General features: G+C 70.9%; 50 protein-coding genes and 1 tRNA gene (2 of these 51 cut by a window edge). 28 read left to right on the forward strand and 23 right to left on the reverse strand.

The window, feature by feature from the left end:
• The 5 genes from ACIBP6_RS16885 to ACIBP6_RS16905 all read right to left on the reverse strand — a co-directional run.
• Positions 1–738, reverse strand: partial view of a segregation and condensation protein A gene (locus ACIBP6_RS16885; protein WP_132623440.1) — the 5' portion only. 81 nt of this gene lie to the left of the window's left edge; only the first 738 of its 819 coding nucleotides appear in the window; its start codon is at positions 736–738; the stop codon falls past the left edge of the window.
• Positions 735–1,670, reverse strand: coding sequence for a ParA family protein (locus ACIBP6_RS16890; RefSeq protein WP_397053408.1), 936 nt, complete (start codon positions 1,668–1,670; stop codon positions 735–737). Before ACIBP6_RS16890 ends, ACIBP6_RS16885 begins: the two co-directional genes overlap by 4 nt.
• A gap of 122 nt (positions 1,671–1,792) precedes the next feature.
• Positions 1,793–2,698 carry a site-specific tyrosine recombinase XerD gene (gene xerD / locus ACIBP6_RS16895; RefSeq protein ID WP_397053029.1) on the reverse strand — a complete coding sequence of 302 codons (906 nt, stop codon included), beginning with the start codon at positions 2,696–2,698 and terminating at the stop codon, positions 1,793–1,795.
• 15 nt (positions 2,699–2,713) lie between these two features.
• A complete protein-coding gene (locus ACIBP6_RS16900; protein ID WP_397053031.1) occupies positions 2,714–3,325 on the reverse strand; it encodes an NUDIX domain-containing protein in 612 nt (203 codons plus the stop codon).
• Positions 3,322–4,986, reverse strand: a complete 1,665-nt coding sequence (locus ACIBP6_RS16905) for a CTP synthase (RefSeq protein WP_397053033.1) — start codon at positions 4,984–4,986, stop codon at positions 3,322–3,324. The genes ACIBP6_RS16900 and ACIBP6_RS16905 overlap by 4 nt, the downstream gene beginning before the upstream one ends.
• Before the next feature lie 111 nt (positions 4,987–5,097).
• Between ACIBP6_RS16905 and ACIBP6_RS16910 the strand changes: the two genes are divergently transcribed.
• The 3 genes from ACIBP6_RS16910 to ACIBP6_RS16920 are packed head-to-tail and all read left to right on the forward strand — an operon-like array spanning position 5,098 to position 7,709.
• Positions 5,098–5,736, forward strand: a complete 639-nt coding sequence (locus ACIBP6_RS16910; protein WP_132621622.1) for an acyltransferase — start codon at positions 5,098–5,100, stop codon at positions 5,734–5,736.
• 44 nt (positions 5,737–5,780) lie between these two features.
• Positions 5,781–6,905, forward strand: a complete 1,125-nt coding sequence (locus ACIBP6_RS16915) for an NAD(P)H-dependent flavin oxidoreductase (RefSeq protein WP_397053035.1) — start codon at positions 5,781–5,783, stop codon at positions 6,903–6,905.
• 45 nt (positions 6,906–6,950) lie between these two features.
• Positions 6,951–7,709, forward strand: a complete 759-nt coding sequence (locus ACIBP6_RS16920; protein WP_397053037.1) for a GntR family transcriptional regulator — start codon at positions 6,951–6,953, stop codon at positions 7,707–7,709.
• Here ACIBP6_RS16920 and ACIBP6_RS16925 read toward each other — a convergent pair.
• Positions 7,687–10,050, reverse strand: coding sequence for an FAD-dependent oxidoreductase (locus tag ACIBP6_RS16925; protein ID WP_397053039.1), 2,364 nt, complete (start codon positions 10,048–10,050; stop codon positions 7,687–7,689). The genes ACIBP6_RS16920 and ACIBP6_RS16925 overlap by 23 nt on opposite strands.
• 68 nt (positions 10,051–10,118) lie before the next feature.
• Between ACIBP6_RS16925 and ACIBP6_RS16930 the strand changes: the two genes are divergently transcribed.
• The 4 genes from ACIBP6_RS16930 (at position 10,119) to ACIBP6_RS16945 (ending at position 13,151) form a co-directional block, all read left to right on the forward strand.
• Positions 10,119–11,024, forward strand: coding sequence for a choline kinase family protein (locus ACIBP6_RS16930; RefSeq protein ID WP_397053041.1), 906 nt, complete (start codon positions 10,119–10,121; stop codon positions 11,022–11,024).
• Between the two features lie 18 nt (positions 11,025–11,042).
• On the forward strand, positions 11,043–11,666 hold the full coding sequence (locus ACIBP6_RS16935; protein WP_397053043.1) for a DUF4126 domain-containing protein: 624 nt from the start codon (positions 11,043–11,045) through the stop codon (positions 11,664–11,666).
• A gap of 282 nt (positions 11,667–11,948) precedes the next feature.
• Positions 11,949–12,557: a hypothetical protein gene (locus ACIBP6_RS16940; RefSeq protein ID WP_132617090.1), complete on the forward strand. Its 609-nt coding sequence runs from the start codon at positions 11,949–11,951 to the stop codon at positions 12,555–12,557.
• Between the two features lie 216 nt (positions 12,558–12,773).
• Entirely contained in the window at positions 12,774–13,151 is a 378-nt protein-coding gene (locus ACIBP6_RS16945) for a Uma2 family endonuclease (protein WP_397053045.1), read from the forward strand.
• A gap of 4 nt (positions 13,152–13,155) precedes the next feature.
• Here ACIBP6_RS16945 and ACIBP6_RS16950 read toward each other — a convergent pair whose 3' ends face one another.
• Positions 13,156–13,716 carry a hypothetical protein gene (locus ACIBP6_RS16950; RefSeq protein ID WP_397053047.1) on the reverse strand — a complete coding sequence of 187 codons (561 nt, stop codon included), beginning with the start codon at positions 13,714–13,716 and terminating at the stop codon, positions 13,156–13,158.
• Between the two features lie 431 nt (positions 13,717–14,147).
• Between ACIBP6_RS16950 and ACIBP6_RS16955 the strand changes: the two genes are divergently transcribed.
• Positions 14,148–15,023, forward strand: a complete 876-nt coding sequence (locus ACIBP6_RS16955) for a serine protein kinase RIO (protein ID WP_397053049.1) — start codon at positions 14,148–14,150, stop codon at positions 15,021–15,023.
• Positions 15,024–15,235: 212 nt separating this feature from the next.
• Here ACIBP6_RS16955 and ACIBP6_RS16960 read toward each other — a convergent pair whose 3' ends face one another.
• The 4 genes from ACIBP6_RS16960 to ACIBP6_RS16975 form a co-directional block, all read right to left on the reverse strand.
• Positions 15,236–15,886 (reverse strand): PepSY domain-containing protein, encoded by a 651-nt coding sequence (locus ACIBP6_RS16960; RefSeq protein WP_397053051.1) that lies wholly within the window; start codon positions 15,884–15,886, stop codon positions 15,236–15,238.
• Between the two features lie 68 nt (positions 15,887–15,954).
• Entirely contained in the window at positions 15,955–18,063 is a 2,109-nt protein-coding gene (gene uvrB, locus ACIBP6_RS16965; RefSeq protein WP_397053053.1) for an excinuclease ABC subunit UvrB, read from the reverse strand.
• A 34-nt stretch (positions 18,064–18,097) separates the two neighbouring features.
• Positions 18,098–18,331: a helix-turn-helix transcriptional regulator gene (locus ACIBP6_RS16970; protein WP_397053055.1), complete on the reverse strand. Its 234-nt coding sequence runs from the start codon at positions 18,329–18,331 to the stop codon at positions 18,098–18,100.
• A gap of 14 nt (positions 18,332–18,345) precedes the next feature.
• On the reverse strand, positions 18,346–18,570 hold the full coding sequence (locus ACIBP6_RS16975; protein ID WP_397053057.1) for a hypothetical protein: 225 nt from the start codon (positions 18,568–18,570) through the stop codon (positions 18,346–18,348).
• Positions 18,571–18,711: 141 nt separating this feature from the next.
• Here ACIBP6_RS16975 and ACIBP6_RS16980 point away from each other — a divergent pair, with 141 nt between their 5' ends.
• From ACIBP6_RS16980 to ACIBP6_RS17010, 7 genes are all read left to right on the forward strand, one after another.
• A complete protein-coding gene (locus ACIBP6_RS16980) occupies positions 18,712–20,325 on the forward strand; it encodes an SPFH domain-containing protein (RefSeq protein ID WP_397053059.1) in 1,614 nt (537 codons plus the stop codon).
• Positions 20,325–21,566, forward strand: coding sequence for an SPFH domain-containing protein (locus ACIBP6_RS16985; protein WP_132617106.1), 1,242 nt, complete (start codon positions 20,325–20,327; stop codon positions 21,564–21,566). Before ACIBP6_RS16980 ends, ACIBP6_RS16985 begins: the two co-directional genes overlap by 1 nt.
• 9 nt (positions 21,567–21,575) lie before the next feature.
• Complete coding sequence (locus ACIBP6_RS16990; protein ID WP_397053061.1) at positions 21,576–22,349, forward strand: sporulation protein; 774 nt, start codon at positions 21,576–21,578, stop codon at positions 22,347–22,349.
• 132 nt (positions 22,350–22,481) lie between these two features.
• A complete protein-coding gene (locus ACIBP6_RS16995) occupies positions 22,482–23,555 on the forward strand; it encodes a hypothetical protein (RefSeq protein WP_397053063.1) in 1,074 nt (357 codons plus the stop codon).
• The gene (locus ACIBP6_RS17000) at positions 23,552–24,169 is read left to right on the forward strand and encodes a hypothetical protein (protein ID WP_397053065.1); all 618 of its coding nucleotides are present in this window, start codon (positions 23,552–23,554) and stop codon (positions 24,167–24,169) included. Before ACIBP6_RS16995 ends, ACIBP6_RS17000 begins: the two co-directional genes overlap by 4 nt.
• 11 nt (positions 24,170–24,180) lie before the next feature.
• Positions 24,181–24,981, forward strand: a complete 801-nt coding sequence (locus ACIBP6_RS17005) for an inositol monophosphatase family protein (protein ID WP_397053067.1) — start codon at positions 24,181–24,183, stop codon at positions 24,979–24,981.
• An 84-nt stretch (positions 24,982–25,065) separates the two neighbouring features.
• Complete coding sequence (locus ACIBP6_RS17010; protein WP_397053068.1) at positions 25,066–25,311, forward strand: hypothetical protein; 246 nt, start codon at positions 25,066–25,068, stop codon at positions 25,309–25,311.
• 4 nt (positions 25,312–25,315) lie between these two features.
• On the opposite strand, the gene ACIBP6_RS17015 is transcribed toward ACIBP6_RS17010, so the two are convergent.
• The gene (locus tag ACIBP6_RS17015) at positions 25,316–26,488 is read right to left on the reverse strand and encodes an ArsB/NhaD family transporter (RefSeq protein WP_397053070.1); all 1,173 of its coding nucleotides are present in this window, start codon (positions 26,486–26,488) and stop codon (positions 25,316–25,318) included.
• 57 nt (positions 26,489–26,545) lie between these two features.
• On the opposite strand from ACIBP6_RS17015, the gene ACIBP6_RS17020 reads away from it, so the two are divergent.
• Entirely contained in the window at positions 26,546–32,116 is a 5,571-nt protein-coding gene (locus ACIBP6_RS17020; RefSeq protein ID WP_397053072.1) for a WD40 domain-containing protein, read from the forward strand.
• Here ACIBP6_RS17020 and ACIBP6_RS17025 read toward each other — a convergent pair.
• A complete protein-coding gene (locus ACIBP6_RS17025; protein WP_397053074.1) occupies positions 32,105–32,683 on the reverse strand; it encodes a TetR/AcrR family transcriptional regulator in 579 nt (192 codons plus the stop codon). The genes ACIBP6_RS17020 and ACIBP6_RS17025 overlap by 12 nt on opposite strands.
• A 99-nt stretch (positions 32,684–32,782) precedes the next feature.
• On the opposite strand from ACIBP6_RS17025, the gene ACIBP6_RS17030 reads away from it, so the two are divergent.
• Positions 32,783–33,607, forward strand: coding sequence for an SDR family NAD(P)-dependent oxidoreductase (locus tag ACIBP6_RS17030; protein WP_397053076.1), 825 nt, complete (start codon positions 32,783–32,785; stop codon positions 33,605–33,607).
• Here the strand turns inward: ACIBP6_RS17030 and coaE are convergent, their stop codons facing one another.
• The 6 genes from coaE to polA all read right to left on the reverse strand — a co-directional run bounded on the left by coaE (position 33,608) and on the right by polA (position 43,682).
• Positions 33,608–34,210: a dephospho-CoA kinase gene (coaE, locus tag ACIBP6_RS17035; RefSeq protein ID WP_397053078.1), complete on the reverse strand. Its 603-nt coding sequence runs from the start codon at positions 34,208–34,210 to the stop codon at positions 33,608–33,610.
• Positions 34,211–34,241: 31 nt separating this feature from the next.
• Positions 34,242–34,694: a GNAT family N-acetyltransferase gene (locus ACIBP6_RS17040; protein ID WP_397053410.1), complete on the reverse strand. Its 453-nt coding sequence runs from the start codon at positions 34,692–34,694 to the stop codon at positions 34,242–34,244.
• A 17-nt stretch (positions 34,695–34,711) separates the two neighbouring features.
• On the reverse strand, positions 34,712–36,241 hold the full coding sequence (locus ACIBP6_RS17045; protein ID WP_397053080.1) for a hypothetical protein: 1,530 nt from the start codon (positions 36,239–36,241) through the stop codon (positions 34,712–34,714).
• 1,534 nt (positions 36,242–37,775) lie between these two features.
• The gene (locus ACIBP6_RS17050; RefSeq protein ID WP_397053082.1) at positions 37,776–38,903 is read right to left on the reverse strand and encodes an epoxide hydrolase family protein; all 1,128 of its coding nucleotides are present in this window, start codon (positions 38,901–38,903) and stop codon (positions 37,776–37,778) included.
• Between the two features lie 111 nt (positions 38,904–39,014).
• Positions 39,015–40,499, reverse strand: coding sequence for a 30S ribosomal protein S1 (rpsA, locus tag ACIBP6_RS17055; RefSeq protein ID WP_397053084.1), 1,485 nt, complete (start codon positions 40,497–40,499; stop codon positions 39,015–39,017).
• A gap of 492 nt (positions 40,500–40,991) precedes the next feature.
• Positions 40,992–43,682: a DNA polymerase I gene (gene polA / locus ACIBP6_RS17060; RefSeq protein ID WP_397053086.1), complete on the reverse strand. Its 2,691-nt coding sequence runs from the start codon at positions 43,680–43,682 to the stop codon at positions 40,992–40,994.
• 131 nt (positions 43,683–43,813) lie between these two features.
• Here polA and ACIBP6_RS17065 point away from each other — a divergent pair, with 131 nt between their 5' ends.
• The 6 genes from ACIBP6_RS17065 to ACIBP6_RS17090 all read left to right on the forward strand — a co-directional run bounded on the left by ACIBP6_RS17065 (position 43,814) and on the right by ACIBP6_RS17090 (position 49,057).
• Entirely contained in the window at positions 43,814–44,158 is a 345-nt protein-coding gene (locus ACIBP6_RS17065; protein ID WP_397053412.1) for a PaaI family thioesterase, read from the forward strand.
• Positions 44,159–44,768: 610 nt separating this feature from the next.
• Complete coding sequence (locus ACIBP6_RS17070; RefSeq protein WP_397053088.1) at positions 44,769–45,848, forward strand: branched-chain amino acid ABC transporter permease; 1,080 nt, start codon at positions 44,769–44,771, stop codon at positions 45,846–45,848.
• A gap of 17 nt (positions 45,849–45,865) precedes the next feature.
• The gene (locus ACIBP6_RS17075) at positions 45,866–46,864 is read left to right on the forward strand and encodes a branched-chain amino acid ABC transporter permease (RefSeq protein WP_132614237.1); all 999 of its coding nucleotides are present in this window, start codon (positions 45,866–45,868) and stop codon (positions 46,862–46,864) included.
• Positions 46,854–47,804 (forward strand): ABC transporter ATP-binding protein, encoded by a 951-nt coding sequence (locus ACIBP6_RS17080; RefSeq protein ID WP_397053090.1) that lies wholly within the window; start codon positions 46,854–46,856, stop codon positions 47,802–47,804. The genes ACIBP6_RS17075 and ACIBP6_RS17080 overlap by 11 nt, the downstream gene beginning before the upstream one ends.
• Complete coding sequence (locus tag ACIBP6_RS17085; protein ID WP_132614233.1) at positions 47,801–48,595, forward strand: ABC transporter ATP-binding protein; 795 nt, start codon at positions 47,801–47,803, stop codon at positions 48,593–48,595. Before ACIBP6_RS17080 ends, ACIBP6_RS17085 begins: the two co-directional genes overlap by 4 nt.
• A 57-nt stretch (positions 48,596–48,652) precedes the next feature.
• Positions 48,653–49,057 (forward strand): hypothetical protein, encoded by a 405-nt coding sequence (locus tag ACIBP6_RS17090; RefSeq protein ID WP_397053092.1) that lies wholly within the window; start codon positions 48,653–48,655, stop codon positions 49,055–49,057.
• A gap of 88 nt (positions 49,058–49,145) precedes the next feature.
• Here ACIBP6_RS17090 and ACIBP6_RS17095 read toward each other — a convergent pair whose 3' ends face one another.
• Entirely contained in the window at positions 49,146–50,438 is a 1,293-nt protein-coding gene (locus ACIBP6_RS17095; protein WP_397053094.1) for an ABC transporter substrate-binding protein, read from the reverse strand.
• A 360-nt stretch (positions 50,439–50,798) separates the two neighbouring features.
• Here ACIBP6_RS17095 and ACIBP6_RS17100 point away from each other — a divergent pair, with 360 nt between their 5' ends.
• The gene (locus ACIBP6_RS17100) at positions 50,799–51,461 is read left to right on the forward strand and encodes a hypothetical protein (RefSeq protein WP_397053096.1); all 663 of its coding nucleotides are present in this window, start codon (positions 50,799–50,801) and stop codon (positions 51,459–51,461) included.
• Positions 51,462–51,464: 3 nt separating this feature from the next.
• On the opposite strand, the gene ACIBP6_RS17105 is transcribed toward ACIBP6_RS17100, so the two are convergent.
• Positions 51,465–52,766 carry an ABC transporter substrate-binding protein gene (locus ACIBP6_RS17105; protein WP_397053098.1) on the reverse strand — a complete coding sequence of 434 codons (1,302 nt, stop codon included), beginning with the start codon at positions 52,764–52,766 and terminating at the stop codon, positions 51,465–51,467.
• 448 nt (positions 52,767–53,214) lie between these two features.
• Entirely contained in the window at positions 53,215–53,799 is a 585-nt protein-coding gene (locus tag ACIBP6_RS17110) for an ANTAR domain-containing response regulator (protein WP_281282695.1), read from the reverse strand.
• A 113-nt stretch (positions 53,800–53,912) separates the two neighbouring features.
• Between ACIBP6_RS17110 and ACIBP6_RS17115 the strand changes: the two genes are divergently transcribed.
• Positions 53,913–53,989, forward strand: a tRNA-Leu gene (locus ACIBP6_RS17115).
• 52 nt (positions 53,990–54,041) lie between these two features.
• On the opposite strand, the gene ACIBP6_RS17120 is transcribed toward ACIBP6_RS17115, so the two are convergent.
• Complete coding sequence (locus ACIBP6_RS17120; protein ID WP_397053100.1) at positions 54,042–54,758, reverse strand: SDR family NAD(P)-dependent oxidoreductase; 717 nt, start codon at positions 54,756–54,758, stop codon at positions 54,042–54,044.
• A gap of 85 nt (positions 54,759–54,843) precedes the next feature.
• On the opposite strand from ACIBP6_RS17120, the gene ACIBP6_RS17125 reads away from it, so the two are divergent.
• The 3 genes from ACIBP6_RS17125 to dapD form a co-directional block, all read left to right on the forward strand.
• Positions 54,844–55,677, forward strand: coding sequence for a LysR family transcriptional regulator (locus ACIBP6_RS17125; RefSeq protein WP_397053102.1), 834 nt, complete (start codon positions 54,844–54,846; stop codon positions 55,675–55,677).
• Positions 55,678–55,753: 76 nt separating this feature from the next.
• Positions 55,754–56,176, forward strand: a complete 423-nt coding sequence (locus tag ACIBP6_RS17130) for a pyridoxamine 5'-phosphate oxidase family protein (RefSeq protein ID WP_397053104.1) — start codon at positions 55,754–55,756, stop codon at positions 56,174–56,176.
• A gap of 25 nt (positions 56,177–56,201) precedes the next feature.
• On the forward strand, positions 56,202–57,020 hold the 5' portion of the coding sequence (dapD, locus tag ACIBP6_RS17135; protein WP_397053106.1) for a 2,3,4,5-tetrahydropyridine-2,6-dicarboxylate N-succinyltransferase. 144 nt of this gene lie beyond the right edge of the window; only the first 819 of its 963 coding nucleotides appear in the window; its start codon is at positions 56,202–56,204; its stop codon lies beyond the right edge, outside the window.

A 57,020-nucleotide genomic window follows, 5' to 3' on the forward strand; every position in this document is an offset into this window, starting at 1 on the left:
CACGTGCAGATCGCCCAGCGGCTCGATCTGCTCGAACGACACCGCCGACTCCCGGAACAGCTCCAGCACCGCGAGGAACCGCGCGATGACCTCGAAGGTGCCCTCGCAGTCGGCGACCAGCGCCCGGAAGGTGGCCCGCCGGAGCCGGCGCAGGTGCATGACCAGGATGGACGCCTGCTCCTTGACGCTCGCCAGCGGCTGGTAGATGTGACCGATGCTGACCGTCGGCGGCAGCTTCGGCGTGAACGCCTTGGCCGCGATGCGGGCGAGCTGCTCGGGCCCGATGCCGAGGATGAGCTCGGGCAGCAGGTTGGCGAACTGCTCCTCCATCGGCGCCGTACGGGGGAAGCGCAGCGCCTCCTCCGCCATCCGCCCGGCGAAGACCTTCGCCACCTCTTTGTACGCCTTGTACTGCAACAGCCGCGCGAACAGCAGGTCGCGGGCCTCCAGCAGCGCGAGGTCCTCTTCGTCCTCCACCTCGCCGGTGGGCAGCAGGCGGGCGGCCTTCAGGTCGAGGAGGGTGGCGGCCACCAGCAGGAAGTGGCTGGTCTGGTCGAGGTCCCACTCGGGACCGCGGGACCGGATGTAGGAGATGAACTCGTCGGTGACCTTGGAGAGCGAGACCTCGGTGATGTCGAGCTTGTGTTTGGCGATGAGGCCGAGCAGCAGGTCGAACGGGCCCTCGAAGACGTCCAGGTGGACCTGGAAGCCTTGGGGTTCGGTCTGCTCTGCTGTCACCTGGCCATTGTGGCAGGCGCCGGCCAGCGCGAGAGCACTTCGCGGGCCAGCTCACGGTAGGCGTTCGCGCCGAGCGACGACGGGTCGAACGTCGTGATCGGCTCACCGGCGACCGTGGCGTCGGGGAAACGCACCGTACGGTTGATCACCGTGTGGAACACCTTGTCGCCGAACGCCTCCACGACCCGGGCCAGCACCTCGCGGCCGTGCAGGGTGCGAGCGTCGTACATGGTGGCGAGCAGGCCCTCGATCTCGAGGTCTTCGTTGAGCCGCTCCTGCACCTTGCTGATCGTGTCCATCAGCAGCGCGACGCCGCGCAGGGCGAAGAACTCGCACTCCAGCGGCACCATCACGCCGTGCGCGCAGGTGAGTGCGTTGATCGTGAGCAGGCCGAGCGACGGCTGGCAGTCGATGAGACACACGTCGTAGTGCGGCAGCAACGGCTTGATCACGCGGCCGAGCACCTGCTCGCGGGCGACCTCGGTGACCAGCTGCACTTCGGCCGCAGACAGGTCGATGTTGCTCGGCAGCAGGTCGAGCCCGTCGACACCGGTCTCGATCAGGACGTCTTCCGCGGTGACGCCGCGTTCCATCAGCAGGTTGTAGACGGTCAGGTCGAGCTGGAGCGGGTTGATGCCCAGGCCGACGGAGAGCGCCCCCTGCGGGTCGAAGTCGACCAGCAGCACCTTGAGGCCGTATTCGACGAGTGCGGCCCCCAGGTTGATGGTGGTCGTGGTCTTGCCGACGCCACCCTTCTGGTTGACCATCGCGACCACGCGCGCCGGACCGTGCACCGCTGGGGGCACCGGCTCGGGGAACACCGGTCGGGGCCGTTGCGTCGGGCCCAGGTTGACGCCCTTGGAAGGCGCGTTGGTCTTCGTGTCGCCCCAGGGGTTGTCGGGGGTCCCCGGGGTCGAACCCTTGGTCTCCACAGTCACCAGCTCGAACCTCCCTGACGATCCCGAACCGGACCGTCCGGACGGACACTATGGCGTCGCCACTTAACGCGGCAAGGCGGCACGCCGGAGGGTGGCGTACGCCCAAAGACTATAGATCACTGCCGCGCACGCGGATGCGCCGCGGCGTAGACCTCGCGGAGCTTGTCGACCGTCACCAGGGTGTAGACCTGCGTGGTCGTCACCGAGGCGTGACCGAGCAGCTCCTGGACCACCCTAACGTCCGCGCCGCCGTCCAAGAGATGGGTTGCGAAGGAATGCCGGAGTACGTGAGGGCTTATCCCGTGGAGTCCGGCTCGTTCGGCGGCGGCCTGGAGCACCTCCCAGGCGCCCTGCCTGGTCAGCCGTCCGCCGCGGGCGTTGAGGAAGACGGCGGACGTGCCGCGCCCGTGGGCGAGCAGACCGGGACGGGCGCGTACGAGGTAGGCGTCGAGGGCGGAGCGGGCGTAGCGGCCCAGGGGCACGACGCGGGTGCGGCCGCCCTTGCCGCGCAGGCGCACCTGGTCGTCCTCCAGGTCGTCCACGGCCAGCCCGACGGCCTCGGAGATGCGGGCGCCGGTGCCGTACAGGACCTCCAGGAGGGCGCGGTTGCGCAGGGTCAGCGGCGCGCCGTCGGGACCGGAGGCGGCGATGAGCCGCTCCACCTCGTCGACGGCGATCGCCTTCGGCAGGCGGCGCGGCTGGCGTGGCGGGCGCACCTCGTGGGCGGGGTCGTGACTCGTGACCCCTTCGCGCAGGGCGAAGCGGTGCAGCCCGCGCACGGCCGAGACGGCGCGGGCGGCGGAGCTGGCGACGAGGGCGGGGTGGTCGCCGTCGCCCTCGCGCAGCGCCGCCAGGAAGGCCTGGACGTCGTCCTCCCCCACCTCGTCGAGCCGCAGACGCCCGCGCCCGCGCAGGTGCTCGACGTATCGGCGCAGGTCACGACGGTAGGACGCGAGCGTGTTGGCAGCCAGGTCCCGTTCCACCGCGAGATGGGCGAGATAGCTGGAGAGCACTGCCTCCACGAACAGGTCCTTCCGTCACGCCTCCGGGGCGTCGGCGGGGCGCAGGTAGGCGAACCCCTCAGCCGAAGCCGCATATGCGGCGAGGATACCGGCCACGGCCGGGGAATTGTGGATCATTCCCGTGAGGGCCTTCTGGACCGCGTCGTCCAGCGGCACCCATTCGACCGGCATGCCGATCTCCTCGTGGCGGTGGACGAACCCGTTCTCCTCCTCGGGGATCTCCGTCAGGTCGCGGGCGAGGAACACCCGGATGCGCTCGTCGGTCATGCCGGGCGAGGAGCGCAGGTCGAGCAGTGTGTGCCAGGTGGCGGCGCGGTAGCCGGCCTCCTCGGCCAGCTCGCGCGCGGCGGTCTCGGCCAGCGGCTCGCCTTCGACGTCGCGCAGCCCGGCGGGCAGCTCCCACAACAACCGGCGGACGGGGTGGCGGTACTGGCGGATCATCAGGACGCGCTGCCGCTCGTCGAGCGCCAGCACGGCGACGGCTCCCGGATGGACGACGTAGTCGCGGTCGGCGACCTCGTCACCAGGCATTTTGACGCTGTCGGTGACGACCTGGATGACGTGCCCGGTGAATCGATGTCTCGATTCGACCACATCCCACGCCTCGGGCGTGTCTTCGATCCTCACTGGCCCACCCGGGCGCCCACGCGGCTGTCGGCGTAGACCAGGGCGGCGCCGACGAGGCCCTTGAACATCGGGTTGGCCCGCGTGGGACGGGAGCGGAACTCCGGGTGGGCCTGGGTGCCGATGAAGAAGGGGTGGACGTCGGTGGGCAGCTCGGTGTATTCGACCAGGCGGCCGTCGGGCGACAGGCCGGAGAAGACGAGGCCGACCCGTTCGAGCTGCTCGCGGTAGGCGTTGTTGACCTCGTAGCGGTGGCGGTGGCGCTCGTCGGCCGTGGGCTTGCCGCCGTAGAGCCGGCGGGCCAGGGTGTCTTCCGCCAGCTTGGCGGTGTAACTGCCCAGGCGCATGGTGCCGCCCATGTCGCGCTCGCCGGCGACGACGTCTTCCTGGTCGGCCATGGTGGAGATGACCGGGTGCTCGGTGTCGGGGTCGAACTCGGCGGAGTTGGCGCCGGCGATGCCGGCCATGTGGCGGGCGGCCTCGATGACCATGCCCTGCATGCCGAGGCAGATGCCGAGCAGCGGGACCTTGTTCTCGCGGGCGTGGCGGATGGCGCCGATCTTGCCCTCGATGCCGCGTACGCCGAAGCCGCCGGGGATGAGCACGCCGTCGACGCCGTCGAGCTCGCGCTCGGCGCCCTCGGGGGTCTCGCAGTCGTCGCTCTTGACCCAGCGGATGTTCACGCGGGCGTCGTTGGCGAACCCGCCGGCCCGCAGGGCCTCCGTGACCGAGAGGTACGCATCCGGCAAATCAATATATTTCCCAACAAGGGCGATGGTGACTTCCTTCGCCGGCCGGTGCACCCGGCGCAGCAGCTGCTCCCACTCCTTCCAGTCGACGTCGCGGAACGGCAGGCCGAGCCGGCGCACGACGTAGGCGTCGAGCCCTTCGGAGTGGAGCACCTTCGGGATGTCGTAGATCGAGGCGGCGTCCACGCAGGAGACCACGGCGTCCTCGTCCACGTCGCACATCAGGCTGATCTTGCGCTTGATCGACGTCTGCACGGACCGGTCGGAGCGCAGCACGATCGCGTCGGGCTGGATGCCGATGCTGCGCAGCGCGGCCACGCTGTGCTGGGTGGGCTTGGTCTTCAGCTCGCCGGACGGCCCGATGTACGGCAGCAGCGAGACGTGCAGGAAGAACACGTTGTCGCGGCCGACCTCGTGGCGGATCTGCCGGACGGCCTCCAGGAACGGCAGCGACTCGATGTCGCCGACCGTGCCGCCGACCTCGGTGATGACCACGTCGACCTCGGGACCGGCCATGCCCCGGATGCGGTCTTTGATCTCGTTGGTGATGTGGGGGATGACCTGGACGGTGTCGCCCAGGTATTCGCCGCGCCGCTCCTTGGCGATGACGTTGGAGTAGACCTGGCCGGTGGTGACGTTGGCCGAGCCGTGCAGGTCGGTGTCGAGGAACCGCTCGTAGTGGCCGACGTCGAGGTCGGTCTCGGCGCCGTCGTCGGTGACGAACACCTCGCCGTGCTGGAACGGGTTCATGGTGCCGGGGTCGACGTTGAGATAGGGGTCGAGCTTCTGCATGGTGACCCGCAGACCCCGTGCCTTGAGCAGGCGGCCGAGACTGGATGCCGTGAGCCCCTTGCCGAGACTGGAGGCGACACCGCCGGTGACGAACAGATGCTTGGTTTGCGATGCGCTGCGCAAAGGGGCTCCCGTGGCTCGAGGTGTGGTCGAAGTGTCCACGGGCTCTCAGGATATCAAACAACGCCCCTCACATGCCCGAACGGTCTGGACCTAGCGGTAACTTTGGTCCCTATGTCAGTAGTACGGCGGGCTTTGGGCGCGTTGATTCACCGTGCCTACGCGGCGATCCGCCACGCCGGTGCGATCACTCCGGCCACCCCGGCGGGTTACCGTTTCCGCCGGATCGGCGACGGGGTCAGCATCGCCTTCCCCCCTGGCGCGATCTTCGGTGAGCCGTGGATCGAGATCGGCGACCACACGCTCATCGGCGAGCGCGTGTCGATCTCCTGCGGCATGGGGCCGGGGGTCGACCTGGGCCCCGGCTCGATCCTGCGGATCGGCGGGAGCTGCTCGATCGGCAGGGGCTCGCACATCGTGGCCCACCAGTCGATCGACATCGGCGACCACGTCTTCACGGGGCCGTACGTCTACATCACCGACCAGAACCACGTCTACGACGACCCCGACGTGCCGATCGGCCGGCAGTGGCCGCGCAACAGCCCGGTCTCGATCGGCTCGGGCTCGTGGCTGGGCGCGGGCGCGATCATCCTGCCGGGCACGACGCTCGGCAGGCAGTGCGTGGTGGCGGGCGGCGCGGTGGTGCGCGGCGAGTTCCCCGACCACAGCGTGGTGGCCGGCGTCCCGGCCCGGCGGGTGCGCGGCTACTCCCCCGAGCTGGGCTGGCACTCCCCCGTCTCGCTGGACGTCTGATCGGGGGATGGACCGAACCCTGTTCTGGCGACTAGCGTCTGTTCATGCGCACCCCCATCTGTGAGCGCCTGGGCATCGAGCTGCCGCTGTTCGCCTTCAGCCACTGCCGCGACGTGGTGGCCGCCGTCACGAACGCGGGCGGGTTCGGGGTGCTGGGCGCGGTCGCGTACTCGCCCGAGCGGCTCGACACGGAGCTGAGCTGGCTCGACGAGCGGGTGGGCGGCCGGCCGTACGGCGTGGACGTGCTCGTGCCGGGCAAGGTCGACCCCTCCGCGCACGACCGGGGCGTCCACCTGATGGACGCCGTCCCCGACCGGCACCGCGACTTCGTCACCCACCTGCTGTCCAAGTACGGCGTCAGCGCCACGGGACGGCCCCTGACCGCCGTGGCGGACGAGTTCGGCAGGCGGGTGACCGCGGCGGGCGCGACGAGCCTCATCGACGTGGCGCTCCGGCACCGCATCGGGCTGATCGCCAGCGCCCTGGGGCCGCCGCCGCCCGAGATGGTGGCCAAGGCCAGGGAGGCGGGCGTGCCGGTGGCCGCGCTGGTCGGCACGGTCGAGCACGCGCGCCGGCAGGTGGCGGCCGGCGCGGACATCGTCGTGGCGCAGGGCGGCGAGGCGGGCGGCCACACCGGCGAGGTCTCCACGATGGTGCTGGTGCCGCAGGTCGTGGACGCGATCGCGCCGGTCCCCGTGCTGGCCGCGGGCGGGATCGCGTCCGGGCGGCAGATGGCCGCGGCGATGGCGCTCGGCGCCGAGGGCGTGTGGTGCGGCTCGGTGTGGCTGACGACCGAGGAGGCCGAGACGCCGCCGGCGGTCAAGCGCAAGCTGCTGGCGGCCTCGTCCCTGGACACCGTGCGGTCGCGCTCCCGTACGGGCAAGCCGGCCCGGCAGCTGCGCTCGGCCTGGACGGAGGAGTGGGACTACGGCCAGGAGAGCCCGGGGCCGCTGGGCATGCCGCTGCAGATGCTGGTGGCCGAGGGGGCGATGGCGCGCATCGCCGCGGCGGCGGAGAAGGGCGACCCGGGGGCGGTGGAGCTGGTCAACTACTTCGTCGGCCAGGTCGTGGGCCAGCTCGACCGGGTGCGTCCCGCGCGCGAGGTCGTCTACGACATGGTCAGCGAGTTCGGCGACGCGGTGGAACGGCTGCGGCGTCTGTCGGAGTGACCCCGGGGATCGGGCAAAGGGGTGATACCGGGCTACGATGCGCGTGTGGTCGGGACACCGCCCGAGCTGGAGCGCGGCACCGGCGTACCGGCTCACGTGCAGATCGAGCGGTGGCTGCTGCAGTCGATCTCCAACGGCGAGCTGGCGCCGGGCGACCGGCTGCCCGGCGAGCGGGAGCTGGCCGGGCGGCTCGGCGTGAGCCGGATGACGCTGCGGCAGGCCCTGGCCACGCTGGAACGGGAAGGTGTACTGCTGCGGGTGCCCGGCCGGTCGGGCGGCGCCTTCGTGGCGGAGCCGCGCATCGAGTGCGACCTGACGGGTCTGGCCGGGTTCACCGAGCAGCTGCGCCGCGCCCACCTGCGGGCCGAGGCGCGGATCCGGCGCGCGGCGACGGTGCCCGCGCCTCCGGGGGCGGCCCGGGCGCTGGGGGTGGCGGCGGGCTCCCCGGTGCACGAGGTGGCGCGGGTGCGGTCGGCCGGACGCTCGCCGGTCGCGCTGGAACGGTCGTACTTCCCCGAGCTGCCCGGCCTGCTCGGCTGCGACCTCACCGGCTCCCTGTACGCCCTGCTGGCCGAGCGCTACGACCTGGAGCCGCGTACGGCGGTCGAGCGCCTGGAACCGGTGATCGCCCGGCCCGGCGAGGCGGCCGAGCTCGGCATCGAACCCGGCGCGCCGCTCATGCTGATCGAGCGCACCGCCTACGCGGGCGACGGGACGCCGGTGGAGTACGCTCTCGACCTGTTCCGCCCCGACCGGGTGCGCATCTCGGTGCGCAGCGGCGTCACGGAACGACCGGGCCCTTGACCACCGTGCCCGGCACCCAGGCGCCCTCGACCTCGATCTCGACCTCCGCGCCCGGGGCGACCTCGGCGGCGAGGTAGGCGTAGGCGATGGAGGCGCGGGCGGTGTAGCCGTAGCCGCCGGAGGTGACCCGGGAGACCACGCGGCCGTCCACGCGCACGGGCTCGTTGCCGAGCGCGACCGCCCGAGGGTCGGCCAGCGTGAGGCAGCGCAGGCGGCGCTCCGGCTCGGGGTCGAGCGCGTCGCGGCCGAGGAAGTCCTTGTCCGGCTTGACGCAGAAGCCGAGGCCCGCCTCGTACGGGGTCGTCTCCGGACCGATGTCGGCGCCCCACACCCGGTAGCCCTTCTCCAGGCGCAGGCTCTCGATGGCCTTGTAACCGCCGGCCACCAGCCCGCGCGGCTCCCCCGCGGCCCACAGCGTCCGCCAGAGCGCGAGACCGTACTCGCTGGAGCAGTACAACTCCCAGCCGTGCTCCCCCACGAACGTCACGCGCAGCGCCAGCACCGGCACGTCGCCCACGGTCAGCTCGCGCGCCGACATGAACGGGAAGTCGAGCGGGTCGGGCGTCAGCCCGGACAGGACGTCGCGGGCGCGCGGGCCCCACAGGGCGAAGCAGGCGTACTGGCCGGTCACGTCGGCGATCCTGGCCGTGGAGCCGGTGCGCGCGGCCTGCTTGCGCAGCCAGCCGAGGTCATGGGTGCCGAACGCGGTGCCGGTGACGACGAGGAACTCGTCCTCGGCGCGGCGGGTGACGGTGAAGTCGCACTCGATGCCGCCGCGGCTGTTGAGCGCCTGGGTGTAGGTGACGGCGCCGACGTCCCGGGCGACCCGGTTGTCGCACACCCACTCCAGCAGTGCGGCGGCGTCGGGGCCGGTGACCTCGATCTTGGCGAACGAGCTCTCGTCGAACAGCCCGGCGGCCGTACGGGTGGCGCGGTGCTCGGCGCCGATCGCGGGCGACCACGAGCGGCCCGCCCAGCCCCTCGGGCGCTCGTCCTCCCCTTCCTCGTGGGCGGCGTAGTGGTTGACCCGTTCCCAGCCCGACTTCTCGCCGAAGACGGCCCCGTGGGCCTGGTGCCAGGAGTAGGCGGGCGAGACCCGCAGCGGCCTGCCCGCCGACCGCTCGTGGCCGGGGTAGCGGATGTCGTAGTACGTCTCGTAGTTCTCGACCGCCCGCTTGACGGTGTACGACGGGGAGCGGTACTGGCGGCCGAAGCGGCGGATGTCCATGTGGGAGAGGTCCATGCCCGGCTCGCCCTCGACGATCCACTCGGCCATCACCTTGCCGATGCCGCCCGCGCCCGCGATGCCGTGGGCGCAGAACCCGGCCGCGACGAAGAACCCGGCGACCTCGGTCTCGCCCAGGATGAACTCGTTGTCCGGAGTGAACGCCTCGGGTCCGTTGATCATCTTGCGGATGCCGACGTCGGCCATCGCGGGGACGCGTATGCGGGAATATGTCGAAATTTCCTCGAATCTCGGCCAATCTTCCGGCAGGAGGCGGCCGTTGAAGTCGGCCGGCACCGCGTCGAAGGAGCCCTCCCCGGCCGTCCAGGGGGCGCACGTGCGCTCGTACCCGCCCATGACCAGGCCCCTGACCTCCTGCCGGTAGTAGACGAGCAGGTCGGGGTCGCGCAGCGTGGGCAGGGCGGGGTGGTCGTGGAAGGCGTCGGTGACGACGTACTGATGAGACATGGGGACGATCGGGACACGCACCCCGGCCATGCGGCCGATCTCGGCCGCGAACATGCCGCCGCAGTTGACCACGATCTCGCAGTCGATGTCGCCCTGGTCGGTGCGGACGCCGGTGACCCGGCCGTCGACGGTCTTGACGCCGAGCACGCGGGTGCGGGTCCTGATCACCGCCCCGCCCTCACGGGCGCGCGCGGCGAGGGCGTAACAGAGCTGGGACGGATCGATCTGGCCGTCGGTCGGCAGGTACGCCGCGCCCACCACTCCCTCCGGGTCCATCAGCGGGAACAGCTCGACGGCCTCGGCCACCGAGATCTCCTCCAGCGGCAGCCCGAACGTGCGCGCCCAGCCGATCTGCCGGCGGATCTCCTCCATCCGCTCCGGCGTGGAGGCCAGCTTGATGCCGCCGCACTCCGTCCAGCCGGCGTCGAGGGTGCGGTAGAGCTCGACGGAGTACTGGTTCATCCGGGTCAGCGTGGGGTCGGCGCGCAGCTGGCCGACGAGGCCGGCGGAGTGGAAGGTGGAGCCGCTGGTGAGCTCGTCGCGCTCCAGCAGGACGACGTCGCGTTCGCCGAGTTGGGTGAGGTGGTAGGCGACGGACGCGCCGCCCACCCCGCCACCGATGATCACGATGCGGGCCGAGTCGCTCATTCTCGGACACTAACCGGCGTACCGGCAAAAGGTCTAGACCGTTTAGGGCGCCGGAAGTAGCATCGAGCATGGCCGCGCCCGAGGTCCTCGATCGCATCCCCCGGCTGTCCGGCGTCCCGCGTTCCGTGGAGGAGCTGCCCGGGGGGCTGACCAACCGTAATTACAAGGTCACCACGCCGTCCGGCTCCTACGTCGTGCGCGTGTGGGCCAGCGACGGCTCGCTGCTGGGCATCGACCGCGACGCCGAGCACGCCAACTCCGTCGCGGCGGCGCACGCCGGGGTGGGCGCGCCGGTCCACGACTACCTGCCCGACCTCGGGGTGCTGGTGGTCGGTTACCTGCCGGGGCGCACGTTCACCGAGGCCGACCTGCACGACCCCGCCAACCTGCCGAGGGTGGCGCTGGCCTGCCGGCGGCTGCACGCCGGGCCGAGGTTCGTCCGCGACTTCGACATGTTCGAGATCCAGCGGCGCTATCTGGCGATCGTGCGCGAGCGCGGCTACCGCCTGCCGCCGCGCTACCTCGACTTCATGCCCCTGGTCGCCGAGATCCGCAAGTGCCTGGCCGTCCGCGACGAGGGCACCGTCCCGTGCAACAACGACCTGCTGCCGGGCAACATCCTCGACGACGGCGAACACCTCCGGCTGATCGACTACGAGTACGCCGGCAACAACGACCCCTGCTTCGAGCTGGGCAACATCTGGAGCGAGTCCGCCCTGCCGCTCGGCCACCTGGAGGAGCTCGTCACCGCCTACTACGGCCGCCCCCTGCGCAACAAGATCGCCCGCGCGCGGCTGCAGGGCCTGATGTCCAAGTACGGCTGGACCCTCTGGGCCTCCATCCAGGACGGCGCCAACGACAGCATCGACTTCGACTTCTGGTCGTGGGGCATGGAGAAGTACGACCGGGCGGTGGCCGAGTTCACCGGGCCTGGCCTGGCACGGCTCATGGAAGAAGCCACGCGTACCGACTGAAACGGGCAAACTGGGGGCATGCTCGCCGCTCTGACGGGCCTGGGGCTGTCGACGGCCGCCGGTCTGAACGCCTATATCCCGCTGGTCGTGGTGGGCGTGCTCGCGAACGTCACCGACGCCGTGCGCCTGCCCGACGCCTACTCCTGGTTGTCCAACTGGGGCGTGATCGCGGTGATCGCGGTGCTGCTGGTCGCCGAGACGGTCCTCGACAAGGTCCCGGTCGTCGACAGCGTCAACGACGCGATCCAGACCGTCGTACGCCCGGCCTCGGGCGGCGTGGTCTTCTCCGCCACGAACGCCGCCGCCGAGTTCGAGCGGTCGTCCTGGATGACCGAGAACCCGTGGGCCGGGTGGCTGCTCGGCATCGGAGTGGCGCTGGCGGTGCACGTGATGAAGTCGGCGGCCCGCCCGGTGGTCAACGCCGGGACGGCGGGGGTGGGGGCTCCGGTTGTGAGCACGGCCGAGGACGCCGGCTCGCTGGGCATCAGCCTGGTCGCGGTCTTCGCGCCGGTGCTGGTGATCGTCGCGTTGCTGCTGCTCGCCGTGCTCTCGTGGTGGGTGATCGTCAAGGTACGCCGGCGGCGTGCGCGCAAGAGGGGCGATTCATCCGCTGGGCTGACCCTCCCTCCCCCGGCAGGCTGATCCGCCGCCGCCACGCCGCCTCCTACGGTGGGTGCTCCGACGTGAGCGTCACGCGGCCCCCAACCCCTGGCACGCTCACGCGGGAACCGGAGGCCCGGCGGCTTCGTCCGCCGGGCCTCACGGCGCTTCCTCCTGCGCCCTCGCCGGTCGCGTCGCGGGCGTCCGGTCCCCGTGAGCGCCCGTCCGTGGCGCCTTCCTCATCGCGCAGGAGCTTGCTCGGCGGGCCGCGCCGGGGAGCCCTCCGGCGGGCTATCCTTCAAAGCGTCGGACCCCAAACAGGAGGTGGCGAAGATCAGCGAGTTCCTCGTCGTCGTGCTGGTGATTTTCGCGTTCCTCCTGCTGCTGGGGGGCGTCGGCATCTACCTGCTGGTCAAGCTGGGCAAGAAGGCCGCGGTGAAGGCCAAGCAGGCCTCGACCCGGCTCGCCACCCACGTCAACGCGATGGGCACAGGCGACGCCGCCGAGGTCGAGCGCCTCCGGCTCGACCTGCGCCGCGAGGTGTCCCTCACCCGCCAGGCCGTCGAGCAGGCCCAGCGCGAAGGCTGGGGCCTCGGCGACCTGCCGCGCCTGCTCGCCGACCTGCAGGCCCAGGCCGACGTCCACGACGCGCAGCTCGGCATGTACGCCCAGCAGCGCCGCCTGTCGCCGTACGTCGACCACGCCACCCTCGACCGGCTCCGGCAGCACCAGGCCAAGCTGACGGCCATGTGCGCCCGCATCCGCGCCGACCTCCTGAGCGACCAGGTGCAGCACACCGGGAGCGGCATCGCCGACCTCACCTCCCGCACCGACCTGGAGATCGAGGCCCGCCGCAGCGCCCCCGTCGACCCGCTGGAGCAGATCGACGAGCTCTACCGCCGTTCGATGGAAGAGCGCAACGACCGCCCCTGACGCCCCCATGACGCAACCGCGGTGGCCCTGTCCCCCGCCTCCGGGCGGGTGGACCGCCGACCTGCTCGACCGCCTGCCTCCCGGTGCGCCCCGGCACGTGGAGCTGATCGACGGGTCGCTCGTCGTGAGACCGCCGCAGACCGGCTTTCACATGCTCATGCTGCGCCTGTTCGAGCGGTCGTTTCGGCCGCCGGGAGATTTCATGGCCGTTGTGAGATGACGGTGACGTTGGGGGCGCGCGAACGACCCGAGCCGGACCTCCTCCTCGTCAGAAGGCCGGCGTTCAGCAACAAGATCACGTCTTTCGCGGCCGAGGACGTGCATCTGGTGGTGGAGGTCGTCTCCGAGGAGTCGCAGGGTCGGGATCGAACCACCAAACCGATCAAATACTCCAACGCGGGGATCAAGCACTTCTGGCGGATCGAGCAGGGAGACAACATGCCGGTCGCGTACACCTTCGAGCTGGAACCGTCAGTGCGCGCCTACGTCCCGACCGGGATCCACCGCAAGCGGCTGCGGACCAACATCGGGTTGGACATCGACATCGACGTCGACATCGACATCGACATCGACCTGCGCGACGTCGCGGAATGAGGCCTCAGGCGTTGCGCCATTCGCTGTAGACGAAGGCGGCCAGTTCCGCCTCGGTGGCTCCCGCCCGGGCCATCGCCTTGGTGGCGTGGGCTTTGCCGCGGGTGGGGAGGTGGCCGTCGAGCAGGAGGGGCAGCGACAGGCGCCGTAGCAGCACCTCGGACGCCGAGACCCCGGACGGGCGGCGCGTCACCGCGAGGTTCACCCGCAGCGAGTGCTCGTTGCCCGGTGGCACGCCGGGCCGGTCGACCTCGATGGCCGTGTAGCGGAACCCGTTCGCCAGGTCGCAGGGGCCGCAACCGGCCGGGCCCCTGCTCAGCTTGCCACCGCACTCGGCGCAGGTCAGGCGGTCGTACGCGGCGTCCACCACGCGCCACGGATGCTTGTCCGGCTCGTCGACGACCATCTCGGCGATGAGACGCTCGTCGGGCGGCTCGGTGGTGCCGAACTCGCGCTCCAGGAACTCCCGCCAGCCGCCCTCGACGATCTCGTCCACCATCGCCGCGCACCGGGCGCAGTCGGGTGCGCCGGCGGGTTCGAAGTAGCCGCAGTCCGAGCATCGTCGCATGATCGCACCGTACAAAACGCCGCATCGGCGGCGCATCGCGTTTTCCACCGGAAAGGCCCGCGGCAGGCCGGCGGTTAATCGGTTGCGGCGTCCCGAGGGGGATCGGCATACTCAGGCGAGCCGATCGGCTTGCGCTGATCGGCGCAAGCCACAAGCTGCGAGTCACGGGCTGGGAGACATGAGCACCGGCCGGTGAGCTCGGAGCCGAGCGTGACACGCCGAGAGCTCCGACCGGTGAGTTCCAAGCCGTGAGCTCCGAGCTGTGAGCTCCGAGCCGTGAGCTCCGAGCTGTGAGCTCCGAGCTGTGAAGGGAGGGTGAGACCGTGACGACGATTGTCCGCGTGCCGTTTTCCGCGTCCCACACCTTCCCACCGGGTGCCCGCTGAGCTGATCCGCGCGCCGGTGGGCCACACGCTTGGAGCCATCCCACCGTGCCGAAGCACTCGCAACACCGCCGCCGCGGCAAGTACGCCCTCGACGCCGACGACATCGACTGGCTGGAGAGCACCCCCGAGGCCGGCGACGGCCCGCCGGAAGGCGACCGCTGGTCCACCTGGGACCAGAGCACACCCACCGCGAAGGGGCCGCGGCCGTACCCCGGCTGGCTGGTCACCGAGCTGGCCGCCGTCGACACCGAGCTCGGCGTGCTCAAGACCGGCAAGGAGGCCGACGTCCATCTGATCACCCGCGGCGTGCCCGGCACGGACCGGGTGTGCCTGCTGGCCGCCAAGCGCTACCGCGCGCACGAGCACCGCCTGTTCCACCGCGACTCCGGCTATCTGGAGGGACGCCGGACCCGCGACGACCGGACGAACCGGGCCATGGCCCACCGCACCTCCTTCGGCAGGCAGGCGATCGCCGCGCAGTGGGCGGTGGCGGAGTTCGAGGCGCTGTGCCGGCTGTGGGAGCTGGGGGTTCGGGTGCCGTACCCGGTGCAGATCGTCGGGACGGAGATCCTGCAGGAGTTCGTCGGCACCCCGGACGGATACGCCGCGCCCCGGCTGGCCCAGGTCACCGACGGGCTCGGCGACCTGTGGGAGCAACTCGTCGCGGCCATGGTCACGCTGGCCCGCGAGGGCCTCGCCCACGGAGACCTCTCGCCGTACAACCTGCTGGTGCGCGACAGCGAGCTGGTCATCATCGACCTGCCGCAGATCGTGGACGTGATCGCGCACCCGGCGGGCCCGTCGTACCTCGACCGCGACGCCCGCAACGTCGCCACCTGGTTCGCCGCGAAGGGCGTGCCCACCGCCGACCCCGACGCCCTGGCCGCCCTGCTCCGACGCGAGGCCGGCCTGCCCACGTAGCCATGGGTGCGTTGCCTGGGCAGAGTGATCGGGACGGCCGGCAGTCACCGCCAGAGCCGGCGGTGATCCACCGGGTCGCCGTGACGACGTGCCGATCCCCGTCGCCCGCGGTGGGGTGGACCGACGCCCGGCTCGGCCGGCTGCGCGGCGAGCTCGGCACTGCCGGGGACCGGCACGCCGAGGCCGGGCGGATGCGCGACGCGGGTGGGTGGTCAGGTGGTGGGGCGGTTGGTGCGGATCACCGCGCCGGTGGCGGCGTCTATGGCGACGTCGTGTGCGGCGCCGTCCGGGGTGACGACGTCGGACTCCCAGACGGCCTTGTTCTGCTCGAAGTCGAGGCTCAGCTCGGTGATGCGCCCCTCCGGCACGGTGGCCATGACCTTGTCGGCCGCCTGCGCGTAGTCGAGTTTGGCCGCTCGCAGGAGCCTGAGGTGCTGGGCCTTGTCCTCAGGGTCGCCGTCCTCGGCGACGGGGCCGCTGACGACCTGGCCGGACTCCACGTCGACCTGGTGCTCGGCGCCGTCCCGGCCGGCGAGCTGGACCTCCCAGCGCCTGCCGTTCTCCTCGGTCTCCATGGCCATGACCGTGGAGCCGGGCACGGCGCGCCGGGCGATCTCGCCGGCCTGCTTGACGTCGGCCGCGCCGACGCGGCCGGGGCTCGGGGGCGGCGCGTCGGTGGGGGCGGGCGTGCCGGGCGGGAAGGCCGTGGGCGTGCCCACCGTCGGTGTGTACCGGACGGCGGCACTCCCGGCGGCATGGTCGCCCGCTCTTTCCGCGGCCCTGTCGGCCTCTCCCTGCACGGTGGCACAGCCTCCGGCCAGCACCGCCGCACCGACCAGAGACCCGATGATCGTCTTGTTCATAAAGGCTGGCTGCCCGCCCGGCGGTAAAGGGTGTCCCAGGTCAGCAGTCGTGTGCCGTTATTTGACCGCTATTCGACCCCGGCCTCCTTCATGTCACGCAGCTCGCGCTTGAGCTCCTTGATCTCGTCGCGCAGCCGCGCCGCCACCTCGAACTGCAGGTCGGCGGCCGACTGGTGCATCTGCGCGGTCAGCGACTCGATGAGCGACTCCATCTGCGCCCGCGGCATCTCGCCGGCGATGGCCTTGGCGTGCTGGCCGGCCTGCTTGGCCCCGAAGCCGGGCACCGGCGCCTTGCCCCGCGACTGCTGCCGCCCGCCGCCGAGCAACCGGTCGGTGTCGGCGTCCTCGCGCTGCAGGGAGTCGAGAATGTCGGCGATCTTCTTGCGCAGCGGCTGCGGGTCGATGCCGTTGGCCTCGTTGTAGGCGATCTGCTTGGCCCGGCGCCGGTTGGTCTCGTCGATCGCCCGCTCCATCGACGGCGTGATCTTGTCGGCGTACATGTGGACCTGGCCCGAGACGTTACGGGCCGCGCGGCCGATCGTCTGGATGAGCGAGGTCTCCGAGCGCAGGAAGCCCTCCTTGTCGGCGTCGAGGATGGCCACCAGCGACACCTCCGGCAGGTCGAGGCCCTCACGCAGCAGGTTGATGCCGACGAGCACGTCGAACTCGCCGGTGCGCAGCTCCCGCAGCAGCTCGATGCGGCGCAGCGTGTCGACCTCGCTGTGCAGGTAGCGGACCCGGATGCCGAGCTCCAGGAGGTAGTCGGTGAGGTCTTCCGACATCTTCTTGGTCAGCGTCGTGACCAGGACGCGCTCGTCGCGCTCGGCCCGTTCGCGGATCTCGTGGACCAGGTCGTCGATCTGCCCCTTGGTGGGCTTGACGACGACCTCCGGGTCGACCAGCCCGGTCGGGCGGATGACCTGCTCGACCACGTCGCCCTTGACCCGCCCCAGCTCGTACGGCCCCGGCGTGGCCGACAGGTAGACCGTCTGCCCGATGCGGTCGAGGAACTCCTCCCACTTCAGCGGCCGGTTGTCGAGCGCCGACGGCAGCCGGAAGCCGTGCTCGACCAGCGTGCGCTTGCGCGAGGCGTCGCCTTCGTACATGGCGCCGATCTGCGGGACGGTCTGGTGGGACTCGTCGAGCACCAGCAGGAAGTCTTCGGGGAAGTAGTCGAGCAGCGTGTTGGGCGCGCTGCCGGGCTCGCGGCCGTCCATGTGGCGCGAGTAGTTCTCGATGCCGGAGCAGGTGCCGATCTGCCGCATCATCTCGATGTCGTACGTCGTGCGCATCCGCAGCCGCTGGGCCTCCAGCAGCTTGCCCTGCCGCTCCAGCTCCGCCAGCCGGTCGGCGAGCTCGGCCTCGATGCCCGCGACGGCGGCGGTCATGCGCTCCTCGCCCGCGACGTAGTGGGAGGCGGGGAAGATGTAGAGCTCTTCGTCCTCGGTGATGACCTCGCCGGTCAGCGGGTGCATGGTCGAGAGCTTCTCGATCTCGTCGCCGAACATCTCGATGCGGACGGCCAGCTCTTCGTACTTCGGGATGATCTCGATGGTGTCGCCGCGCACCCGGAACGTGCCGCGCGTGAAGGCCAGGTCGTTGCGGGTGTACTGCATGTCGACCAGGCGCCGCAGGAGCTGGTCGCGGTCGATGTCCATCCCGACGCGCAGCCTGGTCATGCGGTCGACGTATTCCTGCGGCGTGCCCAGGCCGTAGATGCACGACACCGAGGCGACCACGATCGTGTCGCGGCGCGTGAGCAGCGAGTTGGTGGCCGAGTGGCGCAGCCGCTCGACCTCGTCGTTGATCGAGGAGTCCTTCTCGATGTAGGTGTCGCTCTGCGGGACGTACGCCTCAGGCTGGTAGTAGTCGTAATAGGAGACGAAATATTCGACCGCGTTGTTGGGCAGCATCTCGCGCAGCTCGTTGGCGAACTGCGCGGCGAGCGTCTTGTTGGGCTGCATGACCAGCGTGGGCCGCTGCAGCCGCTCGATCAGCCAGGCGATCGTGGCCGTCTTGCCCGTGCCGGTGGCGCCGAGCAGGACGTTGTCCTTCTCTCCGGCCTTGACGCGGCGCTCCAGCTCGGCGATGGCCGTCGGCTGGTCGCCTGAGGGAGTCATCTCGGTGACGACCTCGAACGGCGCCACCTTCCGCTGCAGATCTGTGACCGGTCGCATGCTGCCACTGTAGGCGGCGCCACCGACACAAAAGTCAGGCGGACCGCTCCCCTATCCGGGGGAACGGTGCCGTGGAGAAGACGACCTCCACGGGAACCTCGAAATACTCGGCGATCCGCAGCGCCAGGTAGAGGCTGGGGCGGTATTCGCCCCGTTCGAGGTATCCGACGGTCTGGTAGTGCACGCCGAGGGCGTCGGCCAGCTGCCTGCGGGTCACGTTGCGCTCCGCGCGCAGCAGCGCGATGCGGTTGTAGACGGTCTCACTCATCACCGCGTATCTTCTCAGCCGGCCCGCTGCATGGCCCGCTCAGGTCGCCGCCGCACCGGCGAGCCGGACTCGCGCCTGGCCATCCGGCGCGGGATCGGCGGCGCCGGCCCGGCGAGCGCCCAGGCGGCGAGCACGAGCGTGGTCTCCACCGGCCGCCAGGATCCGCCGATCTCCGCGGCGGCGGCCGTGTCCGGCAGCGGCGCCGAGGCGGGCCCCGTCAATTCTCTGACCGCTCCCATCTCCGCTCCCTGATAGTAGATGTGCTAGATCAATAGCACATCTACTACAGGTCGCAATAGAGATGTGACTCCCCTTTGCAAGCGAATAGTAAGTCTCACCCGATACGGTCGGATTCGCCGTAGCGGAATGAGGAAGGTTCAATGTCACGACCCAGAGAGGCGCTGATCCGAGCAGGTCAGGGCGTAGCGCAGGCGGTCGCGCAAGGAGGTGATCTCCGGCAGGCGGTGGGACAGGCCGTCGGGCAGGCGGTCGATCAGGCGGGCCAGGTGGCCGGCTTCAAGCTGAATCCGAACGACTTCGGCGCGGCCCGCGACGGCGGCGCCTCGGTCGGCACGCTCATCGAGGCCAGGACGGCGTCGCTGAGCGACGCCGGCGAGATCATCAACCGCAGCTTCGCCGAGAACGGCATGCACGTCATCTCGCCGGTGGTGATCCCCAAGAGCGGGACCGCGAAGGTGATCGTGCCCCTGGGCATCCTCGTGGCGCTCGGCCTCGTCGGCGCGCTCGGCAACATCGTGCCGGGCTCGGAGCTGCTGTTCGGCCCGCACTACTGGCTGGTGCTGGTGCTGGCGGCGGCGTTCCTGTGGTGGCGCCGCAGCGTGGTGATGGTGCCCGAGGGCTGCAAGGCGCTGATCACGCAGTTCGGCAAGCTGGTGCACATCGCCGAGCCCGGCCGGGTGACGCTGTTCAACCCGTGGAAGCGGGTCAGCTACATCGTCAACACCACGCGCGAGTACCCGTTCAACGCGCCCATCCGCGAGGCCCCGACCCAGCAGGGCGTCAAGGCCAGCGTCGACCTGTTCCTGCAGTTCAGGATCGAGAACCCGGCGGAGTTCATCTTCGTGCTCGGCTCGGTCAGCGGCTTCCAGTCCAAGCTGCAGAACGCCATCAGCGAGGTCACCCGCTCCCTCATCTACGCCCAGCGCGCCGAGGAGATCTACGACCTCGTCGGCGAGAGCACGCTCGGCATGCTGGAAAGCCTCAACCAGCAGTTCCTGCCCGCCGTACGGCTCACCGACGTCAACATCACCCACGCCGAGCCGTCCAGCCAGGAGTACCGGATGGACCTGGCCGCCCCGGAGATGGTCCGGGTCGCCAAGGAGGCCTACACCTACGAGTACGAGCTGCAGCTGCGCAAGGAGCAGAACGAGGGCGACCTGGTCAAGGAGCTGGCCGGGCTGCAGGAGACGCTGAGCGCCATCCAGGCCGAGATCGCCGGCTACCAGGCCCGCATGGACACCGCGCTCGAACGCGCCACCAACCAGGCCACCGCGCAGGCCCGCCAGCGTCTGGTCGAGGCCGAGTCCACGGCGAACGCCAACGCCGCCCTGCTGGAGGCGCAGGCGCTCGACATCAGGGCGCTGTCGGCGGCCGAGGCTCCCGAGATCCTCGACTACCGCTTCCAGCAGGACCTGCTGGCCAAGCTGGAGTCGGTCGCCACCAGGCTGCCGCAGGTGGTGCAGATCGGCGAGCAGACCGACATCGACTTCCTGGCGCTGGCCCAGCAGCTCGTGGGCGGCAAGGGCGCCGCCCTGTTCTCCGCCGACGACATGGCGGCCATCCGCGGCCGGCTGGACGAGATCGCCGAGCGCGTGCGCGGCCGCGAGGCCGAGATCGCCGCCCTGCAGCGCAAGGTCGCCGCCGACGTGACGGAGCCACCGGTCACCCCCGCCCCCGACCAGGAGCTCGAACGCACCGTCGAGCGCCTGCTGCCGGGCGACGCGCACCACGGACAGCCCGGGAGTGAGATCTGATGAGCCGCGAGTTTTCCAAGATCAAGGAGTCGGTCGCCTCCTGGGGCGAGATCCGCCAGCTACTGCGCGGCGGCGAGCAGGGCCAGCTCGTGCCCGTCGTCATCCCGAAGGACCGGCGCGGCTTCGCGTGGATGGCGCTGGTGTTCCTGGCGGTGTACTTCGCCGGCATGGCCGTCCTGACCGAACTCACCCTCATCGCGGCGCTGGCCGCGCTGTTCTTCCTGGTCGTGGCGCTGGTCACGATGTGGCGCCGGGCGATCATCGAGATCGAGGAGGGCACCACCGGCGTACGCAGCCGCTGGGGCGCCATCACCGGCACCCTCCCGCCGGGCCGCCACTACCTGTGGCTGCCGTGGGACCGGGTCGACGCGGTCGTCGACACCTCCACCGAGATCCCGTACTCGGCGCCGATCGTGGCCTGCCCGACCGCGGAGAACGTGCCGCTGAAGTCGATCGAGTTCTTCCTGAAGTTCCGCATCGTCGACCCTGTCGCGTTCGTCCGCACGATCGGCGCGGGCAACTTCGACCTGGTCCTGGCCAGCGCCGTGCAGGACGCCATCAGGCAGCGCAGCCGCAGGGTCAACACCGAACGCGCGTACGACCTGCGCGGCTCCGACGTCGGCGACATGCAGGAAGCCCTCAACCGTCAGCTCGGCCGCTACGGCGTGCGCGTCACCGGCGCCAACATCCCCGACGTGCAGCTCCCCGACCAGTACCAGCAGCACCTGGCCACCCGCGAGAAGGTGGCCAAGGAGCTGTCGGCGTACGAGCGCGAGTGGGAGCTGACGCGCAAGCGCCGCATCGACACCCTGCTGATGGAGATCGAGCGCTCCAAGAAGACCCGCGACGCCCGCGTGGTCGAGGTCAAGGCCGCCCACAACACCGCGCGCAAGAACGTCGCGCGCATGCTGGAGGAGCAGGAGACCGAGGCGCAGCGGGTGACGTGGGAGATCGAGGCGCGCGGCCGGGCGGACCTGACCTCCGCCGAGAACGAGGCCAAGGCGCTGCGCCGGCTGGCCGAGTCGTACCGGGACAACCGGGCCGTGCTGCAGTACGAGCTGGCCCGCAGGCGCCTCGACGTGGGCGCCAAGCTGACGGAGAACGCCCCCCAGCCGCTGATCGTCCGCACCCAGCAGGGTCAGTCCGACTCCGCGCTGTCCACGCTCCTGCTCGCCCAGCTGCTCCCCCGCATCTCGGGCACGGGAACCGCTCCCGTGAACGGCCACTCACCTTCCGCATAGGAGAACCCCATGGTGTTCCGCAAGTTGATGGCCGCGTTCGGCGCGGGCGTCGAGGTTGACACGGTGTTGACCGACACCGGGGTGCGCCCCGGTGAGCCGCTGCGCGGCGTCGTCCATTTCCGCGGCGGCAACTCCGAGTACAAGGTCGAGGGCATCCACATCGACCTCACCGCCGTGGTCGAGGTGGAGTCGGGCGACAACGAGTTCAAGACGACCTACAGCTTCCTGCGCCAGCAGGTCGCCGGGTCGTTCCAGCTGGCGGCGGGCGCCTCCCAGCAGCACCCGTTCGAGGTCCAGGTCCCGTGGGAGACGCCGATCAGCGCGATCGGCGGTCACCCGCTGCCCGGCATGAAGCTGGGCGTCCGCACGGAGCTGGCGCTGGCGGGCGCGCTCGACAAGGGCGACCTCGACCCGCTGTTCGTCAGCCCGCTGCCGGCCCAGGACAACGTGATCGCCGCGCTGGACCGGCTCGGCTTCCGGTTCAAGAAGGCCGACCTGGAACGCGGCACCCTGTACGGCTCGACGATGCCGTTCTTCCAGGAGATCGAGTACTACACCGGCGGCCAGTGGCGGCGGTACTTCAACGAGCTGGAGCTGACGTTCATCGCCGGGCCGCGGCAGATGGAGGTCATCCTGGAGGCCGACAAGCGCGGCGGCTTCCTGACCTCCAGCCACGACGCGTACAACCGCTTCACCGTCCGCTACGACGACCCGCCGAACTCGGCGGACGCCGCCCTGCAGCGCGGCCTCGAACAGATGGCCCGCCACCGCGGCTGGTTCTGATCCCTCGCCGTCGGGCCGCCGCCTCCCGGGAGGCGGCGGCCCGATCGCTGCTTTCCGTGTGCTGGCCGTCGCATGGCGCGGTCGTTACCATGATTGCGGGGGCTGGCTGATCCTCTGACGGCGGGGCGGGCGATGACACGGTTCAAGGCGGCGTTGATGCGGGCGGCCCCGTGGGCGGCGCGCAACGCCGACGTCGCCATCGCGCTCTGCCTGGCGATCGTGGTCGGCGTGCTCGGCATCATGCCCGACGAGATCTTCGGCTCGGAGGGCGAGGACATTCAGCGCCAGCTGGTGACCGCCGCGACCCTGGTCATCCTGGCCCTGGTCGCCACCGCGCTGCTGCGCGACCGCGCCCGCCAGGCCCCTGTCGAGAAGACCATCACCTCCGGCGCCCTGGCCGAGCTGCCCGTTCGCCTGCAGCGTCTGGAGGAGATCGAGACGCTCGCCCACAGCACCCGCAAGGCGCTCGACTCCCTGCAGCTCGTCAGGGTGCTCGGCAGCAAGCACGAGATCGCCCAGTGCCACGCCGAGGCCCGCAGGGACACCACGAGATGGAGCTTCAAGGGCGGCACGGGCACCTACCTGCGCGCGGTGACGCTGCCGTCGTGCGTGGCGGCCGCCCGCCGCGACAAACGCCACCTCATGGTCAGGATCGAGGTCATCGACCCGTCCGACCACGAGGTCTGCGAGACCTACGCCCACTACCGCCGCTCGCTGTCCGACGTGCCCGACGGCACCGGGGAGAGGTGGACCGCCGACCGCGCCAGGAAGGAGTCGTACGCGACGATCCTGGCCGCCTTCTGGCACCGCCAGCGCTACGGCCTGCTCGACATCGCGGTCGGGCTGTCCTCGACGATGACGACGTTCCGCTGGGACCTGTCGAGCGCCCGCCTGATCATGACCGTCGAAGACCCCAACATGGCGATGACCGCACTGGCCGGCACGTTCTACTACGAGAACTGCGACACCGAGCTGCGGCTCAGCTTCGAGCAGGCGCGACGGGTGCCGCTGGAGATGTACAAGAAGGTGCCGCTGAGCGACGAGCCCACCATCGAGGAGGTGCAGGAGCTGTTCGAACGCATCGCGATGCCCCTGCCCAAGTCCTACAACGGCCACGACGTCGTCGACATCGCCCGCAAGGCGCTGCGGGCCGTCGATCCCTACCGTGAGCCGCCTGCGGCGATTCACCGGCAGGACGGCTCATGAGTTACAGCGCCGTCCATGAGCGCTTACGCGGGGGCGAGGCCCGGTCGTGGGCGCTGGAGGCCCTGGCGCGGCCCGGCCTGACCGCCGTCCGCCACCCGCTCGGATTCGTCTGCCTGCCGCTGGAGCGCGACGGCGGCGAGGGGGTATGCCTCCATCTGTGGTCCGATTCGCTCTCGCACGCCGAGAGCACCACCTCGCAGATCCACTGCCACAGCTGGGATCTGGTCAGCCACGTCCTGTACGGCCAGATGCGCAACGTGCACGTGGCCGTCACCGACGCGGGCGCCGACGCCACGCACCGGGTGTTCGAGGTGGTCAGCGGCGCCGGCGGCGACCGCATCTCGCCGACCGCCCGCACCGTCCGGCACGCCACCGACCTGGTCGAGGTGTTCGGCCCCGGCGACACCTACACGTTGCCCGCCGACCGGTTCCACAGCAGCGTGGTGCCCGAGGGCGGTGAGGCGGCCACGATCGCGCTCGGGCGCGGCCGGCCGGGCAGCCGCGACCTGTCGCTGGGACCGCTGGGCGGCGGTCCCCACCACGTGTCCAGGCAGCCGCTGGACGCCGAGGAGACGGCTCTGGCCGTACGACTGATCACCGCGCACCTGACCTGAGAGGCACCCCGATGGACCTGGATCACGCCCGCGAGGTCGCCGTCGAGGCAGCCGAGGCGGCGGGCGCGCTGCTGCTGGAGGGGGCGCGGGGCGCGGTGGGCGTGCGGGCCAAGGGCACCGCGGGCGACGTGGTGACCGACCTCGACCTGGCCTCGGAGAAGCTGCTGCTGGAGCGCATCCTGACGGCGTACCCGTCGCATTCGGTGATCGCCGAGGAGTCGGGGCTGGTCGGGTCCGCGGGCGCCGAGTGGACGTGGCTGGTGGACCCGCTCGACGGCACCAACAACGTGGCCATCGGGCTGCCGGCGTACGTGGTGGGCGTGGCGCTGTGCCGGGGCGGACGGCCGCTGCTGGGCGTGGTGCACGACCCGGTGTCCGCCCAGACGTGGTCGGCGATCCGCGGGCAGGGGGCCGTCGCCGCGTCCGGCACGCGCCTGACGCCGTCGTACGCGCCGAGCCCGCACGGGCCGCTGCTGGCCTGGATCCAGGGCTACGGCGTCAGCCGCGGCGACGCCACCGCGCGGGCGATGAAAGAGGCCTTGGAGCTCAACGCGCGGCGGGTGCTGCAGCTGTGGACGCCGCTGCTGTCGTGGGCGATGCTGGCGCGCGGCGACATCGACGGCATCGTCGGCTACCGGGCCGAGGCGGTCGACCTGCCGGCCGGGGCGCTGCTGGCGCGGGAGGCCGGCATCGAGATCCGCTCGCTCGACGGCGGCCCCTTCGAGGAGTGCTTCGAGGCGCCGGCCGAACGCCGCAGCTTCGTGGCCGCCCATCCCCGTGCGCTCCCCGGCCTTCTCGGGCTGCTTCCCTGAAAAAAGGCGCGCGCCGTCTGTCGATGAGTTCCGCCGCCGTTCGACGTCCTGTCAGAGGAAGGCGCACGCGAAAGGGAGCCCGACATGATGACCACGACCGAGCTGGCGCAGGTGCTCTTCAGCACCGCCCTGCAGCCGTCCGACGAGCTGTCGCCGTTCCAGATCCGCCAGGCCGTCGACGCGCGGCTGTGCGCGTGCGGCGGCGACCCGTCCCGGTGCGCGTCGTACGTCGCCCAGGAGGCCGGCGACCACCCCGAGACGTACGTGCGCCGCATGCGCTGGGCGCTCGGCGCGGTCGCGGACGCCTACGCGACGGCCGTCGCCGCCTGATCGCTCAGCCGAGCTCGACGAGCGCCCACACCGTCGCCAGGAGCCCCACGAGGGCCAGGCCGGCGCCGGTGAGCAGGAAACGGCGCATCGGCACCTTGACGTCGTGACGACGGCACGACTCGAACCACAGCAGCGTGGCCAGCGACGCCCACGGGGTGACCAGCGGGCCCACGTTGGTGCCGACGAGCAGCGCCAGCAGGCGGTCCTGGTCGAGGTCCGGGATCACGGTCGCGACGGCCTGGAAGGCGGGCAGGTTGTTGATCACGTTGGACAGCGCGGCCCCGACGGCGGCGGTGCGGTAGGGATCGCCCTCGCCGCCGATCAGCGAGGTCATCAGCGCGGACAGGCCGTTGCCGCTGAGCGTGGGCTCCACCAGGAAGAGCCCGGTCACGAAGACGACCAGCTGCCACGGGATCAGTTTCCAGGTGAGGCGTTCGCGGGCGCGCAGCAGGAACGCGCCGACGACGACGAGGGCCGCCGGCGTGGCGGCGACCGCCACGTGGAACTCGAGCAGCAGCAGCACGACGAACAGCACGCAGCCGAACGACGCCGCCCAGAACAGCACGCGGTCGGCCACCGGCTCCAGCAGCGGCGGCGTGTAGCGCAGGTCGCGCCGCTCGCCCCGCCGCCAGAAGAACACCCACAGGAACGCCATCGTCACCGCGATCGCCGCGATCTGCGGCGCCCACATGCGGGCGGCGAACTCCTGCGCGTCGAGGCCGATCTTCTGCATGCCGAGGAGGTTCGTCAGGTTGGAGACCGGCAGCAGCAGGCTCGCGGTGTTGGCCAGCCAGATCGTGGTCATGGCGAGGGGCAGGGCGGCGATGCCGGCCTTGGCCGCGAGGGCGAGCATGACCGGGGTCAGCAGCACCGCCGTCGTATCCAAATTCAGAAATATCGTGACAATTGACGCAAAAATGCCACAAAGAAAGAAAAGTGCGGCGTAATTGCCGCGGCCAAGCACCGCCATCCTCGCCGCGATCGCGTCGAAGACCTGGGCCTCCTTGGTGAGCTCGGCGAGCACGATGATCGCGACCAGGAAGACGAGCAGCGGGCCGATGTGGGAGAGGCTCGTGACCGCGTCGTCCCAGGGAAGCAGCCCGGTCGCCACGAAGACCAGGCCCAGGACCAGCAGCCCGATCCGGATCAGGTCGAGCACGCCAAGACGCCGCCACACCCGACGATGATCGCACATGGACTGCAGAACGCCGATCCCGCAAGGGATACTGAGCGAATGGCACGTGACGGCAGGCCGACCGACATCTTCGTCAGCTACTCCCCCGCCGACACGGCGTGGGCCACGTGGATCGCCTGGGAGCTTGAGGCCGCGGGCTACCGGACGATGATCCAGGCCTGGGATTTCGTGCCGGGCACCAACTTCATCGACTTCATGGACCGCGGGGTCAGCGAGGCGCGGCTCGTCGTGGCGGTGCTCTCGCGCAACTACCTGAGCTCCCGCTACGGGCGGATGGAGTGGCAGGCCGCGTTGCGAGCCGCCCCCGACAACCCCTCCAACAAGCTCGTCACGATCAGGCTGGAGGACGTCCCGGTCGAGGGCCTGCTGTCCACGATCACCTGGGTCGACCTGCTCGGCGTCACCGACCCGGGTCAGGCCAGGGCGCTGCTGCTGGGGCGGGTGACGGAGGCGATGGCGGGCCGGGCCAAGCCGGAGGCCGCGCCCGCGTTCCCCGACGGGACGAACGTCGCGCAGGCGCCGCCGACGCTGCCGCCGCCCGACAAACGGGGCCGGGCCAGGCGGGCGCCGGTCACCGCCCCGGTCTTCCCCCCGTCCACCGGCGAGGGGCGGGCTCGTTCGTCGGTCACCGTGCTGCACGTCGGCGGGCCGCGGTTCGGCCGCGCGCTGCCCGACCCCGGTGAGCCGTTCACGCCCGAGGACATGCAGGCGCGCATCTGGGCCGACCTGACCGGCATGTACGACGAGGGCATGCCGCGTCCCGACCTCATGATCGTCAGCGGTGACCTGACCGAGTCGGGCAGTCTCGGGCAGTTCGGGCAGGCGACGCGGTTCGTGACCGACCTGCGGATGCTGATCGGGCTGGAGCCCCACCGGCTGGTGCTGCTGCCGGGGCCGCGCGACGTCACCAAGGCGGCCGCCAGCGCCTACTTCATGACGTGCGAGGCCGACGACGTGAGCCCGCAACCCCCGTACTGGCCCAAGTGGCGGCACTTCGCGACGTTGTTCGGCGAGGTCTACCAGGGGCTCGACGACCACCTGTTCGACGCCGCGCAGCCGTGGACGCTGTTCGAGGTGCCCGATCTGAAGGTGGTCGTGGCCGGGCTCAACTCGACGATGGCGATGAGCCACCTGGAGCGCGACGCGTACGCGCTGCTCGGCGAGTCGCAGGCGGCCTGGTTCGCCGAGCGGCTGCGGCCGTACGAGGAGGGCGGCTGGCTGCGGCTGGGCGGGATGGGGCATCCGCCGGGCGAGCTGCGCGACGCCGGCACCTACGATCGGCTGCTGGCCCACCGGCTCAACCTGCTCTTCCACGGCGGTCCCGGGCCGGCGGGCGACGGCCGCGTCCCCGCGCCGCGTTCGGGGCGGCACCAGGTGGTCGAGATCACCGCCGACGGGATGCGCACGTGGCTGCCGGGCGGGGGCCGTCCGGAGCGCGTACGGTCCCGCTGGCGTTCCGCGCAGACGACCTTCACCGGCGAGGCCCCGCAGGCCCCGCTCCCCGCGCAGAAGCCGGAGGAGCGCGCGCCGAGCCCCGTCGAGCTGCTGCTCGACCGCATCACCGAGGTCTGCGGGGCCCGGCACGAACGGGCCAGGATCCGCAGGTTCCCCTCCCACCTCGTGGTGACCCACCCCGAGGACGGGTTCGTCCGGCAGCTCATGATCGGCGCGCACGCGGGTGCGCTGACCGAGCAGGCCGCGGCGGAGTTCGCGCAGCGGGCCCATGCCACGGGCCTGTCCGCCGAGTTGGTCTACCAGGGGCCGCCCGCGCCCAGGGAGATCCGCGACGACCTCATGCGCAAGGGCGTGCGGCTGCGCAGCTTCACGGAGTTCCAGGGTCTGCTCGACCTGAGCGGCTACGTGGCCGAGCAGACGGCCCGGCTGACGACCGACCGCCGCTACCCGCCCCGGCTGTACGTCCCGCAGCGCTTCCGCGAGCTCGACCGGCCCGGCAGCCAGGTCAGGAACGGCCTGACCGACGAGCTGATGCGGCTGCTGGCCACCGACCACGGCCGGTTCCTGCTGCTGCTGGGCGACTTCGGCCACGGCAAGACCTTCGCGCTGCGCGAGCTGGCCCGGCGCATCCCCGCGGAGCTGCCGCACCTGACGCCGATCCTCATCGAGCTGCGCGCCCTCGACAAGGCGCACTCGGTGGACGCCCTGGTCGCGGCCCACCTGGCGAGCCACGGCGAGGAGTTCATCGACCTCAAGGCGTTCCGCTACCTGCTGCGGCAGGGTCGCATCGTGCTGCTGTTCGACGGGTTCGACGAGCTGGTGACCCGGCTGACGTACGACCGGGCGGCCGACCATCTGGCCACGCTGCTCGCCGCGGCCGAGGACAACGCCAAGATCGTGGTGGCCAGCCGTACGCAGCACTTCAAGTCGCACAGCCAGGTGCTGACCTCGCTCGGCGAGATGGTGGGGGTGCTGCCGCAACGGCGGGTGCTCGGCGTCGAGAACTTCACGCCCGACCAGATCCGCTCCTACCTGGCCAATCGGTTCGACGGCGGCGACGAGGCGTCGGCCCGCATGTCGCTCATGGGCGAGATCGAGGACCTCCTGGCGCTGGCACAGAACCCGCGCATGCTGAGCTTCATCGCCGACCTCGACGCCGACCGCCTGCGTACGGTGGCCGAGGCCCGCCACACCATCAGCCCAGCCCTGCTGTACGACGAGATCCTGGGCTCGTGGCTGGCCTTCGAGGAGCGGCGGGCCAGGATCCCCGGCTCGCCCCCCGCGCTGACCACCGACGAGCTGTGGCGGGCGGTGACGGCGCTGGCGGTGCGGCTGTGGGAGAGCGGCGAGTCGCTGCTGGGGGTGGAGGAGCTGACCGAGATCGGCGAGACGCTGACCGGTCTGGCCGACGGGCAGCTGTCGGCCGCGCACGCCGCGTTCCGCATGGGGTCGGGCAGCCTGCTGGTGCGGACCGACGAGGGCATGTTCGGGTTCATCCACGCGTCGGTGATGGAGTGGCTGATCGCCCGGCACATCGCCGCGACCCTGGACGACCCGGTCCTGCTGTCGCGCAGGCCGCTGTCGGCGCTGACCGTGGAGTTCCTGTGCGACCTGGCCGACGTACGCGCGCTGCGGGAGTGGGTGGCCGACCCGCCCGGCGACGACGTGTCCATGGCCAACGCGGTCAAGATAGCGGCCAGGTTGCGCACCCCCGCCCGCGCCGACCTGCGCGGCGCCAACCTCAAGGGCGAGGACCTGTCGGCCCGCGACCTGCGCGAGGTCGACCTGACCGGCGCCGACCTGTCGGAGGCCACGCTCGCCGGCACCAACCTGTCGCGGGCGACCCTGCGCGACGCCAGGCTGGTGGGCGCGCGGCTCGACGGCGCCCAGCTCACCGGGGCCGACCTGCGCGGCGCCGACCTGTCGGGGGCGCGGCTGGCGCAGGTCGACCTGAGCGACGCCGAGGTGGAGGGCGCCCGCTGGCACCGGGCCTCGCTGATCGACGTGACCGGCACGCTGCCGCACCTGCCGGGCGCTGCCGTGGTGCCGGGGCAGCCGGTGGAGGTGGAGTTCGCGCCGGCCGGCATCGGCGTCCCGTACGGCTTCCACTTCCGGACCAGCCGCCTGCCCGAGCCGATCGCCTACAGCGCCGACGGATCCACGATCGCCATCGGCAACGAGGACGGCGGCGTGCTGCTGTGCGCCGGCGGCGCGCCCGTCCGCACGCTGCAGGCGCACCGGGGCCGCGTGTACGCCGTCACGTTCGCCGGGGAGCTGCTGGCGACGGGCGCGGCCGACGGCAAGGTCGTCCTGTGGGACTCCCTCACCGGCCGCCGCCTGCACACCCTGCGGGGCCATCCCGACGGCGTCTGGCCCGTGCGCCTCGACCCCACCGGCGAGCTGGTGGCGGCCGGTGGCGCCGACGGCGTCGTCCGCGTGTGGGAGACCGCCACCGGGCGGCTCGTCCACGAGCTGGCCGGGCACCGCGCGCCGGTCTACACGGCCTCCTTCGGCCGTTCCGCGCTGGTGACGGGCGACTCCGCCGGCGTGGTCCGCGTCTGGGACCTCGGCTCCGGGCAGGTGAAGGAGACCCTCGACGAGCATCGCGGCAGCGTCTACCGCGCCGTGCACAGCCCCGACGGCCGGCTGCTGGTCACCGGCGACGAGGCGGGCACCGTCCGGCTGTGGGACACCTCCACCTGGTCCCTGCAGCACACGCTGACCGGCCACCAGGGCAGCGTCTACTGCGTGACGTTCGCGCCCGACGGCTCGCTGCTCGCGACCGGCGACACGGCGGGGGTCGTACGCCTGTGGGAGCCGTCCGGTGAGGCTCGCGGCGTGCACACCACGCATGCCGCGACCGTCTACCAGGTGGCGTTCAGTCCGGACGGACAGCTGCTGGCCAGCGGCGACTCCGGCGGCGTGGTACGCCTGCAGCGGCCGGGCGGCGGTCAGCGGGTCGAGCTGACGGGTCACCGCAGCTCGGTGTGGCCGTTCGCGTTCAGTCCCGACGGGCAGCAGCTGGCCACGAGCAGCAACGACGGCACCGTACGGCTGTGGGATCCCCGGTCCGGCCAGTGCCAGCGGGTGCTGCGCGGCCACGGGCGGCGCATCTCCTCGGTCCGCTTCAGCGCCGACGGGACGATGCTGGCCACCAGCGGCAACGACGGCGTCGTCCGGGTGTGGGAGCCGCGCACGGGGCGGCACCTGCGCGACTTCCACGGCACGGCCGACCGGCTGATCTCCGCCTGCTTCTCCCCCGCCGGGCCGGTGCTGGCGACCTCCAGCAACGACGGCGGCGTGCACTTCTGGAACGCCACCACCGGCGAGTACGAGCGCGAGCTGAACGCCGAGACCGACCACGTGTGGGCGGAGGCGTTCGGCCCCGGCGGCGACATGCTCGCCACGGCCAACGACGACGACAGCGTGCGGATCTGGTACCGCCCGACCGGGAGGCTCGCGGCCGCCCTGACCGACCACCGCGGGCGGGTTCGCTCGATCGCGTTCAGCCCCGACGGCGTCTACGTGGCCACCGGCTGCGACGACAACCTCGTACGCCTGTGGCACGTCGTCTCCGGCACCCGCGTGGCGACCCTGGAAGGGCACACCGACCGGGTCTACGCGGTGGCCTTCTCCCCCGACGGCCGCCACCTGGCCAGCGCGGGCAACGACGGCAGGGCCATGGTGTGGGAGCTGCCCCCTGGCCGGCCCGGGGAGCCGCGGCTCGCGCACACGCTCGACGGGCACGAGGGCCGGCTGTGGAGCGTGGCGTTCGACGCCTCCGGCGAGCGCCTGGCCACGGGTGGCGACGACCTGCTGGTGCGGGTGTGGGACACCGCGTCCGGACGGCTGCTCCACGCGCTCGCCGGGCACAGCCGGCGGGTGTGGTCGGTGGCCTTCAGCCCGAGCGCCGACCTGCTGGCCAGCGCCGGCGACGACGGCGTGGTCATCCTGTGGGCGGACGGCGAGCGGCGGGCGACCCTCCTGGGGCTGGCCGAGGGGTGGGCCGCCGTGGCCCCCGACGGGCGTTACAAGCTCCATGGCGAGCCGGCCGGGCAGTTCTGGCACGTCGTCGGCATGACGCGGTTCGAGCTGGGCGAGCTCGACGCGTACCTGCCGGGGGTGCGGCAGGTGCCGCTCGAGTCACCCTTCTGATCCCGTGGCGCCGCGCATCGGGCGGCCGAGCAGCGCGGAGGCCACGGCCTCGACGTGCGGGGCGAGGTCGTCGGCGGACGCTCCGGCCAGCGCCGGCGTCGTCACCACCGAACGCAGGATGCCGATGCCGACCAGCCAGGCGCTGAGCAGCTCGGCGCGCAACTCCCGGTCGTCGCCCTCGGCGAGGTCACGCAGCGCGTCGACGTAGGTGTCGCAGACCTCTCTGCGGATGCGCTGCCTGGCGTCGTCGTGGGCCGAGGAGCGCAGCATGGCGACCAGGGGATGCTCGCCGCCGTAGCGGGTCCAGTCGTGGAAGACGACGGCGCGGAGCATGCGGGCGACCAGCTCCTCCTCCGGGCCGTCGGGCAGCCCCGCCGGCAGGTCGGCGGTGACCTCGTCGAAGAGCCGTTTCTTGGAGCCGAAGTAGCGGAAGATCAGGGTCGCGTCGACGCCCGCGTCACCGGCGATGTCGCGGACGCTGGTGGCGTCGTAGCCCTCGCGGGCGAAGCGCAGCCGGGCGGCCTCCAGCAGGCGCGTCCGGGTGGCCTCCCGGTCCCTTTTCGGCACGCGTCCTCTCCCTCCGTAGTCATCGACCGTTGACATTGTACGGGCGGAGCATGTTACGTTTCGACAAGTCAGCGTTCGATGACTTGAAAAGGATGAAAAATGCGGACATATGTCGTGTCGGGCGGCACGAACGGCATGGGGCGAGGAATCGCCCTGCACTACCTGCGCAGCGGCGACCGGGTCACCGTCGTGGGCAGCGACCCCGCCAAGGGCCGGCGCCTCCTCGACGAGGCCGCGCGGCTCGGGGCCGCCGAGCGGGCCGCGTTCGTCCGGGCCGACCTGACCTCGGTCGCGGAGAACCTCCGGGTGGTCGAGGAGGTCCGGGCCCGGCACGACAGCCTGGACGGCCTCGTGCTGACCGCGCTCCGGCACTTCCCGCGCCGGGTGGAGACCCCCGACGGCCACGAAGCCACCTTCGCGCTCTACTACGTCAGCCGCTTCGTGCTGAGCCACGGCCTGACCGGCCTGCTGGAGCGGGCGCCCGTCCCGGTCATCGTGAACGTCTGCGGCGTCGGCATCACCAAGGGCCGCATCCACTGGGACGACCTGTCACTCAAGCGCCGCTACAGCCCGATCACGGCCATGCTGCAGGCCGGCCGTGCCACGGACCTGCTGGGCGTCGCGTACGCCGCCCAACACCCGGACGCGCGCACCCGTTACCTGCTGCACCACCCTGGCTTCACCGACAGCGGCGCCGACACGCTCGCACAGCCCGCCAGGACGGTGGTCAAGCTGCTGGCCAAGGCGTTCGCACAGCCGGTGGAGAAGAGCATCCGGCCGATCATCGACCTGATGGACGACCCGCCGGGCACGGGCCTGCTCGCCTACGACCGGCGCACCCCGCTGGACCCGTCGCTGCCCACCCTCGACCCGGCCGCGGCCCGCCGCCTGTACGACCTGACGAGCCACCTGCTGCGCCCGTGATCAGCCCCGCGCCGCGCGCCTGCGGAGTTCTTCCCAGACCTCGTCCACCCGGGCGTCGAGCTCCTCCAGCGTGCCCTCGTTGGTGATCACGATGTGGGCGGCCGCCAGCCTCGCCTCCCTGCTCGCCTGGGCGGCGATGCGGGCCTTGGCATCGGCCTCGGGCATGTCGCGGTGCTCGGCCAGCCGCCTGACGCGTACGTCGTCGGCCGCGTCCACGACGACGACCACGTCGTACATCGGCGCCAGGTTGTTCTCCACCAGCAGCGGCACGTCGTACACCAGGATCGCGTCATCGGGCGCCTGCGCCTGCAGCTCGGCCACCCGCTCCCCCACCAGCGGGTGCACGATCGCGTTGAGCGCCGCCAGCTTCTCGGAGTCGGCGAAGACGATGGAGCCGAGCTTCGGCCGGTCGAGGGAGCCGTCGGGCCGCAGCACCTCCTCGCCGAACCTGGCCACCACCCGCGCCAGGCCGAGCGTGCCGGGCTCCACCACCTCGCGTGCGATCCGGTCGGCGTCGACGACCACCGCGCCCTTGGCCGACAGTCGCTTGGACACCTCGCTCTTGCCCGATCCGATGCCGCCGGTCAGCCCAATCTTCAGCACGCGTGCAGCCTATCCGCGGATCCGGTACGCGTCAGCGGGGGCTCATCCGCAGATGCACGAGCGTCAGGTGGTCGTCCATCCGCTCGCGGTGCGTCTCGCGGTAGCCGAGCCGCCGGTAGAGCCGCAGGTTGTCGCCGGACAGGTGGCCGGTGAACAGGTCGAACGCCGTCGCCTCCGGCACCTGCTCGTGCAGGGCGGCCAGCAGGGCGGTGCCGACGCCCCGGCCCTGGAGGTCGGGGGCGACGACGAGACGGCCGACGCGGCACGTCGTGCCGGAGACCTGGCCGCGCACCGAGCCCACGATGCGGCCGCCGTCGACGGCCTTGAGCACGACCCCGCCCTCGATGACCTTGCGGACCTGCTCCAGCGACTCCACCAGCGGCGGGACGAACGGGTCGCCGTAGAGCTGGGCCTCGCTGACGTACGCGGCCCGCTGCACCGTGAGGATCTCGCCCGCGTCGGCCGCGACGGCCCGTTCGATCATCACCACGGCAGCCTATCTCAGGGGTCGGCGACCAGCTCGCCGGAACAGGAGGAGCGCGGCCGGACCCCGTTGACGAGGTAGGCGTGCACGCGGGTGCGCAGGCAGGCGGCCCGCAACTTGGCCACCCCCTGCAGCAGGTACGCGCCGTGGCCGTCGCCGTGCCGCAGCACCGCCGCCCCGGGAACGCGCGCGGCCCCCGTGTCGAGCCGGCCGACGCCGATCAGCACGGACGCGTCCTCGGGCAGGCGCAGTGCGCCGGTCAGGCGCGGCGTGCCGGGAGACTGCGCCGGGCCGGGCAGCCCGAGGCAGCGGGCGGCCTCGTGGCGGGCGCTCAGCCAGCCCACCCGGGGCGCCAGGGCCCGCAGCCGTTCCTCCATCGCCACGAGCTGCGCGTGGTCGGGCACGGCGGGCGCGAAGTCGCGGCACTCAGCCGCCCTGGTCACCGTCGCGGGCCCGGCCGGTGGCGGCACGACCGTCATCGCGGCCAGGGCAGCCGCATCGCCCTCCTCGGCCTGCGCCAGGGCGCGGGCGAGTTCGGGCCAGCGGCCTGGGTCGAGCCCGGCGTACACGGCGGCCGCCACGCCGCGGGCGTCGAGCGTACGGCCGGGTCCGGCGGGCAGGGGCGCGCGCTCGTACAGGTCGTCGATGACCGCGGGCGCGTCGGCGTCGAGCGGGCAGCCGAGGCGGCTGCGGCACCAGTCGCGGAAGTGGCCGAGCCGCCGTTCGGCCGCGCGCGCCCGGGTGGTCGCCCGCCGTTCCAGGGACGGTTCACCGAGGTCGGGGACGCCCTCCAGGTACATCCGCTCCACCCTGCGCGGGAACAGCTCCAGGTACGCCCGCCCGTAGACGGCGCCGTAGCCGTTGCCGAAGTAGCGCAGCCGCCGCTCGCCGAGCGCGGCGCGCACGGCGTCGAGGTCGTGTGCCACCTGGCGGGCCGTGAGACCGCCGTAGGCGGGTCCGGCGGCGATCCGGCAGCTTTTCCCATATGCGGCGTTCTGTCGGGCGTAGGAGCGCCAGGAGGCCCGTCCAGGGGTCAGCTGGAGGAGCACGGGGTCGGGCGGCGGCACGGAGCAGCGCACCATGGCGCGGCTCCCCCGGTCACCGATCCCCCGGGGCTCCACCAGCACGACGTCGAACCACCGCGTGAGCTCGCTGACGGTGTCGGGCCGCGCCCGCACGTCCTGGATCGTGGAAGGGGCGCCGGTGTTCACGACCAGGGCGCCGAGGCTGCGGTAGGGGTCGCGCGCGGGCATCCGCGCCAGATCGATCTGGGTACGCAGCCCGCGCGGCCGGGCCCAGTCGACGGGCACGGACAACGTCCCGCATTCCAGCTCGTCACCGCACTCCCGCCAGACGATCCCCCGCCGCCCCTGCACCGCCGCACTCGGACTACGCGCCCCCGAATCCTCCCCCAGCGAACCGCCGACGACCGCCCCGGCACCACCTTCCTCGCCCCCGGCCCCGTCGCCCACCTCGACCTCAGCACCGCCGCCTACCTTGGCGTCGGTCCCGCCACCTTCCTCGACACCACCAGTCCTGTCGCCCACCTCGACCTCAGCACCGCCGCCTACCTTGGCGTCGGCCCCGCCGCCTTCCTCGACACCACCGGTCCTGTCGCCTTCCTCGGTGCCGGTCCCGCCGCTGAATCCCCGGACGGAGGCCCTGCCACGGCCGAACAGCTCATCTCCGATCCGATCGGCCGCGCTTCCACCGGCCGTCCCGCCCGGATCGGCGCCCTCAGCCCGAGCCCCACCGCGGCCAACCCCACCGGCTCCCAACCGATTACCGGCGTCTCCCTCACCCGAATCACCGCCGATCCCTTCAGCGGCGGATCCGGAGCCATTGCCGGGAACCGCACCCCGACCAGCTCCGAAGCCCCCGCCCGGAACCCCACCACGACCAGCTCCAGAGCCCTCCCCCGGAACCCCACCACGATTAGCTCCAAAGCCCTCCCCCGGAACCCCACCACGACCGGTTCGGGCTTCGCCGGAGGCGGCTCCACTGGTCCCCGATGGAGCGGCGGCGTGTGCGTCCACCCCGGGTCCATCGGCGAACACCCCACTTCGGCCGGATCCGCCGGCGGATCCGCTCATTTCCGATCCCCCGGCGGCGCTTCCATCTCGCCCGGCGGAAAGCCGGCCTCGACCCGATCCGCCAACGGCACGTCCGTCTTCCTCGGAACTACCGGCGGGAACCCCGCCTCGTCCGTGTTCGGCTCTGTCCGGCTCAGGGCCGAGGACAGAAGATTCGCGGGAGCCGGCGGCGAGGGCGGCAGGATCGCGGGAGCCGAGGCGGAGGGCGGCAGGATCGCGGGACCCGAGGCGGAGGGCGGAAGGTTCGCGGCGATCGGGTCCGGCAGGGGTAATCTCACCGGTCGTGGATGCATCGGCGGTGGACCGGTCACGGCCGGACCCGACGGCGCTGAGCAACGCGGCTCTGACGTCGTCGGCGCTGACCCCACCGGTTCGAGCCGGGCCGGCACCAGAGCCGCCGGCGAAGAGCTCACCGACGCCGATGCCGCGAGCCGCGCCTCCGTCAGCGCGAGTTCCGAGCGGCGCACCGCTTCCGAGAGCCCCGCTTCCTGAGGCGCCGGTTCCGGAAGCACCGGTTCCGGAAGCACCAGGCCCGGAAGCACCAGGCCCGGAAGCACCAGGCCCGGAAGCACCAGGCCCGGAAGCACCAGGCCCGGAAGCACCAGTTCCGGAAGCGCCGGTTCCCGAAGCGCCAGGGCGGCCTGCGTCAGGGGGCGGGGCAGAAGGTCCGGTGCCCGCCGGTGCTCGGCCGAGGATCGGCCAGCCGGGCGCGATGACGGGTGCGCCGGGGCCGAGCTCCGGCGCGGCGGGTACGAGCCGCTGCGACGCCAGGCCGCCCGTAGGCCGGTGCCAGGCTCCCGCATCCGATGCCTCGGAAACGGTTGTGGCGAAAACGGCCAGGGCGGCCGTCACCGGGATGACTCGCTGAACCACACTCACTGCATCGCCCCTGGGAGTCGCTACCGGCAGCGCACGCCAGCAGTGTCCCAGCGCGCTACCGCGCAGGTCACAGGGTTGCAAAGACCCTCACGTAAAATCTTCGCCGACGTCAGCGAATCATCCGGAAAAAGGTACGGATGCCCGCCACCACCGTGTCCGGCGCCGCCATGGCCACCATGTGGCTGGGGCTGGAGAAGTCCCCCCAGTAGACGATGTCGTTGCCGCGCTCGGCGATCCGGCGCAGCACCGCGGGCCCGCCGTGCGTCACCCCGGTCGGCACGGCGCGCTGGTCGACCGGCAGCCCGGCCGCCCCCTCGTAGTACGTCCACGACGACGACCCGCCGGTCCCGGTCAGCCAGTAGAGGCCGGCGTTCGTGAGCACCAGGTCACGCTCGACGGGCTCCTTCTCCGATCCCCACCCGTCGAACTCCTTGAACCGCTCCACCAGGTACGCCAGCTGCGCCACCGGCGAGTCGGCGAACCCGTACGCGAGCGTCTGCGGCCGGGCGGCCAGGTAGGGCCCGTATCCGCTGCCCCCGGTCATCCAGGCGCTCATCTCGGCCAGCGTGGCGCGGTCCTCCTCGCTCAGCCCCTCCAGCTCGGCGGGATCGCCCGTGGGGTACCCGAGCCCGCCCGTGATGAGCGAGCCGACGACGTGCTCGGGGTCCAGCGCGGCCAGGCGCGACGTGACCAGGGCTCCGGCGTCGTTGCCGTGCGCGCCGTAACGCTCGTACCCGAGCCGGCGCATCAGCTCCGCCCAGGTGCGGGCCACCCGGTCGATGCTCCACGGCCGCTCGTCGGCGGGCTCGGGGAACGACGAGAAGGCGAACCCGGGCAGCGAGGGCGCCACCACGTGGAAGGCGACGCCGGGGTCGAGCCCGTGACCGCGCGGGTCGGTGAGCGGCCCGATGACGTCCAGGAACTCGGCGACGGAGCTGGGCCAGCTGTGGGTCAGGAGCAGCGGCAGGGCGTCCGGCTCCGGCGAGCGCACGTGCAGGAAGTGGACGGTCTGGCCGTCGATGTCGGTGGTGTACTGCGCGAACGCGTTCAGCCTGGCCTCCTGCGCCCGCCAGTCGAACCCGTCGGCCCAGTAGGCGGCCAGCTCGCGCAGGTAGCCCACGGGAACGCCCCTGCTCCACCCGCCGGGCAGCTGCCCCGCCCATCGGGTACGCCGCAGGCGTTCCCGCAGCTCGTCGAGGTCGGCCTGCGGGATGTCGATGCGGAAAGGTGTGATCATGCCCGCGAGGCTAGGCGGCAACGCGGAAGAGCTCGTTCCGCGCATGCGAAAGGCCCCGCACGGATTTCCCGTGCGGGGCCTTCAGCGAACCTCAGCCAGTCCTGGAAGACCTCAGCTCTGGCCGCCCGCGAGCTTCTCGCGCAGAGCCGCGAGCGCCTCGTCAGAGGCGAGCGCGCCGCTGGCCGGAGCCGACGACGAGCCGCCACCCTGCTGGGGCTGGGTCTCGCCGGTGTAGGACGAGGGAGCGGCCTCGCCGGCCTCCGCCTCGGCCTTGCGGGCCTCCTCGATCTGCTTGCGGTGAGCCTCGAAGCGCTGCTGGGCCTCGGCGTACTGCCGCTCCCACTCCTCACGCTGCTTGTCGAAGCCCTCGAGCCATTCACCCGTCTCGGGGTCGAAGCCCTCGGGGTAGATGTAGTTGCCCTGGTCGTCGTAGGTGGCCGCCATGCCGTACAGCGTCGGGTCGAACTCGACCTCGGTGCCGACGCCCTCGTTGGCCTGCTTCAGCGAGAGGCTGATGCGACGACGGTCGAGGTCGATGTCGATGATCTTGACGAAGATCTCGTCGCCGACCTGGACGACCTGCTCCGGGATCTCCACGTGGCGCTCGGCCAGCTCGGAGATGTGGACCAGGCCCTCGATGCCCTCCTCGACCCGGACGAACGCGCCGAACGGCACCAGCTTGGTGACGCGGCCCGGCACGACCTGGCCGATCTGGTGGGTGCGGGCGAACTGCTGCCACGGGTCTTCCTGAGTGGCCTTGAGCGACAGGGAGACGCGCTCGCGCTCCATGTCGACGTCGAGGACCTCGACCGTGACCTCCTGGCCGACCTCGACCACCTCGGACGGGTGGTCGATGTGCTTCCAGGACAGCTCGGACACGTGGACCAGGCCGTCGACCCCACCGAGGTCGACGAAGGCGCCGAAGTTGACGATCGAGGAGACGACGCCCTTGCGGACCTGACCCTTCTGGAGGGTGTTGAGGAACGTCTGGCGAACCTCGGACTGCGTCTGCTCGAGCCAGGCGCGGCGCGACAGAACCACGTTGTTGCGGTTCTTGTCGAGCTCGATGATCTTCGCCTCGAGCTCACGGCCGACGTACGGCTGCAGGTCGCGGACGCGACGCATCTCCACCAGGGACGCCGGGAGGAAGCCACGCAGGCCGATGTCGAGGATGAGACCACCCTTGACGACCTCGATGACGGTGCCGGTGACGATGCCGTCCTCGTCCTTGATCTTCTCGATCGTGCCCCAGGCGCGCTCGTACTGAGCCCGCTTCTTGGACAGGATCAGGCGGCCCTCTTTGTCCTCCTTCTGGAGAACCAGGGCTTCGACGTGCTCCCCGACCTCCACGACGTCAGCGGGATCGACATCGTGCTTGATGGAAAGCTCACGCGAGGGGATGACACCCTCGGTCTTGTAGCCGATATCGAGAAGAACCTCGTCTCGATCGACCTTGACGACGGTGCCCTCGACGATGTCGCCGTCGTTGAAGTACTTGATGGTCTCGTCGATCGCCGCGAGGAAGGCTTCCTCGGACCCGATGTCGTTGACCGCTACCTGCGGGGTGCTCGAGGTGGCCTCAGTGCTGGACGTCATGTGTGGAATTGCTCCGAACGCGGACAGGATGTCGATGTGGCGGACGCGCGGCAGGCCCTCTTCCGCATCAAGCCGAGGAATTACGACATCGACGTGACCGAGCGCGAGCCCGCTCCGTCTGAGGCGCGCGCGAGCCCACAGCGCAGCGATCAGCATATGAGACGATCGCCACGGGGTCAATCCGGGGAGGGTTCAGTACGGGAAGACCTGGAGCCCTCACTTGGGAATGATATTACCCCGCGGCTCATCCGGCCCGTCGATCGCTCCGGCCCGCCGGCGGCATCCGTCCACTCCAGCAGGGGTTGCCGGCTCGGTGGACGGGCGCTCCCCCTCGCACCGTCGCTCCGGACACCCGGACGAATCCAGGGGGTCCAGATTTTCCCGTTGGGCGAAAGGGACGCGCCCCGCCGAGCGGCACGCCGGCGAGAACCATAGCGCGCGGCCCTCCCCCGGCCCTCTGGGCAGCCTCCCGTCAGGAGGCGTGTGCTGCGCTCAGTGGCCGGCGTCCTCCCACGTACGGCCGACGCCCACGGAGACCTCCAGGGGCACCCTCAGGTGGTAGGCGGCGTTCATCTGGTCGCACACGAGCTGCCTGAGCGGCTCCAGCTCGCCCGGCGCCACCTCGAACACCAGCTCGTCGTGGACCTGCAGCAGCATCCGCGAGGCCAGCCCCTCCTCGCCCAGCGCCCGCCGGACGTTGAGCATGGCGACCTTGATGATGTCGGCGGCCGAGCCCTGGATCGGGGCGTTGAGCGCCATCCGCTCGGCCATCTCGCGGCGCTGGCGGTTGTCGCTGGTGAGGTCGGGCAGGTAGCGGCGGCGGCCCATGATCGTCTCGGTGTAGCCGTCGGTGCGGGCCTGGGAGACGATGGCGTGCAGGAAGTCGCGTACGCCGCCGAACTCCTGGAAGTACTCCTCCTTCAGCGCCCGAGCCTCGGCCACCGGGATGTTGAGCTGCCCGGACAGGCCGAAGTCGGACAGGCCGTAGGCCAGGCCGTAGTTCATCGCCTTGATCCGGGCCCGCAGCTCGCCGTCGATCTGCTCGGGCGGCAGGTCGAAGACCCGCGCCGCGGTGGCCTGGTGGAAGTCGTGGCCCGACTCGAAGGCCTCGATCAGCGACTCGTCGCCCGACAGGTGAGCCATGATCCGCAGCTCGATCTGGCTGTAGTCGGCGGTCAGCAGCGTCTCGTAGCCCTCGCCGACGACGAAGCCCTGCCGGATGCGACGGCCCTCGGCGGTGCGGATCGGGATGTTCTGCAGGTTGGGCTTCTCCGACGACAGCCGGCCCGTGGCCGCGATGATCTGGTTGAAGGTGGTGTGGATGCGCCCGTCGTCGGCGATCTCCTTGATCAGCCCCTCCACCGTGGTGCGCAGCTTCTGCTGGTCGCGGTGGCGCAGCATGATCGTGGGCAGCTCGTGCTCGGTCTGGGCGGCGAGCCAGGCGAGCTGGTCGGCGTCGGTGCTGTAGCCGGTCTTGATCTTCTTCGTCTTGGGCAGGTTGAGCCGGACGAAGAGGATCTCCTGCAGCTGCTTGGGCGAGCCCAGGTTGAACTGCTCGCCGACCGAGCGGTGGGCCTCCTCCACGGCGTGCTTGACCGCGGCGCCGAACTCGGCCTCCAGGCCGGCGAGGTATTCGCTGTCGACGGCGATGCCGGCCCGCTCCATCTCGGCCAGCACCGACAGCAGCGGCAGCTCGACGTCACCGAGCAACTGGGTGCCGCCGCGCCCGGCCAGGAAGGTCTCGAGGGCGTCGGCCAGCTCGCGCACGGCGTGGGCGCGCAGCGCGAGGTCCTTGGCCGGGGCGTCCTCGTCGTCGCCGAACAGCGCGGCCTGCCCGCTGGGCGCCTCTTCTGCCCGCAGGTCGCGGTTGAGGTAACGCCTGGCCAGGTCTTCGAGGGCGAACGTGCGCTGGCCCGGCAGCGCGAGGTAGGCGGCCAGCGCGGTGTCGCAGCTCAGCCCGCGCAGCTCCATGCCCTGCGCCCAGAGCGCCAGGATGGGCCCCTTGGCGTCGTGGACGGCCTTGGGCTTGGCGTCGTCGCCCAGCCAGGCCCGCAGCGCGGCCTCGTCGGCCTCGGTGAGCTTGACGGGGTCGATGTGGGCGGCCGTGCCGTCGGGCGAGGCGACGGCGATGCCGTCGATGCGGCCGGTGCCGCTGCCGTAGACGCCGCGGAAGGCGAGCCCGGCGCGGCCCTCGGGCAGCGCGGCCAGCCAGCCGGCGACCCGGTCGGGGCCGAGCAGCACGGTCTCGACCTCGAAGCCCTGGTCGGGCTCCTGCTCGGCGGTGCCGAGCACCTTGAACACCCGCTCGCGCAGCTCGCCGCGGATCTGCAGGGTGTCGAACAGCTTGTTGATCTCCTCGCGCTCCCACGTGCCCTGCCGCAGGTCGCCGAGCTCGACGTCGATCGGGACGTCGCGCAGCAGCTCGGTGAGCCGGCGGTTCATCAGGACCTGGGCGACGTGCTCGCGCAGCTTGTCGCCGACCTTGCCCTTGACCTCGTCGACCCGGTCGACGAGGGCGGTCAGGGAGCCGTATTCGCGCACCCACTTGGCGGCGGTCTTCTCCCCCACGCTCGGGATGCTCAGCAGGTTGTCGCTGGGGTCGCCGCGCAGCGCCGCGAAGTCGGGATACTGCTCCGGGGTGAGGCCGTACTTCTCCTGTACCGCCTCGGGGGTGAACCGGGTCATGTCGCTGATGCCGCGCCGGGTCATCAGGACGGTGACATGCTCGTTGACCAGCTGCAGGGCGTCGCGGTCGCCGGTGACGATCAGGACGTTCATGCCGTCGGCGGCCGCGCGGGTGGCGAGGGTGGCGATGAGGTCGTCGGCCTCGAAGCCGGCCTTGGACAGGCGCGGGACGCGCAGCGTGTCGAGCAGCTCGTAGATGAGCTGCATCTGACCGCGGAAGTCTTCCGGGGTCTCGCTCCTGTTGGCCTTGTAGTCGGCGTACTCCTCGTGGCGGAACGTCGGCTCCGACCGGTCGAAGGCCACCGCCACGTGCGTCGGCTGCTCGTCACGCAGGATGTTGGTCAACATCGAGGTGAACCCGTAGACCGCCTCGGTGTGCTGACCGTCGGTGGTCATCAGGTTGGCGTCTTTCAGCGCGTAGAACGCACGGTAGGCCAGCGAATGCCCGTCGAGCAGCAACAGGCACGGGCGGCTGGGGGTCACTTCACTCTTCGGCACACCCGCAGCCTAGTCTGCCTCTCCGACAGAAAACCCGAGCTCGGAAGAGTGGAGGCGTCCCCTTGACGCAGACCAACCCCGTGGATCTCTCGATCTTCGGCGACCTGCACCGCGACACCCTGGCCGACCGCATGGGCATCGAGTTCCTCGAGGCCGGCCCGGAGCGGGTCGTGGGCCGGATGCCGGTCGAGGGCAACACCCAGCCGTACGGGCTGCTGCACGGCGGAGCGTCGGCGGTACTGGCCGAGACGCTGGGTTCGGTGGGCGCGGCCATCCACGCCGGTCCCGAACGCATCGCCGTGGGCATCGAGATCAACGCCACCCATCACCGCTCCGCGACCTCCGGCCACGTGACGGGCGTGGCGACGCGGCTGCACGGCGGGCGGACGCTGGCGACGTACGCCATCGAGATCACCGACGACCAGGGACGCCTCGTCTGCACCTCCCGCCTCACCTGCATGTTGCGCGACCGCTGACCCCCTACGCGCCTGCGCTCTCCCTTTGCGCCTCACCCCCGCCGGTCGCTACGGTGGTGCCAGGCCGGAGCCCGCGGGGAGGCTCAGTAGAAAACGTGCAACGGCTGGGAAGCCTTGCACGGCCCCAACGGCAGACCCGCGGGCTCGTCCTCAATTCTCTGCGATCGTTGTCGATCCGTTATGCGCAATGCCAGGCGTCATCGGTGATTTAGCCCCTGACCAGGCCCGTTATTTGCTCACATCCGTGACACACACATGTCACTAATTGGTGACGAACGATACTTAAACGGGCGTATCACGAATAAGCTCCCGCCATTGCATCCCAGTTGTGCCTGCGATGCGCGCGCGTCGAGATGGAGGGGCACAACCCCGCCTTGACCTACTTGAGGGAGCACCATTGCGCAGAGCCGTGATCGCGTTCACGGCCTTCTTGGGTGGACTCGTCTTCCTGCTGGTCGGCCCCGCTCATGCGGATCCCGCCGACTGTCAGGGTCTGAGGGGAACACTCACATTCCAAGGCCAGCCAGTGAACGGCGCCAGGATCGCCGTGTCGACCGAGGGCGGACAACCCGTCGAAACGGTCACCAGCAACGCACAAGGCGCCTGGGACGTGCAAGTCGAAGACCCAGGGCGGTACCGGGTCACCCTGGATCCCGCCAGCCTTCCCCAGAACACCGAGGTCCGGGGTGGCAACAACGTCCGCACGCCGACCGTCTACGAGGGCAACTGCTCCTCGGTCCTGTTCGCCCTGCAGGCCAAGGGCGCCGCGGGTCAGCAGCAGGGCGATGAGGCCGGCGGGAGCAGCTCGTTCTGGACCCAGGCCGCCCAGCTCACCTTCGAGGGACTCAACCTCGGCCTGATCATCGCGCTGGCCGCTCTCGGCCTGTCGCTGATCTACGGCACCACCGGCCTGACGAACTTCGCCCACGGCGAGCTCGTCACGCTCGGCGCGATCCTGGCCTACGCGTTCAACGTGGGGTTCGGGCTCCATCTGATCCCCGCGGCCGTCTGCGCGGTGATCCTCGCCGGGATCCTCGGCTACGGCCAGGACCGCTTCTTCTGGGGCCAGCTGCGCAGGCGCGGCACCGGCACCGTCGCCATGATGATCATCTCCATCGGTGTGGCGCTCTTCCTGCGGTACATGTACCTGATCCTCTTCAGCCCGCAGACCGAGTCGTACGCCCAGTACACCGCGCAGCCGGGCATCGAGATCGGGCCGATCTCCGCCGCTCCCAAGAACCTCGTCGCCATGGGCATCGAGCTGCTGGTGCTGGTCGTCGTGGGCATCGCGCTGCTGCGCACCCGCACCGGCAAGGCGGCCCGCGCCGTGGCCGACAACCCCGCGCTCGCGTCGTCGTCCGGCATCAACGTCGACGGCGTGATCAGGATCATCTGGACCGTCGGCGCGGCCATCGCCGCGCTGGCCGGCATCATGCTGGGGCTCTCGCAGAACCTCAAGTACACGATGGGCCAGGACATCCTGCTGCTCATCTTCGCCGGCGTGACCCTCGGCGGCCTCGGCACCGCGTTCGGCGCCCTGGTGGGCTCCCTCGTGGTGGGCCTGTTCATCCAGGTGTCCACGCTGTGGGTGCCGCCGGAGCTCAAGAGCGTCGGCGCCCTGGCTGTGCTCATCATCGTGCTCCTCGTCCGGCCCCAGGGCATCCTGGGCCGCCGTGAGCGAATCGGCTGACCGGGGGAGGGTCATCAATGGACTGGATCACGATCTTCAGCACCACCATCAAGTCGGCCGTCGGCGTGGAGACCGTGCTGTACGCGCTCGCCGCGATCGGCATCAACATCCACTTCGGCTACACCGGCCTGCTCAACTTCGGCCAGGCGGCGTTCATGGCCGTGGCCGGTTACGGCCTGGCCGTCACCGTCACCGTCATGGGCCTGCCGTTCTGGGTGGGCATCGTCATCGGCCTGGTGGCCGCGGCGATCCTGGCGCTGCTCATGGGCATCCCCACGCTGCACCTGCGGGCCGACTACCTGGCCATCGTCACCATCGCCGTGGCCGAGATCATCCGGCTGGTGTTCCGCTCGGTGGCCTTCAAGGACATCTTCGGCGGCTCCGACGGGCAGCGCGGCTTCAGCGGCGGCTTCCAGGCGCTCAACCCCTTCCCCGAAGGTGACTACGGCTTCAACCTCGGGCCGATCCCGATCTTCTTCCCGCACTGGCAGCTGTGGGTCATGGTCGTCGGCTGGCTGCTCATCGCCCTGTGCTGCTTCATCGTCTTCCTGCTGATGAAGAGCCCGTGGGGCCGCGTGCTCAAGGCCATCCGCGAGGACGAGGACGCCGTGCGCAGCCTCGGCAAGAACGTCTTCTCGTACAAGATGCAGTCGCTCGTCCTGGGCGGCGTCATCGGCTGCCTCGGCGGCTTCGTGTACGGCCTGGCCTACGGCTCGGTGCAGCCGGACGTCTTCGGCACGGAGACCACGTTCTTCCTCTACACGATGGTCATCCTGGGCGGGGCCGCGCGCGTGTTCGGCCCGGTCATCGGGGCGATGCTGTTCTGGGTGCTGCTCGTCCTGCTCAACGGCACCCTGAGCGAGGCGGTCGCGGCCGGCGTCATCACCTTCATCGACACCAGCCAGGCCGGCGCCCTGCGGTACGTCTTCGTCGGTCTCGGCCTCATCCTGTTGCTCGTCTTCCGGCCACAGGGCATCTTCGGCGACAAGAGGGAGATCGCAATCGATGCACGCTGAAACCACCGGCGCGACCGCGGCCATCGACCGCAGGGCCGCCGCCGAGGCCGTCTTCAAGGACATGGCGCGCGATCCCGGCGTGCCCAAGCCCGACCCGATCCTGGTCGTGGACGACGTGGTGCGCCGGTTCGGCGGTCTCACCGCGGTCGACGTCAAGCACGTGGAGGTCCAGCGCGGCTCGATCACCGCGCTGATCGGCCCCAACGGCGCGGGCAAGACGACGTTCTTCAACCAGCTCACCGGCTTCGACACCGCCGACTCGGGCGCGTGGACGTTCAACGGCAAGCCGATGAACGGCGTCCCGGCGCACAAGGTGGCCAGGCGCGGCATGGTGCGCACGTTCCAGCTCACCAAGGCCCTGTCGCGGCTCACGGTGCTGGAGAACATGCGCCTGGGCGCCCAGCACCAGAAGGGCGAGAACTTCTGGCGGGCCCTCATCCCGGGCGCCTGGCGCCGCCAGGAGGCCGAGATCACCGAGCGGGCCGAGGAGCTGCTGGCCCGCTTCAAGCTCGACGCCAAGCGCGACGACTTCGCCGGGTCGCTGTCCGGCGGCCAGCGCAAGCTCCTGGAGATGGCCCGCGCGCTCATGGTGCAGCCCGAGCTGGTCATGCTCGACGAGCCGATGGCCGGCGTCAACCCGGCGCTGACCCAGTCGCTGCTCGGCCACGTCAAGGACCTGCGCGAGCAGGGCATGACGGTGCTCTTCGTGGAGCACGACATGGACATGGTCCGCGACATCAGCGACTGGGTGATCGTCATGGCGCAGGGCACGGTCATCGCCGAGGGCCCGCCCTCGACGATCATGTCCGACGAGCGCGTGATCGACGCCTACCTCGGCGCCCACCACGACGCGCCCCTGTCGGAGAGCGAGCTGGAGGCGCAGCTGCACGACGCCGAGGCCGCGCTGGAGGCCGAGATCGAAGAGGAGACGCAGAAGTGAGCAGCGCAGAAGAGCCGGTCCAGTCGAAACAGGCCGTCACCGACCGCAGCGCCCACCTGGAGGGCGCCAAGGACGCGGTGCTGCGCTGCGACGAGCTGATCGCGGGCTACCTGCCGGGCGTCAACATCCTCAACGGCTCCGACCTCTACGTCAAAGAGGGCGAGCTGATCGGCATCATCGGCCCCAACGGCGCCGGCAAGTCGACGCTGCTGAAGGCCATGTTCGGGCTGGTCACCATCCGCAGCGGCACGGTGCTGCTCAAGGGTGAGAACATCACGAACATGAAGGCCCACTCGCTGGTCTCCCGCGGTGTCGGCTACGTGCCGCAGACCAACAACGTCTTCCCCAGCCTCACCATCGAGGAGAACCTCGAGATGGGCGCCTTCCAGGTGCCGGGGAAGTTCAAGGAGCGCTTCGAGTTCGTGGCCGAGCTGTTCCCCGCGCTCAAGGAGCGGCGCAAGCAGCGCGCCGGCTCGCTGTCCGGCGGTGAGCGGCAGATGGTGGCGATGGCCAGGGCCCTGATGACCGAGCCGTCGGTGCTGCTGCTCGACGAGCCGTCGGCCGGTCTGTCGCCGAAGCTGCAGGACCTGGTCTTCATCCAGGCCCAGCAGATCAACAAGGCCGGCGTGACCGTGATCATGGTGGAGCAGAACGCGCGGCGCTGCCTGCAGATCTGCCACCGCGGTTACGTGCTCGACCAGGGCCGCAACGCCTACACCGGCACCGGCAAGCAGCTCGCCGACGACCCCAAGGTGATCCAGCTGTATCTCGGCACGCTCGCCAAGGCGTAACGAGAGATCGGGAAGGGGCCTCCCCAGGAGGCCCCTTCTTCGTTTTCACTGTCTGGTGTGAACCGTTTCGCGATCGTGGCGCTGATCCTGCCCGTCCTGCTCGCCGGCTGCCAGGAGGACGCCTCCTCGGCGCGGAAGTACAGCACCGGCGGCGATCCCACCGACAACCCCTGCGCCCGCGTGGTCTCCATCATCGGGTACGCCGACCAGCTGCTGGAGCCGAAGGGCGAGGAGGAGCGGCAGGACTTCGAGGACGCCGTGCTCGGCCGTGTGGCCGAGGTGCGCGGCACCACGCAGGAGTTCGGCGGCCGGCTGCCCGGGGCGCTGCAGGACGCCGTACAGGCCGTCGAGACGACCACCCGGGGACTGTCCAGGAGCGACGTGCCGCACGAGCGGCAGGTGGCGCTGCTCAAGCGGTACCGGGCGGCGGCCGACCGGATCGTGGCGGGTTGCCCGCGGTGACTCCGGACAGCGGACCGGACAGGGGACCGGACAGGGGAAAGGGCCCGGTCGCGGTGACCGGGCCCTTGAGGTGTTCGGCGGTGAGTCGTCAGCCGGCGATGTTGCCGGTGCGGTACTCCAGTGCCTTCACCGGGTAGGTGTTGTCGTCGCCGTACTGGTAGATGCCGATGGTGGCGGTGGCGGGGTCACCGGCGTCGTTGAACTCGATCGGACCGCTGATGCCGTCGTAGTCGATGTCCGTGCCGGCCTTCAGCAGGTCGACGCACTCCTTGAAGTTGGTGCACTTCTCGCCGCCCTTGCTGACGTCCATCAGCTTGCCGGCGATGTCGACGCCCGCGTCGCTCTTGGCGGCCTCGGCCGCCAGCGCGATCAGGTTCGCCGCGTCGTAGGACTCGGGAGCGTAGGTGAAGTCCTCGAGCTCGGGGTCGATCTCCATGAGCGCCTGCCGGAACTCCTCCGGAGCCGCGGCGCCGGGGTAGGTGCCCTTGACGCCCGTCAGCGTGCCCTTGGGCAGCTCCTTGTAGTTGGTGTTCGACATGTTGCCGTCCACCATGTACCACTTGTGCTTGTCGGCGGGCAGGCCCTGCTTGACCAGTTCCTGCACGACCTTGAGGGTCTCCTCGAAGCCGATCAGGATGATGCCCTTGGGGTTGGTGGACTTGATCCGGGCGACGTCGGCGGAGAAGTCGACGGCCTTCGGGTCGTAGTCGACGCGATCGACCACCTGACCGCCGCCCTCGGTGATGGTCTTCTGGACCTGGTCGGCCAGGCCGGTGCCGTACGAGTCCTGCATCGCGAAGATCGCGACGGTGTCGTTGCCGTCGGCGACGACCAGGTCGCCGAGGACGCGGCCCTGGAGCTGGTCCGGCGGCGCGGTACGGAAGTACAGGCCCTTGTCGGCGATCGTGGTGAACTTGTCGGAGGTGTTGGCCGGCGAGAAGTGCACCACGCCCGCGCCGGTGATCTTGTCGATCACCGACTCCGACACCGACGAGGAGGCGGCGCCGATGACGGCGTCGGCCTTCTGCGCCAGCAGCTTGTCCACCGACTGCGAGGCGATGTTCGTGGTCGTGTCGCCCGAGTCGGTGTCGTGCTTCACCACCGGCTTGCCGAGCACGCCTCCGGCCTCGTTGATCTCCTTGAGCGCGAGGTCCACACCCGCGAACTCAGGCGGGCCGAGGAACGCCAGCGAACCGGTCTGGGGCAGCAGCGTTCCGAGGGTCAGCGTGCCGTCACCCTTGGCGGCGGGCGCCGACGAGGCCGGCGCGGCACTCTGTGAAGTCTGCGTGGCGGTGTCGCCGCCACCACCGCAGGCTGTCAGGGCAAGGCTCGTGGCAGCCACGACAGCCAGCGCCCGTCCCACGGGAGCAATGCGGATCATGAAGTGTCTCCTTCATTTCCAGGCCGGGATCCGTCAGCACCGCCGAGCGTTCCCGATCGAATGACGGAAACGTACAAAATTGCTGGGTACTCGAACTAGATGCGGAGAGGAACTGTCGGCACTTGGATGCGGAGTCGTAATCAGTCCTCAACTTACGGACCTGGGGGAAGGAGGCTTAATCTGCGGTGGGTGAAGCGGATGTGCGTCCTTCTGGCAGCGGTGGCCCTCATTGCCGGTTGCGGCGGGGCGGAGCCGTCTTCGCAGGCACCCGCGGGTGTTTCTGTCTCGCTGGCCCAATGGCGTTCGGACGAGCCGGTCCACAACCTTCAGGTCGCTGTCCGAAATATCGGCGAAACACCGGTGTTTTTCGCCGACATCCAGCTCGTCACACCGTCATTTAGGACGCTTCCCCCTAAAAGGGTTGAGACCACTATCGGCCGGACGAACCGCACGGACATCCCCATCCCGTACGGCGCCGCCAACTGCGCCCCGGACCGGCTGCCCGAGCTGGGCCCCGCCACCGTCGTGGCGCACGTCGCCACCGGCGGCGGGCAGCCGCGCAAGGTGGTGTTCGCGGTGCCGCACCCGGACCCGCTGCTGACCAGGCTGCTGCGCGACGAGTGCTCGCAGTACCTCGTCGAGCGGGTGGCGACCATCGAGTTCGGCCCGCGGTGGACGGAGGCGGGCGAGGTCATGCGCACGACGCTCGTGGTCACCCGGCGCGGCGCGGGCGAGGTGGCGCTGGGCGACCTGGGCGGCACGACGCACTACAACGTCGGCCTGGAACGCAGACCGCTGGGCGTGCTGCCGGCCGATCGGCAGCGGATGGAGGTGCCGGTCGAGCTCACCCCCGCCCGCTGCGACGGGCACGCCTTCGGCGAGGCCAAGAAGGCGTTCATGTTCCCCGCCCGGGCGAGCCTGGACGGGGGCGAGGAGCGCGTGGTCATCGTGACGCCGCCCAAGCCGGTGCAGGACCGCCTGATCCGCTACGCGCAGCGGGCCTGCGGCCTGGGCGGCGGCTGAGCCTCAGCCCTCGATGTTGCCGGTACGGTACTCCAGCGCCTTGCCGGGGAACGTGTTGTCCTCGCCGTACTGGTAGACGCCGATCGTGGCGACGGCGGGGTCACCGGCGGCGTCGAACTCGACCGGGCCGCTGACGCCGTCGTAGTCGATGTCCTTGCCGGCCTTCAGCAGGTCGACGCACTCCTTGAAGGTCTTGCACTTCTCGCCGCCCTTGCTGACGTCGGGCAGCTTGCCGGCGATGGACCGGCCGGAGTCGTCCTTGGCGGCCTCGGCGGCCAGCGCGATCAGGTTGGCCGCGTCGTACGCCTCGGCGGAGTAGGTGTAGTCGTCGAGCTCGGGGGCGACCTCGGCGAGCCTCTTCCTGAACTCCTCGGGGGCCTCGGCGCCGGGGGTGGTGCCCTTGACGCCGTTGAGCGTGCCCTTGGGCATCTTCACGTAGTTGGTGTTCGACATGTTGCCGTCCACCATGTACCACTTCACCTTGTCGGCGGGCATGCCCTGCTTGACCAGCTCCGCGACGACCTTGGCGGTCTCCTCGAAGCCGATCAGCACGACCGCCTTCGGGTTCTTGGCCTTGATCCTGGCGACGTCGGCGGAGAAGTCGGCCGCCTTCGGGTCGTAGTCGACCCGCTCCACGACGGTGGCGCCGGCCGCCTCGGCCGTCGCCTTCACCTGGTCGGCCAGGCCGGAGCCGTAGGAGTCCTGCATCGCCATGATGGCGACCGTGTCGTTGCCGTCGGCCACGACGACGTCGCCGAGCACGCGGCCCTGGAGCTTGTCCGGCGGCGCGGTACGGAAGTACAGCCCGTTGTCCTGGATCGTGGTGAAGGCGTCGGAGGTGTTGGCCGGCGAGAACTGCACGACCCCCGCACCCGTGATCTTGTCGATGATGGACTCGGACACCGAGGACGACGCGGCGCCGATGATGGCGTCGGCCTTCTGCGCCAGCAGCTTGTCCACCGACTGCGAGGCGATGTTCGTGGTCGTGTCGCCCGAGTCGGCGTCGAACTTCGCGACGGGCTTGCCGAGCACGCCACCGGCCTCGTTGATCTCCTTGACGGCCAGGTCCACGCCCGCGAACTCGGGCGGGCCGAGGAACGCCAGCGAACCGGTCTGCGGCAGCACCGTACCCAGGGTGAGGGTGCCGTCGCCCTTCGCCGCTGGCGCGGACGAGGCCGCCGTGGACGGCGCCGCGGAGCCGGTCGTCTGCTGCGCGGCCGTGTCGCCGCTGCCACAGGCCGTCAGAGCCAGGCTCGCCGCGGCCGCGACGGCCAGCACGCGTCCTGCTGGAGCAATGCGAATCATGAAAGAGACTCCCCATGTCTCAGCGAAGGAACGATCACCTTCACTGCGTTTGCCGAGCTCAGCATGCCTGCCTGAGGAAGCTCGCGGGAGTTCTGGACAGTCATTTATGCCGATTTGTGATGTCTTTGACACATATAGTTATGAAACATCTCGGGAGAGTTACGACCACTGTCCAAAATAAGTAGACTTGCGCCGAAATTTCGGGATCGATCTCACTATGTGAAAATCCCGGACGGAAGCCCCGAACGCCATTAGCGGGCCATCACGCCCACCATGGGTCTTCGACGCCCGCCACGGCGGCGGTAACAGGCGGAGGCGCATGGCCGACGTCGTCAAGGACGTCGGCGTGGCAACGTGACCGCTCTCCGTCCGGCTGTCGGGGACGGGGCGGTGGTGACGTGCCGGACGGCGGCCGGCGGGGCGTGTGACGAGCCCCACCGGCCGCGGGTCACGATCGTTCGGCCGCGTCGTCGATGACGATCTGGGCGACCTCGCGCATGCTCAGCCGCCGGTCCATCGACGCCTTCTGGATCCACCGGAACGCCTGAGGCTCCGTCCAGCCGTGCTGGGCCATCAGGCGGCCCTTCGCGCGCTCCACCAGTTTCCTGGTCTCCAGCCGGTCCGACAGGCTGGAGACCTCGGCCGCCAGCGCCACCATCTCCTCGTGCCTGCTGACCGCCATCTCGATGGCCGGCACCAGGTCGGCCTTCGTGAACGGCTTGACCAGGTAGGCCATCGCCCCGGCGTCACGCGCCCGTTCGACCAGGTCTCGCTGGGAGAAGGCGGTCAGGATGAGGCAGGGGGCGATCCGGTCCGCCACGATGCGCTCGGCCGCCGAGATGCCGTCGAGCACGGGCATCTTGACGTCGAGGATGACGAGATCGGGTCTCAGCTCGGCGGCCAGCCGGATCGCCTGCTCTCCGTCGCCGGCCTCGCCCACGACGATGTAGCCGTCCTCCTGGAGCATCTCCTTGAGGTCAAGCCGGATCAGGGCCTCGTCTTCCGCGATCACTACTCGCCGCTGCGTACTCACGAGCAGAAGAGTACAGACGTCCGGTAGATTGGAGCCACGCCGGATCGATATGGCCCCAGGTTGGGCTAAGCTTCGATCACGCGCTGCCCATGCGTCCGGAGATCTCCGGACATGCCCCGGTATTCCAACTGGGAGAGAAAGCGGATTCAAAACCCGCACAGTGTGGGTTCGAATCCCACCCGGGGCACCATCGAAGCCGCTCGGCCCGTCCGGCCGGGCGGCTTTCGCCTGTCCCCCGCCCGTCACCACGGCACTCGCCCGTCGTCGTCGAAGAAGCCGCCCGTGGGGCCGTCCGCCGGGAGCGTGGCCAGGCGGATCACCACCGCCGCGCCCTGCGCCGCGGTACGGGTGATGGGGAACGGCAGGTCCTTGGTGAAGTCGGTCGCGCAGGCGCCCGGGGCGGCGGCGTTGACCAGGATGCCGTCCTTGCGCAGTTCCCTGGCGTACTGCACGGTGAGCTGGTTGAGCGCGGTCTTCGACACCGGGTACGTCGCCGACGCCGGCAGCGCCGACATGTAGTGGCCGGGGTCGGTCTGGTGGGCCAGGGAGCCGACGCCGCTGGAGACGTTCACCACGCGGGGCGCGGGTGAGCGCCTGAGCAGGGGCAGCACGGCGTTGGTGACCATGAGGACGCCGACGACGTTCGTCTCGAAGACCTCCCGCAGCGTCGCGGCCGGGGTGCCGCCCGGTGGCTCCCCGAGCGGCCCGGAGACGCCCGCGTTGTTGACGAGCACGTCGAGGCGGTCGAGCGACGCGGCGGCGGCCTGGATGGTCGCGGGATCCGTGACGTCGAGCACGACCGGCCGTACGTCGCCGCCTTCCGCGCGCAGCCGGGCGGCGGCCCGCTCGCCGCGCGCGCGGTCGCGGGAGCCGAGCAGCACGCTCATGCCCCTGGCCGCGAGCCCCGCGGCCACCTCGTGGCCGATCCCCTTGTTCGCGCCCGTCACCAGAGCGGTCATGCCGGTAGATGTCATGCCGGAAGCACAACATCGTGCCCGGTTCGCGGGCCAACACCGGCTGGGTCGCGGCCCATACCCTGGGGGTATGGAGACGCGCGAGCTGGCCTACTTCGCCGCCGTCGCGGAGGAGCTGCACATCGGCCGGGCGGCGGCCCGGCTGGGCATGGCGCAGCCGCCGCTGTCCCGGGCGATCCAGAAGCTGGAGCGGCGGCTCGGCGTGCGGCTGCTGGAGCGGTCGAGCCGCGGCGTCACGCTCACCCCGGCGGGCGAGGTGCTGGCCAGGGAGGCGGCCAAGGTGCTCGACGCGGTGACCGCCGCGACCGCGCGCACCCGGCGGGCCGGGCGCGCCGACCCCCGGCTGGTGGTGGCGCTCAAGCCGGGTGGCGACGGAGGGCTGCTGCCGGGCATCCTCGCGGCCTACCCCGCGCATCCGGACGCGGTGGAGGTGGAGCTGGTGCTGTGCGGGGTGGCCGAGCGGGCCAGGCTGGTCCGCGAGGGCACGGCCGACGTGGCGTTCCTGCACAGCCCTTACGAGGACCTGACGGGGTTCGGCAGCGAGCCGCTGCTGAGCGAGGGCGGCGTGGCGGTCGTGCCGGCGGGCCACCCGCTGGCCGGGCGCGAGCTCGTCCGCCTGGCCGACCTCGACGCCGTACCGCTCCCCCGCTGGCCGCGCGACCACTCCGAGATCACCGATCCGGCGACGTTGCTGCAGCTCGTGGCGCTCGGCCGGCTCGTCCTGGTGGCGCCCGCGTCGGTCCGCGAGCTGGTGCGGCGCGACCTGGTGTGCGTGCCGGTCGCCGACGGCCCGCCCACGACCGTCGTGCTGGCCTGGCCCGAGGAGTCCCGGTCGCGGGCGCTGGCGGCGTTCGTCCGCACGGCGGCGGCCGTCGCGAAGGGGCACAGCGACTCGGGCGAATGATCGCGTGGGCGACTTTTCAGGATCCCTCCCACAGGGAATAGCCGGTGCACGATCTATGCATACGGGGGTGGGCGGGATGCCGTTGAGCGTGGCGGCCCGGGAGGCGTTCCTGGCGGAGGCGCACATCGCGAGCCTGGCGGTGGAGGCGGGCAAGGGCCGCGCGCCGCTGACCGTACCGGTCTGGTACGACTACAGCCTCGGAGGGGAGATCCGGTTCCTGACCGACGGCGACTCGCTCAAGGCCCGGTTGATCGCGAAGGCGGGCCGCCTGTCGATGCTGGTGCAGCGCTCCAGCCCCACCTACCGCTACGTGTCGGTGGAGGGGCCTGTCGTGCAGTCGGGGCCGACGACGCTGGAGGAGCTGACCCGCATCTCCGGCCGCTACCTGCCGCCCGACGCCGTGTCGGGCTACGTCCACGGGTCCGACCTCAACGTGCTCGTGACGTTCCGGGTGCTGCCCGAACGCTGGCTGTCGGCCGACCTGGGCGCCCTCGGCTGACCTGCGGAACGGTATTTTTGGGCCCGTGACTGCTATCGATCCCACCTCGACCGGCGCCTTCGGCGTCGGCCTCGCGACCATCGCCGCCGACGGCACCGTACTCGACACCTGGTTCCCCGCTCCCGAGCTGGGCGACGCACCCGTCACGGGCACGCAGCGCCTGTCCGCCGAGGAGGCGGGCGAGCTGGCCGAGCTGACCGGCCCCGACGCGGCGCGGGGCGTGGAGGTGGTGGCGGTGCGCACCGGCATCGCCAAGCTCTCCGAGGCGCCCGTCGACGCCCACGACGTCTACCTGCGCCTGCACCTGATCTCGGCCCGTCTGGTGCGGCCGCACGGCGTCAACCTCGACGGCGTGTTCGGCCTGCTGGCCAACGTGGTGTGGACCAACTTCGGCCCCTGCCCGGTGCCCGACTTCGAGCGCACCCGGCTGCGGTTGCGGGCCAGGGGCCAGGTGACGGTGTACAGCGTGGACAAGTTCCCGCGGATGGTCGACTACGTGCTGCCACCGGGCGTGCGCGTCGCCGACGCCGACCGGGTGCGCCTGGGCGCCCACCTGGCCAGTGGCACCACGGTGATGCACGAGGGCTTCGTCAACTTCAACGCCGGCACGCTCGGCGCCTCGATGATCGAGGGCCGCGTCTCGGCCGGCGTGGTCGTCGGCGACGGCTCCGACGTGGGCGGCGGCGCCTCCATCATGGGCACGCTGTCGGGCGGCGGCAAGCAGGTCATCTCGATCGGCGAGCGCTGCCTGCTGGGCGCCAACTCGGGCCTCGGCATCTCGCTGGGCGACGACTGCGTGGTGGAGGCGGGCCTGTACGTGACCGCCGGCACCAAGGTCGCCCTC

Origin of the sequence: Nonomuraea terrae (genome assembly GCF_044465245.1) — a bacterium.
Lineage (GTDB): Bacteria > Actinomycetota > Actinomycetes > Streptosporangiales > Streptosporangiaceae > Nonomuraea > Nonomuraea terrae.

Excerpts from the sequence above, each read along its gene's own strand:
- ACIBP6_RS16960 (WP_397053051.1), bottom strand. The coding sequence starts at position 15,886 with ATGAACAAGACGATCATCGGGTCTCTGGTCGGTGCGGCGGTGCTGGCC.
- ACIBP6_RS17105 (WP_397053098.1), bottom strand. The coding sequence starts at position 52,766 with ATGATTCGCATTGCTCCAGCAGGACGCGTGCTGGCCGTCGCGGCCGCG.
- ACIBP6_RS16910 (WP_132621622.1), top strand. The coding sequence starts at position 5,098 with ATGTCAGTAGTACGGCGGGCTTTGGGCGCGTTGATTCACCGTGCCTAC.
- ACIBP6_RS17020 (WP_397053072.1), top strand. The coding sequence starts at position 26,546 with ATGGCACGTGACGGCAGGCCGACCGACATCTTCGTCAGCTACTCCCCC.
- ACIBP6_RS16915 (WP_397053035.1), top strand. The coding sequence starts at position 5,781 with ATGCGCACCCCCATCTGTGAGCGCCTGGGCATCGAGCTGCCGCTGTTC.
- ACIBP6_RS17000 (WP_397053065.1), top strand. The coding sequence starts at position 23,552 with ATGAGTTACAGCGCCGTCCATGAGCGCTTACGCGGGGGCGAGGCCCGG.
- ACIBP6_RS17050 (WP_397053082.1), bottom strand. The coding sequence starts at position 38,903 with ATGATCACACCTTTCCGCATCGACATCCCGCAGGCCGACCTCGACGAG.
- ACIBP6_RS17125 (WP_397053102.1), top strand. The coding sequence starts at position 54,844 with ATGGAGACGCGCGAGCTGGCCTACTTCGCCGCCGTCGCGGAGGAGCTG.
- ACIBP6_RS17040 (WP_397053410.1), bottom strand. The coding sequence starts at position 34,694 with ATGATCGAACGGGCCGTCGCGGCCGACGCGGGCGAGATCCTCACGGTG.
- ACIBP6_RS16950 (WP_397053047.1), bottom strand. The coding sequence starts at position 13,716 with ATGCGACGATGCTCGGACTGCGGCTACTTCGAACCCGCCGGCGCACCC.
- ACIBP6_RS16935 (WP_397053043.1), top strand. The coding sequence starts at position 11,043 with ATGCTCGCCGCTCTGACGGGCCTGGGGCTGTCGACGGCCGCCGGTCTG.
- ACIBP6_RS17005 (WP_397053067.1), top strand. The coding sequence starts at position 24,181 with ATGGACCTGGATCACGCCCGCGAGGTCGCCGTCGAGGCAGCCGAGGCG.
- ACIBP6_RS17030 (WP_397053076.1), top strand. The coding sequence starts at position 32,783 with ATGCGGACATATGTCGTGTCGGGCGGCACGAACGGCATGGGGCGAGGA.
- ACIBP6_RS17130 (WP_397053104.1), top strand. The coding sequence starts at position 55,754 with ATGCCGTTGAGCGTGGCGGCCCGGGAGGCGTTCCTGGCGGAGGCGCAC.
- ACIBP6_RS16945 (WP_397053045.1), top strand. The coding sequence starts at position 12,774 with ATGACGGTGACGTTGGGGGCGCGCGAACGACCCGAGCCGGACCTCCTC.
- ACIBP6_RS16975 (WP_397053057.1), bottom strand. The coding sequence starts at position 18,570 with ATGGGAGCGGTCAGAGAATTGACGGGGCCCGCCTCGGCGCCGCTGCCG.
- ACIBP6_RS16925 (WP_397053039.1), bottom strand. The coding sequence starts at position 10,050 with ATGAGCGACTCGGCCCGCATCGTGATCATCGGTGGCGGGGTGGGCGGC.
- ACIBP6_RS17120 (WP_397053100.1), bottom strand. The coding sequence starts at position 54,758 with ATGACCGCTCTGGTGACGGGCGCGAACAAGGGGATCGGCCACGAGGTG.
- ACIBP6_RS16995 (WP_397053063.1), top strand. The coding sequence starts at position 22,482 with ATGACACGGTTCAAGGCGGCGTTGATGCGGGCGGCCCCGTGGGCGGCG.
- ACIBP6_RS16980 (WP_397053059.1), top strand. The coding sequence starts at position 18,712 with ATGTCACGACCCAGAGAGGCGCTGATCCGAGCAGGTCAGGGCGTAGCG.
- rpsA (WP_397053084.1), bottom strand. The coding sequence starts at position 40,499 with ATGACGTCCAGCACTGAGGCCACCTCGAGCACCCCGCAGGTAGCGGTC.
- ACIBP6_RS16930 (WP_397053041.1), top strand. The coding sequence starts at position 10,119 with ATGGCCGCGCCCGAGGTCCTCGATCGCATCCCCCGGCTGTCCGGCGTC.
- ACIBP6_RS17080 (WP_397053090.1), top strand. The coding sequence starts at position 46,854 with ATGCACGCTGAAACCACCGGCGCGACCGCGGCCATCGACCGCAGGGCC.
- ACIBP6_RS16970 (WP_397053055.1), bottom strand. The coding sequence starts at position 18,331 with ATGAGTGAGACCGTCTACAACCGCATCGCGCTGCTGCGCGCGGAGCGC.
- ACIBP6_RS16990 (WP_397053061.1), top strand. The coding sequence starts at position 21,576 with ATGGTGTTCCGCAAGTTGATGGCCGCGTTCGGCGCGGGCGTCGAGGTT.
- ACIBP6_RS17075 (WP_132614237.1), top strand. The coding sequence starts at position 45,866 with ATGGACTGGATCACGATCTTCAGCACCACCATCAAGTCGGCCGTCGGC.
- uvrB (WP_397053053.1), bottom strand. The coding sequence starts at position 18,063 with ATGCGACCGGTCACAGATCTGCAGCGGAAGGTGGCGCCGTTCGAGGTC.
- ACIBP6_RS17095 (WP_397053094.1), bottom strand. The coding sequence starts at position 50,438 with ATGATCCGCATTGCTCCCGTGGGACGGGCGCTGGCTGTCGTGGCTGCC.
- ACIBP6_RS17065 (WP_397053412.1), top strand. The coding sequence starts at position 43,814 with ATGGGCATCGAGTTCCTCGAGGCCGGCCCGGAGCGGGTCGTGGGCCGG.
- ACIBP6_RS17010 (WP_397053068.1), top strand. The coding sequence starts at position 25,066 with ATGATGACCACGACCGAGCTGGCGCAGGTGCTCTTCAGCACCGCCCTG.
- ACIBP6_RS16985 (WP_132617106.1), top strand. The coding sequence starts at position 20,325 with ATGAGCCGCGAGTTTTCCAAGATCAAGGAGTCGGTCGCCTCCTGGGGC.